The following is a 55,093-nucleotide window of genomic DNA, read 5'->3' on the forward strand; positions in this document are numbered from 1 at the left end:
TATTCCGACATAGCTCAGTTGGTAGAGCGCTTGACTGTTAATCAAGATGTCGACGGTTCGAGCCCGCCTGTCGGAGTGACGGATGTTAGCCCCCATGGTGTTGACATCTTTTTTATACCATATATGCCGGCTTAGCTCAGTTGGTAGAGCATCGGTATCGTAAACCGAGGGTCATCAGTTCGACTCTGGTAGCCGGCACTTATGAGAGGTGAGATTGCGTATCTCATCTTTTTTATTAGTTACAATCAAATAGAAATTAAGTAACTGTTTAGTGATTCAAGCTGTTAATCGGCTAGAAGCACTGGACAGTTTTTTTGTGGATTAATGGTCAAATAACGCTAGATTTTGTCCATCATATTATCTAGGCAGACTCTTAATAATTATTCGGCAGACGTGTTCGAATATCTTAATTATCTCATTTAAAATTAGAAGTTCATGGCATTGAAGCCGTTTTGAATACGGTCACATTACTTACTAGTAGCGATTTATAGCGATATTAGGCCGTTTTTAGTTAATTTGATTAAATGAGATAAAAATAGTATTGTGGCTTAAAGATTAGAAACTGGTTAAGGGTATTGTTGAATAAGATTAAGGCTAGTATAATAGTTATTATGTTTAATTAAGAAACAAATATTGTGACTTTTAAACTAAAAAGATGATCTGTTTAATGCAGTTTGGAGGAATTTTAATTGGATAACGAACAAAAACTGGATCGGTCGTTCTTTGGCCAACCCCGTGGATTGCGAACATTGTTCTTCACTGAAATGTGGGAACGATTCAGTTATTATGGGATGCGTGCGCTTTTAATCTTCTACATGTACTATAAAGTGTCTCAAGGTGGTCTTGGTTTTGATCAAGCGACTGCTGCATCTATCATGTCGATCTATTCGGCATTGGTTTACGTTTCAAGTGTGTTGGGTGGCTTCTTATCAGACCGTGTCTGGGGTAGCCGGAAGACCGTCTTTATTGGTGGGATCTTCATCATGCTGGGACACATTGTCTTGTCAACGCCATTTGGTGTCAGTGCCTTATTTGTGTCGATTGCCTTAATTGTCATTGGGACTGGGTTATTGAAACCTAATGTCTCAGATATGGTTGGTCAACTTTATACAGAAGAAGATACGCGCCGGGATGCCGGGTTCAGTATTTTCGTCTTTGGGATTAACTTGGGTTCTTTAGTTGCCCCAGTCTTGGTCGGTCGAATTGGCTTAAACGTGAACTTCCATTTAGGCTTCTCATTGGCCGCTATCGGGATGTTCTTCGGGTTACTACAATACTACTTTGACGGTAAGAAGAATTTGAGTAATGCTAGTCTTTACCCAACTGATCCGTTGGAACCTGGTGACTTGAGCAAAGTCTTACGTCGCGTTTTAATCGGGATCGTTGGCTTAGGGTTAGTTTTACTCTTGATGCAACTCATGCATGCGTTGACGTTGGCAAACATCATTACGTTAATCAGTGTCTTGGTTATCTTGACACCAATTGTGTACTTCACGTTAATGTTAACGTCTGAAAAAACGAATGCTCAAGAACGTTCACGCGTTCGTGCTTATATTCCACTATTTATTGCGGCTGCTTTATTCTGGGCAATTGAAGAACAAGGTTCGGCTGTCTTAGCATTATTTGCTGCGGACCGGACGAACTTACACTTCTTAGGCATGAATTTAGCTGCTTCTGATTTCCAAATCTTAAATCCGCTATTTATTATGCTCTATACAACACCATTCGTTTGGTTATGGACGAAGTGGGGTAAGAAACAACCTAGTTCTCCAGCTAAGTTTGCGGTTGGGTTAGTCTTTGCTGGGGTGTCATACTTGATTATGGCGGCACCAGGCTTCTTCTTTGGGACGGCCGGCAAAGTTAGTCCAATGTGGTTAGTTGGTAGCTGGGCCGTGGTTGAAATCGCTGAAATGTTGATTTCACCAATCGGGTTGTCAGTCACGACTAAATTGGCACCAAAAGCCTTCTCGTCACAAATGATGAGTATGTGGTTCTTAACCGATTCAGCTGGTAGTGCGTTAAACGCCCAATTGGTTCGCTTCTACTCAACGAAGACTGAAGTGCCATATTTCGCCATTATTGGGATTTCGAGTGTACTCTTAGGGATTATTCTCTTTGCGATGGTTCCTTGGATTAAGAAATCCATGCAAGGGATTCGTTAACAGTAATTATGCAAAAGGTATGTTATCTTATTGATAACGTACCTTTTTTTTTATTTGGTGAAGTTGAAGGAAGGGATCGCCCCATGGTGCGGGTAGCTTTTAGTAGTGATAATCATTTTGACGTTAATCGGGTGGATGCACAGGTCATGATGCGTCAGCAAGCGGATTATTTATTAGCCCAACATGTCCAATGGTATTTGATTGCCGGAGACTTATTTAATGACTTTCAGCGTAGTCAGCAATACGTGGTCGATTTACAGGCCTTATTAGGCGCTCAGACACGTGTTTTATGGATTGCGGGCAATCATGACATGGTTCATGGCGTGAGCTTTGACGAGCTGGAAACAGGGCATTTTGCTGGCTATTTGCATAACCAATTTGTGGATATCCCGAATACGGACTGGCGGATTATCGGTCATAACGGTTGGTATGATTATCAGTTTGCCCTTAATCAAGGGACGCCAACGACGGCTCGTGAGTACGCACAGTGGAAATATGCCTTTTGGATTGACCGGGCTATCAAACAGCCGCTTAGTGACCCTGAACGCGCTGATCTGATGTTGCAGCAGGTTGAAGCACAATTGATTGCTGCTAAGACTGCTGGCAAGCAGGTGATCCTAATGACACACTTTGTGCCGCGGGCAAATTTCGTACCATTAGGTCGTGGACACCATTTTTGGGAGATGGCGCGGGCCTTAATGGGAACCCCGCGGCTAGGCGAGTTAGTGGAACGCTATCAAGTTGCTCATGTGCTGTATGGTCATTTGCATTTACATCCACAACCACAGCAGTTTGCTCAGACGATGTATTATGATCAAGCGGTGGGCTATGGCCGCAAGCGACTTAACGAATGGCGGACGACAGATTTTATGTCAGAATGGCGTTTAGCAACGTTTTTACTGGATTTATCAGAAAAAATAAAAAAAGTTTGAAAAAAGGCTTGATTTTTTATTCAAAATTATGTATTCTAATATAGTTGAATGATTCATGGAGGGGTAGCGAAGTCTGGCTAAACGCGGCGGACTGTAAATCCGCTCCTTCGGGTTCGGTGGTTCGAATCCACTCCCCTCCATTTAATTATTGGGCTATAGCCAAGTGGTAAGGCAACAGGTTTTGATCCTGTCATGCGCTGGTTCGAACCCAGCTAGCCCAACTTATGATAAAAATTAGTCATCATTGAGAGCTGAAAAGCTTAATATGGCGGCTTTTTTTGTGCATGAATTTTAAATAGTACAAAATAAGGCACAAACGAAATGCACCAAATTTGTACCAGAGTGCACCAAAAAGTGCACCAAGGATTTATATATCCATGTAGTGGGCTAACTTAGTAGCGGCCTCATTTTGTTGTTTCTTTGTGACGTGTAAATAGATGCGTTGTGTGATTTTTAGATCAGCGTGTCCCAGAGTCTTAGATACTTCATTGATTGAGGCACCCGCTTCAAAGGCTAGAGTACAAAAAGTATGCCTAAAAGCATGAATTTTTATACGGCGTAGGCCATACGCTTTACAGATGCTTCTATTCCAGTGGTCGGGTGTACTTGGAACTAATGGCTGATTACTTTTGCTGGCAAATATGAGTTGCTCAGGATTATTAGCGTTATAACCAACCTGAAAGTATTCGCGGGCTTGCAGCATTCGCCACTTACGGAGCCACTGTAACGTTTTTGGATCAACCGTGATTGTTCTAAAGCTACTGTTAGTCTTGGGTGTCTGTACGACTAAATGCCAGTTATCGCCTATTGATTGAGTTTTACTGATTGTTAGTTCACCAGTATCAAAGTTAATATCATGCCACTGTAAGGCTAGGGCCTCACCGCGCCGCAATCCAGTAAAAGCCAGCAAACGAAATAGCATGAATGCTTGTGGGTTGTCATAGTCATAGGCGCATTCTAAAAAGTGAACTAACTCTGTTTTTTCATAAAAATCTATCTTAGTATCATCAATATGGCTTTTCTGCTTAGGAATACTAGTTTTTGCCATAGGATTACGGGTAGTTAGTTCCATCCGCATCCCAAAATCAAAGACGCTAATAACATACGTCCTAAAACGGCGGTATTGTTTTAAGCCATCGTTAAGCCACGTATGAACAATTGACTGGCATTGAGCGACACTGATATTCTTAACCCGCTGAGAGCCTAGTACAGGCATGATATGGAGCCTGAATATGTCTGCTGTCTTAGCCCAAGTAGATTCTTTAACTCGTTGCTTATAATCCTCATCGAACCATTTAGTGTATAGTTCTTTAAACGTTAGATCATTATTTACAATGAACCCTCGTTTCTGAAAACTAACTTGTGAATTTGAAGTCCATAACTGGGCTTCTTTTTTTGTCCTAAATCCGCGCTTATGAACACGTTTAGGCTTACCCGTAGCATCTTTACCAATAGATGTAAAAACCTCCCAGAACTCACCGGACGCATTCTTATATTTACGATATGTTGCCATGATTGATTATTCCTTTCATACCATGCTGGCGAGCGAGGTATGTAGGATTTAGTTTTTTATAAGCTACTCTCTATGTTATTTAAGACATGATTGGTTAGTTTTCTCAATTGCTTTATAGCAATTAGAATACTGTTGTCATCGTAGTCGGTCCAAGTATTATTTTTTAATCCGTTTTCTCGGTCTTTGAGAGACTTATTTAAATTTTCCAACTGCTTTTGAAGTTCACCAATAGACTCCTTCTTTTGAAGTTCATGGTTTTCTTTATATTGATTTTCTTTTTCTAAATACTCTTCTGCTACTTTAAGTGCATAGTCACTATCAATCCCCTTAGTTCTAGCACCAGTATCATCAACAATTACAGTATTTCTTGTTTTTCCTGAGTATTCTGCAAATTCATAGCGCAAAGTGATTCCGTTAATTAGATATTCTAATTGATCTAAGAAGCTTTCCTCACAGTCGAGATAATCATTTATAGTTGCATGATCGAGTCTTGCCTCTCTAGCAGCTAATTGAATTGAATTATCTTCACAGTACTTATTAAGTTTTTTTCTAAAAGAATTTAAATCATAAATATAAAAATCATTATTATCAGTATCGGTATATGTTTCATGTTCAAGATATTTCTCGAAAAGTACGGCACCAATTTCTTTTACTTTGTCAGAGTGTGTCATTTCAATACCTTGAAGAACTGGTATTGAAACATTAAAAAAATCAGCTAATTGTTTCCAAGTATCTAGTTTTGGTTCAGTTTTTGAATTTTCATAGTTATTGAGTGTACCACGCTTAATACCTGTTTTTTGAGACATTTCATCCAGTGTTAACCCAGATTGGTTCCTGAATTCTTTTAATCTATTTTGCATAATATAACATCCTTTGAAATAACAACTTAATAGTTCCTCTTAGCAATAGAATAAACATTATGTTGATTAAAAACAAGAGAAATCTAAAAAAATTAGACTTGAAATCTAATAAACTTAGATGTATTCTATCTAAGAAAGTTAGATATGGAGGCGAGCTAAATGCAAACAATTTCTGATAGTATGCGATCCTTACTGCTCACGAATAAGGGAATGGCGAGTGTTAAGACATTGGCGGATGCAACTGGTGTAAACAGATTTACGTTAACTGATATTTTAACTGGTAAAAGAAATATTGTAAGAAATAGTACGTACGACAAACTAGACTATTGGTTGAAACAATCCAAAAAATAAAGGAGGTCAATACTATGGACCTAGTAACGCTGACGTCACAGCGATTAGATGCGGAGCCGTATACGACTGCTGAAATTATTAGCAAGTATGCTGAAATAGATTCAAGAACAGTAAATAACCGTATCAATCAATATAAGTTTGATTTATTAGAGTTCGGAGCATTGGAGTTTAGCACGATTAAAACGCTAAACCCTAATGGCGGGCGCCCTCGTAAAATCTGGCGCTTAAATGAAGAACAAGCGATGTTACTCATTACCTATCTGGATAACACTAAGCCAGTTAGACAATTCAAAAAGGCACTGATTAAGCAGTTTGCTGCTATGAAGCGTGCCCTTATTGAGCGACAAGCTAAGTTTGAACTGGGTAAGGAGTATTCAAAGAGCTTACATGCTGCAATTAGTGAAAGCCCGGCGCTAGGCGAACACGGCCATTTGTATATCAATATCAACAAGCTGGTATACAAACAGGCGTTAGGGGTCAACGTGAATGAGTTGCGTAATGCGCGGAACATTCCCAAGACGGAAGTTATTACCCACTATCTAAGTGCTAGTGAGGCGGATGCTGTCAAACGAGTTAAGCAGCAGATTAAGACATTACTAGAAATGAAGTTCAATTACCAACAGATCAAGACGGCGTTACAGGTTCAAGGGATCATTTACCAGATACGTTTACAACTACCGGCTAAAGCAATTGTGTAGAGCTTGAGCATGCTTTACTGGGCTATGAAAGGTGGTGAGAGTAAATGAGTGAACCGATGCGGGTTATTTTAGGGGAGGAGCAAGCCCAAGCGTTACGGGATTACGTTTATCAGTTAGTTGCTGATTCTGTGGATGCCGCTAAACGCGATGCTGGGATTAGTCAAAAGTGGTTGCGTAAAACCGATGCATCGAGCTACGCCGGTGTTAGTCCGGTGACTTTTAACAAGTGGGTTAGGAATGGTCTACAGTGTCATGTTATCAATGGCACTGTACTAATTAGTAAGTCTGATATAGACAAGTTTATTAATCGCAATGGCATTTAATTAAAAATTTATGCTGGCGAGCGGGTGTCATTGTGATTAGGGTGGCCAGAAGATATGAGGCTGAGTTGATATATTGGCCAAGTAAGAGAGGTGCTAAGCGGATGGTAAGTAAAGACTTTAAATATCCAATTGAACTAGATCATGCGATGCTAAAGCGATATAACAGCACGCAGGTTGAATTGTTACGGGTACTGAGTGATATGGCAGGCGAAAAGGCCGGGGTTGCTTACATGCAAGAACGGGTTAAAGAGCGAGCAAAGGAATTAGCAAAGCTGGAATATAGATCGTTTCTTGCCACTGATTACCGTTCTTTAATTGAAACGGTAGAGAATGATCTAGCTGATCGAATGGTACAGCTAGATAAAACAGTACATGCTGTAAAGGTAGCTGAGAATTTATTGACCGATCTATTACAGTAAGTTGGGAGTTTAAACCATGATTGAGCGTAAAAAAAGAACCGTACTTTTACTTTGGCGAGTAAGTACGGTTCAAGGTTGCTAAGTCCTATTAGATAACCTTTTTACGCCTTTCATTTTAACAAAATTAAACGGATTTTGAAAGGTGATAGCGATGCAAAAAACAATTAATGAATTATCCGAATTAAACGACTATGCAGATAGAGAAATCAAGTTTGCTAAACGGCTCGGATCGCAAATTATTTCAATGTGTGAGCTGATTAGTCCGACACTAAAACAAGTGGCAAGCGGCAATAGCAGCTATTTAACGATGAATACTAGACAGCTACATGACTTGGTAGAAGATCGAGAGTTAAGCCTATATCAGGCCGCTAATATGTTTGATGTAATTAGTAGTTTAGCAATGGACTTGGATAGTCATAGCGGGCATGTTCAAGCAGCCATCGCCAGTGCAAGTGAAGCTAACGCAAGCAATAAGAAAGAATTAACGGATGGTAGTAGCGATCCTGATCAAAAGTGGGTAAGAGAACCCTATGCAGATCATGGAAAGTGGGTTTCTAATAGTGGAGACTCAACGGAGGCTACGGATCATGAATAAAAATAAGTTGCGTTTAAACTATGCTGCTAACACTTTAGGCGGTACGTTAGTCCAGCTTAATTACTTATCAGAACTTATTGATAAGCTGAACATGACGGATAAGCAGCGGGAACAAATTGTTATGCAGGTTCACAACATTAAAGTAAATAGTCGTGGTGCTATGACGGATATTGCATCGGTGAATGTAGGCATGATCCCATTTAGTGAAACGGTCTAAGGATGGTGGCAATCATGCGACAATCAGCAGTATTAGAAAGGGCGCTACAGCTTGCCAGCGATGGTATTGCAGTATTTCCCTTTACGCCTGATAGTAAAGTACCATTAAAGAACAGCCGTGGTTATCTGGACGCCACGACTGACCAACAGACTATTGCGGGGTGGTTTGAACACGTACCAAGGGCAAACCTTGGTATGCGGTTAGATGCATCGGGCTTGCTAGTGGTAGACGTTGACCGCCATGGCAAGACTGACGGTGTACAGACTTTGAAACAACTTAAAGATCAAGGCAAGCAATTGCCGGCGGCTACTTATATTGAGCAGACTCCCAATAACGGGCTGCATTACTTTTTTAAGTACAATATAGAGTTGCCGATTAAACGGAAAATAGGTTTATACCCCGGCATTGATATGCTGGCGGATTTTGTGTTAATTGCGCCTAGCGTTGTTAACGGCAGTGCTTATAGGGCTATTGAACCTATGAACGAGATTGCTACGGCGCCCCAGTGGTTACTTAATGATTTGTTACCCAGTAAACGGACAAACAGGACACCAGCGCACGCCACGCACATTCGTAAAACATGGGCAGGCAGCGTATTGGATGATTTAGTTACTGGCACCAGCGAGGGCAGCCGTAACAGTTATCTGACGTCCTTGGTAGGCAAATTACTACGGACAGGGTGCCAGAGTGCGACCGCTTATGAGTTATTGCAACTGGCTAACGATCACTTACAGCCACCGTTACCAGATAAAGAGGTTAACACTATTTTCAAGTCAATCATCAAGCGGATTTAGAGGAGGTGAGGACGTGGCAGGCGATGAAGAACTTAAACAGGCGATGAAAGACAGAGACAAACGAATTAGTAAAGTAACACCGCTAAAAGGTTTGGAATGGCAAGACAAGCTAAGGAAGACGGATAGTGGCGGTATTAAACGGGGATCGCTTGTTAATATCCGTCTGTATATTGAAAACGATCCTAACTTAAAAAACGTGTTAGCCTACGATGCGTTTTCCGAAAAGATTGTTAAACTACGATCCAACAAGGCAACCGGATTACTAAAGGGTGATTGGCAAGACACCGATGACTCATTATTGCGGGCTTACTTGGATGAACAATACAATATTTTATTTTCAAAAGATAATTTACTAGATGCCACTATTAAAGTAGCTAGGCTAAATTCGTTTAATCCCGTCAAGGATCGTATCGAGGCTGTTAAGTGGGATGGCAAGTCACGAGCTGAAACGTTCTTTATTGACTATTTAGGAGCGGAGGATAACCACTATACACGGATGGTTACAAGAAAATGGTTAAGCGGTGCTGTAGCTCGTGTTTATCATCCCGGTATTAAGTTTGAGATCATTCCTATGTTGGACGGTGGTCAAGGACTGGGAAAAAGTACCACGGTTAAGAATCTGTACCCTGACTACTTTAGCGACAGTCTAAAGACCATGGGAAAACAAAAGGATGACTATCAAAAGTTATTAGGAAGTTGGATCATTGAACTTGCAGAGTTGTCCGCAATGCAAAAAACGGATATTGAGACCATGAAGAACTTTACTAGTGCGACATCGGACTATTACCGCAATAGCTACGGTCATTTTGCTAGCCAGCATCCCCGAAAAAGTGTTTTTGTTGGTTCAACTAATCAGCATGACTTTTTAAAGGATGTTACTGGAGAACGGCGTTTCTATCCGATAAGGTGCGGCATCAACCCATCAATTAAGAATCCATTGAAACCAGATAAAAACGATATTTTGCAACTACTTGCGGAGGTTAAGCTGTGGGTAGATGCTGGTGAAAAGCTGTACTTTGATAGTCAGACACTAAAAGAGGCTAAGCCATACCAGCAAGAAGCCCAAGTTGTAGATCCGATGAAAGATGCCATTACAGATTACCTTGAAATGATGGTGCCTACTAATTGGAATAAGTTAACAGTTAGCGTAAAGCACTCGTATTTTACTGCAATTCAAAACGGTGAAAGCATTCCTAATAATTGGCTAAATAACCAATTAGAGAAAGAGCGGGAACCAATGCAGCATACGACTACCCGCGAAATATTAGCGGTTGTTTTTGATAAGCAAACTGAGAAGTATCTCGGTGGTAGGACTAATAGCGAGGCTAAGCGAATAAAGCTAATCATGGATAATATGTCTGGCTGGCAATATAAAGCTAATATTGTAACCAATGGAAGGCGTGGACGAGGCTACCAACGTAGTAATAATAGTGCTTTATAAAAATACCCGTGTATAGTGTGTAACCCGTGTGAAAACTGGTATATAGGGATTTGTGAATAGAATTACGTGTGTAGAACGTGTGTTAACGTGTGTAAAGATAAATTACACACGTTAACACGGCATAAACACAGGTTGTTAACGATAGAGATACTGCTACATCAGCGATTTGAGCACCTACACAGGTACACACGTATTAACAAGTAATAAGTAGTAAAAAAGACTAGGAGAGTGAAACTATGTCATTAACAATGATTGAGTATAAGGTACTGAATATCATGCCACGGGGTGCTGGATATCCAGTAACAACGCGCAATATTTGTAAAGCAACCCAATTAAGTGAACGTGAGGTTAGGGGCGCCATTAGTGATTTAATCAGTCTGTATGGCGTACCCATTGTAGCGAACCGTAGCGGTCGTAATACCGGTATGTTTATTGCAACCGATGCGGCCGAGTTAAATATTGGTATTGCGAGTTATAAAACGCAAGTCACCACAATGAACGCCCGTATTAAAGCGATAGAACGTGCAAACTTGGACGGCTGGCAACTGGCTTTAAAACCTGACATTAAACGCCTAGAAGCGCAATCACGGCATGTTCAAGGAGCATAATTGAATAAAGAGCCATTAAAAGCCATCATCCGTAATAGCTAGGGTGATGGCTTTATTAATAATATGCAACAACTGTACCTTTAGTACGCTTGTAACCTGATCGTTTCAAAGAGATTGGATAAACCTCATTAATATTTGATAGTTTTGTTCAAAAAAGTACGAAACTTCATTTAAGTGGTCAACTACCTGACAAAACCTGACATTTTTCTGATGCAAGTAGGTGCACTCTTTTTGGCTTTGTGCGCACCATATAGTGTTAAGCTACCAGCGTATTACTGCAACCCTAGACTGCTAAATACTGGTAATTGTACGTATTAATCGGGGTAATCAGATACGATAAAACGATACTGACATTTCTGACGCCCTAAAAAGAAAATATGGAAATACTTTTAGGGTATGGTATCAATGTACGATAGGACAGTATATTGTTAAGCTATTAATAATTTGGACTATAATATAACCGCTAGCCATTATCTAAATAGTCGGGGTGGCCAGTTTAGATATAGCGGTAAGCATCGGTTGGTAGATGTGGATAGCGATGGCTAGTAATAGTAGCATGCTATAATTAGGATGCTGAGCAAATCACAGCGCGCCTTACGGGGTGGCGCTTTTTTTAGTTTCTAGATGGTAAATCAGGAAACAAACAACACAGATTTAAGTGTAGAAATGCTGTCATGATAGTATTTGTTAGTATTAATTGAATCGGAGCGTTACGAAACAGGTGAAATTGAATTATCGAAATAATTTAGCACAAAACAAACGTTGAAATGCCGTGGTAATGGATTTTATAGGTGATGTTGGCACGGCTTGATGGTAAAAAGAGCGCTCCTTTTAATCGGAGCGCTTTTATATCCTTTAGTCGATGCATGTAAGGTGGAATATGGTGGTATTTTAAAACTGAAAGAGGTGCAGCAGGGATGCACTAATAAAATAGTCATTACAACGTTTCTAAGTGACGGCATACTTACAAAAGCTGCCATTTTATGGCATGAATTAGAAATGTAGCCACCCTAAGAAAACCTAAGTTTGCTAGGGCGTAGTTGCGGTTACGGCCTTAAAACGTAAAGTGATTTGATGCAACACGATGCAACGCTAGGTTAAAACGTTGCATCGGTTAAACAGTGTGCTAATGTTGTTATTGGTAGGGCCAGTAAGCGTTAGTCGTAATGATCGCGAGTGAGGGTATAGAATGTATTGCTGAACTGAATTAGCTAGTGCAATAATTAAACCGGAGATATTGAAGCCCCTAAAAAAGGCGATGCAAAATAAAAAAACCATCCGCTAAGATGATTTTATGTAGTGCCCGCCAGCGTGATTTTTTGAATACCATTGATATTATCGCTATTGTATTCTATTGGTTGTCCATAACCCACAAATGGCTGATATAACAAGTGCTCTGATGCTTATTATATCTATTTGAAACTCATTAATGAGGATAGCGAAAGTGAATACTGAATTACGTTTAGAACGTGCTTGTTTATATTAAAATTGATAAGTATTCGCTTTTAGAAAAGAGGAACGAAAAATATGAAATCATACATAAATAACCATATTTACAAAGCAATAATTAATATTCCGATTTTGTTAATTCCAATGGATTATTTGATATCGACAATTATGAATCTTAATGATGACCATTTGCCCAGGCCTAACCCCGTTACTAAATATTACGCAATTACTGTAATAGCTAATTTTGGTACGATGCTTATTTACTACTTAGTTGACTTGGTTCTAAGTGAGAAAGAGATGACTTTGGAAAAGTGGTTATTGAATAATATACTATTCAGGCATGTTGATAAGTGGTCTTATAACGTTTATGTTTTGTAAGTCTTATGGATTATAGTGGCTATTTTTTGCCTTTTCAGCACATATAATTATCGGACTTGCAGACTTTGAATACGTGTTCAGTAAATATAAAGACTACTTATTTTTATGTGAATCAGGCTTTATAATGACAGCTTTCTGTGCTAGGTTTTCTAAACACTCTTGTAAATAGGCACTATTGTGCTCTGGGTAAATTGGTGTTGTTAGAGGGCAAGGAATTGCCGTATTATATGGCAAACATTTTTGACCACGATAGCAGGGGTCATACCAAACTGAATTAGGATGGTAGCCACGTTTTTTCATTTCATCCATGACTAAAATATGATATTGAAATAGTTTATATGGTGAGTACGTAAATACATAATTAACAGTAGCATGTTTTCTACCCCAGCCATTGCCCCGCAGTGCTGTAATCTCTCGGTGTTGTCCTAATAGTTGCTGACGAGGCAATTTAGTAATTAGTGATTGATGCCAAAGTCTCATAGTAAGCCTCCTATAGCTCATTAATAAGTCGAGAATTGAGTAAGTAAGTTACCTTGTACTTAATAGCTAGCAGTTTCAAAAAGGAGCCCAGCTCATTATTTTCCGGTGTAAGTTTAGTCAATAAAATGAGATAGGTCTTTTTTTCATCCGCTGTGCAAATCTTTTTAAAGTAGCCCCAGACGTGTTGATATGCTGTAGTTAAGGTTTGCTTAGTTGGTTCTATTAACTCAGTAGAAGCGATAATCTTATCAAGAGCCTGTTCTTTATCTGTAGACCAGTCGTTGTTTTTAGCTAGTTGACGGATGTCGTTATATGCTTGCTGTGAATGAGCCATAATCCAATACTTGTTGTAAGCCCATTTCTTTTGCCATGATTCCAAATAATACAGCTTCTTTCAATAATTAGTATATATCGAGTTTAACAGAAAAAACTTGTTTAAATAATTTATGTAGTGCCCGCCAGCGTGATTTAGTTGTCTGGAGCTATGTGTAAAAATACTTTTTTGAGATGAAATGCACCAAAAAGTGCACCACGGATATAATTAAAGAACTAAAAATGCTTGTAATCATTGATATATCAGCATTGTTATTGCTTGCTGGTTCGAACCCAGCTAGCCCAACTAACAAGCAGTCACTACGGTGGCTGCTTTTTTTGTGTTCATGCGTTTTTGATGAATTTATATTCTTTTTTGGTGGCGATTACATAAATCAAATTAAACGTCATCATTTGTCGGTTAAGTGCTATGATACTAACATAGTGTAAAACAATGATGAGGGGGTGTCATGATGACCAATACGGAACGTGTCATTAATGTCTTGCTGGATCTGCTACATGGTGAAGCGATGACGGCTGAAACGTTGGCGGCGAAATATCAAGTGACGTCGCGGACAATTCAACGAGATCTAAAAAGCCTGCGGGATTTGCTAGCTAAAAATGACCCTGATTACACGTATCGTCATGAAGGTCGTCATTATCAACTCACACCTACTAATCAATTACAGCCGGCAGCAGTCTTAGCCATTTTAAAGATCCTGATTGGGTCACGGGCATTAGGTCGGTCCGAGTTAGACTTAATGATGACTGATCTATTAGCGCTGTTAGCGCCAGATGCACGCGACCAAACCAAGAAATTATGTCTCGCAACGTTGAATCAATACTTACCGGTGGGTGCCGGTCAGCAAGATTTGTTGCCACGGATACAACAATTTGCGGATTGGATTGCGACTAGAACAACGTTAACGTTCACGTATCAACATGGAACTAGTCTAGGTATCCAAGATGAAAGCGGACTACCAATTGGGTTGTATTTTGACAACTTCTATTTTTACGTGATTATGTATAGTGATAAAAATCCGCATCGGATCTATCGATTGGATCGATTTAGTAACTTACAAGCCTCAACTGCCGACAAATTCAAACTGGATTATCAACGCAAGATTGATGAAGGCCGATTTAACAATAAAACGTATTTGTTACATGGTGGCAATGAAGTGACCTATCAATTTCGGTATTGGGCCTTGCCGCAAACGGCGCTTGATCGACTACCGCATTCACGAATTGTGAGCTATTATCCTGACAATAGTGTTTTAATTGAAGCTGATTCATTTGAACAGGGTGCTTTGATGTGGATTTTAAGTCAGGCTGAGCATCTTCAAGTGATTGCACCGCCATCATTAATTGAACAAGTGAAATCACTCTATCGCAGTGCTCTCGCACGTTATCAATAACAATAACTAAGAAGCGTTCCACAATTTCTCGTTGAAATTTGTGGAACGCTTTTTAGTTGTGCTTAAAATTGGACCCGTAAATCACCAACGCCGGCAGTGGTCCATTTATAACCACCAGAACGGGCTAATCGCATTAATCGATTGATACGATCACCGTTAGCTGAGCCTAGTGGATTATGACCGTCCATGGTCCAAATGAAAATACCGTTCATCGTTTTGGCCGCGATGACTTGTGCTGGCATTTTCCCCGCATCGAGGTACTTAGCAGCGGTTAACAGGGTCTTTTTAATATGATCGTCAATTGGCTGATCATAAACATCATTATAGATGGCATCAACTAGCGCAAAAACCTCGTCATGAATCATATCTGACATTTGAACGCCCCCCGTAGATTAAAATTTCCCCAGTATAGTTGCCGAAAACATGTCCGTCAATGCCACTGATGCATAAATTTTTTGACTTTTTTCGCGTCAACCACAAAAACGACATAAGGTGTCGCATCACTATGCTAGAATATGGCCATTAGTTAATAAGGGAGCGGCGGCATGATGAACTCACTGGCAATCAACCAGGCTTTAATACAACGACAATTAATGGTGACTTATACACGTTATCAATATAGTGAGGCTGAAACAGTATCACCAATGGGGCCGTTAACGTTGTTGTCACCTGAATATCGACGTTTAACGCAAACCGTGAATCGGATGCAAGTTGTTCAGACAACCGGACCGGTCGTTTTGACTAATTTAACTGAACGAAATGTCGCGGCAAAGTTAATCCAATTATTGGCAGTCCCCACGCTACCACCAGTGATGCAACCAATAGCCCCCAGTTCGGCCGTGCTTCAGCAGGCCTATCAACGCGGGCTATTGGTCACCGGTCGGCAAGTAAACTCATTAACCACCTGGGCAGTACCACATGATCAACTGTTATTAGCCGATTTAGCTGCTCAATCAGTCCCGAGTGTTCTAGCGTTGGGACCGTATGACAACACTAACGTGGCAACGATTATTGACGATCAGCGGCAAGTCGTCTTAAGTCAGTTATCAGCGTCGGCTTTGCCGAAGGGACCAGCAACTTATCAATACACGATTCAGACCACAGCTGGTAAGACCTTACTAACCGGCTTACCATTGGCAGCTGTTACGCCAGCGTTAATTGGTTTGCAATTAGGATTGTCGCCACAGTGGCTGGGGACCTTGTTATTAGGTCAACCGCTATTACCAGCCCAGGTGTTGGCACATTCACAATTGATTTATGAGCAATTACAAGCGACTGCAGCACAACCAATTAAATCAGCAGCCGATGTGATGGCGCTACAAACGGCCACGGATTTGCCAATTGCAACGACTATCGGCCAATATCGCTACTGGGATCAAGCTAATCAGCGGCCCTTAACACCGGCGATTTCAGATCTTCTGGTGGTACCGGCTTTAACCACCCTGTACCATGGGCCTCAAGCTGAGTTACAAACGACTGCTAATCAACTGTCAGCCGGCATCTTGCAAGTGGCGCAGCGCCGGAACTATCGGCTTCAACGGCAATCACGTCAATTGATGACACAAGGTCGTGCCGACCGGTTGCGGTTTAGTCGAGGGCAGTTACAAAGTTTCCAAGCACGTCCGCAATCAGAATCACCATTTGGACAGCCGATTGAGACGGTTTTTCAAGTTTGGTCGGGCAGTGACCAACTTGGTGTTGATTTATCATTTCAAGCATTAGTGCACCAACTCCTAGACCAGATAGATTAGTCGCGGTTTTACCGCGCATACATAGCAAGACTAGTTTAATCAAACTAAATGATGACTGAATGGGGAGTTGAAATGAACAGTAATGAACGGATTATTGATCTCTTTATCCGCTTGATGCGCGGGCAGGCCTTATCGGTAGCCGCGTTGGCAACTAAATATCATGTGACGTCGCGAACGATGCAACGTGATCTGGCGAGTATTCGCGATTTGTTGGCTGCCAGCGAACTCAACTATACGTTGGTTTATCAGCGGCAAACCAAAAAATACATCTTAACGAGTCCTAGCCAAGTCCAGTATTCATCGGTATTGGCGTTGTTAAAAATTTTGGTGGGTACTCGTGCTTTAAATAAAGTCGAGGTGAAAGCCCTGATAACGCAGCGATTAGCGTTACTTTCCGGTTCGGAACAGGCGGCTGCTAAAAAATTATTGACTAACAGTTTAACCAAATATGTCCCTGTGGGAACGGGGGTTGCGTTGTTACCGCGGTTGAAACAATTTGCAAACTGGATCGAAGCGCGCACGCCAATTAAGTTTGGCTATCGAAATAGTTTAGCAGGGCAGTTAAAAATGGGCCAGGGATTACCCGTGAGTTTATATTTTGCTGAATTTTATTTTTATGTCGTGTTATATACCGAAACCGATGATAATGTGATTTATCGATTGGACCGATTTGAAACGGTGGTCCCGGTAAAGAATAAAGCTTTACAGCAGCGGTATGATCGCAAACTGGATGAGGGGGACTTCCTCGCCAAAACGGTTTTATTAAGTGGTGGGCACGAGGTAACGTATACGTTCCGTTATTGGTCGGCACCACAAACCGCGTTAGATCGACTGCCACATTCTAAAATTATTAAGCATTGGCCTGATCACAGTGTGACCATTAAGGCGAATTCATTTGAACAAGGATCCTTGATGTGGCTACTGGGGCAAGGATCACAAGCACAAGTCTTGTCGCCACAACGGTTAGTCTCGGCCCTGCAGCAAGAGTTAGCCAAAACATTGCAGTACTACCAAGTCAAAGTGGAAAATCAAGAGGGGATTAAAGAATGAAATTAAATCAGTTGATGGGAATTTTAGGCGTGACATTAATGATAGGGACCGCTAGTCCAGTAGTCGCACCAAATGTGATTGCGCAGGCTAAAACAAAAACTACCTTAAAAACGTTTCCTAAGTCGATTCGCGGAACATGGCATATCTATAATCCAGCTGGTAGAAACTACCATGCCGTGCGTTTTACAGCGAAAGGGTTGGCGTGGCAAGAAAATGTATCGACGAGACTTGGACAACCGGATAAACTAAAAGTTCATAAATTGCCTTTTTCTGGAACTCGGAAAGCGGACAGTTGGCAGTGGGTTTTTGCAATAAAAAAACAAGGTTTTGTCAAAGTTAGTGCTTGGGATAAGACGGTCACTTTACCACCAGAGGGTTATTACCGTGTCATTCAGAAAAAATATCAAGGTAAGAAGATCCGAGTGTTACAACAAACGAATCAGTTAACCGGTCATCGGTATTATGAGTATTCTTATACAACCAAAAAATTAGCAAAACATTTTGCTAAATAACTTGATTAATAGCCATAAACTAACCGGAGTCAGTCAGTGATGGCGCCGACCGTGAAAACATCGTTAGTCCGGATGGCTTTGCCGGACTTTACGATGTGGACGACTTTTGAGACTAGTGGGTTTAGCTAGGCTTAAAAGCGAGGTGGAAGCCTGCACTTTGGCTGGAGCCGGTTCCACAGCCGGCAGAATCACTGGCTGACGTAGGTGACTAAAGTCAATGCTAGTAAGGTTCTTCACCGCCATCGTTATTTTTCAACCAGTAAATAACAGATAAAAGGCAGTGATCATCATTTTAACGATGGTCACTGCCTTTTAATTTAAAATTCTTTAACTAAGTTGTACCAAACTTCACCAGCATGATCGGAATCAGCTTGGCCTTCATTGGTGTAGCCATTTTTTTCGTAGAATGGCACTAATCGTTTTAAGCAAGTTAATGTAATGCCAACACGGTTTTGCGTTTGAGCAACGCGTGCAAATTCAGCGAGTAATTGACTGCCAAGTCCGCTACCTTGGGTACTTGGTGCGACCGCCAAACTTAAAACAGTTTGGTATTTTGCTTGAGCGGCATTAGGTTGAACCGCCTCAAATAGGTCGTCAGTAATATAGCGTTGGTCGCTAGCTGGTCCTACGATGTAACCTGCGACATGACCAGTATCATCTTTAGCCACGATAAAGGTGTCACTAATCGTCGCAATCCGCTGGGCCATGCTTGTTTCACTGGCCGCTTCATCCGGAGTGAAACCGGCTTGTTCGATGGCCATAATTTCTTTAATATCCAGCGGTTGCGCTGATGCAAAGGTAAATGTCATATTAAAAACGCCTCAATTCATTATCATTATCGATATCATAGCATGATTAGTCATTGCGATAAAGCAGCGAGCTTTTAGGATAAAGTTAACATATTGAGCGATGATTATTCGAATATAAATAATGAAAAGGTTTGCTGGTGAAAAAAGAATAATTATGTAAACGGGGCAACGCGAATGAGAAAAACGGAAAACCAGGTTGAAAAGGGTCATTTTAAGATGTATAAATCCGGGCGCTAGTGGCTTGCTAACCGCGCAAGCTGTAACTGATCAAACAATGGTTACAAACGACATCTGATCAAGACGAGACAACAACCACGCAAACAGCAGTCAAAATTTAATGAAGCGACCTTGCCACAAACGGCTGACGAGCCAAGTTGGGTCGCTGTGTTGATGGGATGGTTGGATTACGTAAACGAAGTTAAATAGCATGACTCAAAAAGCGTTTTAGCACGTTGGATGATGTTGTATAATAGAGACTAATTAAAAGCGTGTGAAAGGACTTAACCAAAATGAAAATTGGATTTATTGGAGCCGGCAATATGGGCCGCGCTATCATTGACGGCTGGCTAAAAACAAAAACAGTCGCACCAGCAGATTTATATATTCACAGTGCCCATGCGGCGAGTTATGAACCTTATGCTAAGGCTAATGGGTTACAAGCGATGGCATCGAATTTGGCTGTAGCCGAAGCGGCGGATGTTATTGTTCTAGCCGTTAAACCCAACATTGCGTTACACGTTTTGAAGAGTGTTCAACCTGCAATGACGGCTGGCAAATGGGTCATTACGATGGTTTCGGGAATTGATTTAGCCGATTATGAAACCGTTGTGGGTGCGATGCCAATCTTACGGATCATGCCAAACGTGAATGTTGCAATTGGCGCCGGCATGACGGCATTAGTCGGTAATGATGAATTGACGGCTGACCAATATGCTGCCGGACAACAACTCTTCGATGCTTTAGGCGCAACTAGTGAAATTGGCGAAAAAGATTTCAGTACGTTCTCAGCTTTAGCCGGAAGTTCACCAGCTTACATCTACTTCTTTATTGATGCGATGGCCCGTGCTGGTGTCAAACATGGCTTAGATAAAGCCACTGCAACTAAAATTGCCGCCCAAGCCACACTGGGGAGCGCCAAGATGGTCTTAGCCTCAGATAAGATTCCATTTGATCTGATTGATCAAGTTTCTTCACCAGGTGGAACGACCGTTGCTGGTTTGTTAGCGATGGAAGAGGCTGGCTTCATGACCGCGGTGGTTAAAGGGATTGATGCCACGATTGCCAAAGAACTAGGCAATGATTAACGGCGAGTTGAAGTCAATAAACCTAGTTAACTTGCAGGAATCCACTGGTTTTAAAGGTTGCAAATTTGGTCTATACCGATTATAATGTAACCAGTTAATCCAAGGAGGAATTGTTCATGAGCAAAGTATTAAAACATGCCATCATTTATACTGGTCTAGAAAAGATCGATGACGGCTATATTCGTTTCGGTAAGGAAATTGAAGCCGTTGGTCCGATGGATGAATACGTCGCCCAACCAGACGATGACATTGAATTCGTCAGTGGGAAGACCATTGTGCCTGGTTTTATCGATGTGCATAGCCACGGTGGTTATAGTTTTGATTCAATGGATGGAAATCCAGCTGAAATTAACGAAATGGTCAACGATATGGTGGCCCGTGAAGGGATTACGTCATACTTCTGTACAACTATGACCCAATCTAATGAAAACTTGGATCATTCGATGAAGGGGATCAATGAAGCAGCCAAAGAAAACCCAGTTATTCAAGGGGTTCATTTGGAAGGCCCATTCATTTCAGCAACCTTTAAAGGTGCCCAACCTGAAAAGTATATCAAGAATCCTAATGTTGAACTCTTGGACAACTGGAACAAGCTTTCTGGCGGTCGTGTTAAATTAATCACGTATGCACCAGAAGATCCAGGTTCGCGTGAATTCGAAAAGTATTGCTTGGAAAATGGTATTGTGCCATCAGTTGGTCACAGTAACGCGACCCGGGAACAATTATTAGCCAGCAAAGCGACTCATGTGACACATTTATACAATGCGCAACGTGAATTCAAGCACCGTGAACCAGGGGTTACTGGTCATGCGATGTTGGAAAACAACATGTACTGCGAATTGATCTGTGATGGATTCCATATCGTCCCTGACATGATCAACTTGGCTTATGAACAAAAGGGTGCCGATCGGTTGGAATTAGTTACCGATTCAATGCGGGCTAAGGGCGAACCTGATGGCATTAGTGAATTAGGTGGCCAAAAAGTTATCGTTAAAGATGGTCAAGCTCGTCTTGAAGAAGGTAATTTAGCTGGTTCTGTGTTAACCTATATCAATGCCTTTAAGAACGTACAAAAATTCACTGGCTGTGGCATTTTTGAAGCTGTTAAGATGTCATCAGTGAACCAAGCTAATGAATTTGGCTTAACGCGTAAGGGGACTTTGGAAGCCGGTAAAGATGCGGATATTAACGTCTTAGATGCTGACCAAGATCTCGTTGCGACGTATAGTTATGGGAAGTTAGCTACCAAATAAATCATTTAGAAGTAAGGGATGAGGACTATGAGTTCGCCAATTTATATTCAAATTCACAACCAAATTAAACAAGCCATTGAGGCTGGCCGCTGGGCGGTCGGTGACCGGATTCCATCAGAGCGTGAGCTAGCTGGTCAATTTGATGTGAGTCGAATGACGTTACGCCAAGCGATTCAAACGTTGGTTGATGAGGGGATACTAGAGCGGCGAGTGGGCGCCGGCACCTTTGTTGCCAATCAAAAAGTGCAAGAAAAGATGTCTGGGGTCACCAGCTTTACTGATCTAATGCTGGCTCAAGGAAAGGTTCCATCTAGTAAAACCATTTCTTATCATGTGACGAGTCCGTCATTATCCGAAAGTGAAAAGTTGGCGTTAGAACCCAACGAACAAGTTTTACGGATGGAACGGATTCGTTATGGGGACGATTTGCCAATTTGTTTCGAAGTGGCGACCGTACCTGAACGGTTAGTTAAGCAATTTACCAAAGAAGAAGTCACGAGTTCACTGTATCGGGCGTTAGAGGAAAAAGCCAGCTTAGTGCCAGGCAAAGCCCAACAAACGGTTTCAGCGATGTCGGCTTCGGAACGGATTGCGGAATATCTATCCGTACGGCGGGGCGATGCGTTACTCCGACTTCGGCAGATTTCATATTTACAAACGGGTGAACCGTTCGAGTACGTGCGGACCCAGTATGTCGGAAATCGGTTTGAATTTTATTTAGAAAAATAGTGTGTAAAAAAGGTGCGGTTTAAGATGTCAAAATCTTTAAACCACACTTTTTTTATTTGAAGATGAATGGTGCTAAATTTGTCACCTACGTCAGCCAGTGATTCTGCCGGCTGTGGGACCGGCTCCAGCCAAAAAACGGGCTTCCACCTCGCTTTTAAGCCTAGCTAAAACCACTAGTCTTAAAAGTCGTCCATATCGTCAGCCCGGAAAAATCATCCGGACTGACGATATTTTCACGGCCGGCGCCATCACTGGCTGACTCCGGTTAGTTCGCGAATACTAATTGATCTAGTTATCGCTATTATAGTCGAGAGTTCAATGTGGCGAACGTCAGGCGGGAAAACAAGATTCTTGGCTTAGAGTTCCTTATACTGCATTAAAATAGCTGAACCAGCCATAGTTAGAAGTAATAGGCCGCCACTGATGCCAAGATAGGGCCCCAGTTCTGAGACTTTCAAACCACCTAAGGCAACCGATTGAGCGACACCGGTAAAGTTGAGATATTTCAACCAAGTCCAATTGGATAGACTTGCCAGAATACCAATTAAGATGGGCCATAAAACAATGCCAACGGTGGCGGCTACGACTGAATTGGTTAAGACCAACATGATGACCCCTAGGCTAAAGATAACGCTAATAAAGAAGGCTACTGTTAAGGTCATATTACCAATGGTTTGTCCCAGTTTGAGTCCGCTGGTACCTAATGAACGGCCAGCTAGTTTGCCAGTAATGGCGGCTGTCCCATAGAAAATTAGAGTGAGGATAAGAATGTTACCTAGCATCATGATGAATTTACCAACAATAAAACCTAAGCGTGTAATACCAGTAATGAGCGTATTTTTATAAACTTGCTTAGAAAATTCTTGGCCGATAATAATGACAAAAATGGCAATATCAATGTAAAGCAGGACCGTTGAAGATAGGGTGGCACTTTTTAAGCCGGTTAGGACTGACCAGGCACCGTGGTTTAACCGATCCATTGTTGTATCATCGGTTGAGACCATTAGGCCACCCACACTTTCAGAACTAGTGATGAGGATGCTAAAAAGTATCGTGATCGCCAAGACAATGTAAGTCCCCCAAGTGTGTAATTGCCGGTAAGTATCGGCGCGTAATTGATTAAGCATGGGTATTGTCCTCCTTAGCAATAAGCGTGGTATAGTACTGTTCCAGCGAACCAGACTGTTGAATCAAAGCGGTAACCACAATCCCTTGACTTACAAGTAACTGATTGATGTGACCAGTGTCTGGGTGAGCCTGTGGTAACCAGATACGGTGATCATCGAGCACACTGAAGGTTTCGAAACCGGCTTGATCTAAAGTCTGACTGGCTAATTGTACTTGGTCGACCGTAATCATTAAGCCGACTCGATTCGCTTCATCAAGTTCGGCTTTGCTAAGTTGCTTGATTAAGTGACCGTGATGAATAATCCCGAAACGAGTGGCGACTTGGTATAGCTCTGATAAAATATGACTCGCAATCAGGATAGTTGTATGGCGTTCCGTATTTAACCGCGCAATGAGTTGGCGAAATTCGATAATGCCAGCTGGATCTAACCCGTTGATTGGTTCATCGAGAATTAAAAAGTCAGGTCGCGGTAAGATGGCGATCGCAAGCCCTAAACGTTGCCGTTGTCCCAGTGATAGATGTTTGGCTTTCGTATGCGTTTTTTCGGTCAGTCCCACAAACGCAATGGTTTCAGCAATTAGGTCCGGCTCCGCTAACCCATGTTGCTTGGCGGTTAAGGTTAAGTTCTGGAGTACGGTTAACCCAGGAAACGCAGCGGGACTTTCAATAATGGCTCCAGTGCGACGCAAGGCTTGTTGATAATGACCAGCATTTTCACCTAGTAACGTGATTTGACCTTGATGTAATGCGGATAAGCCAATGATCAACCGCATGAGCGTCGTTTTACCAGCGCCATTTTCGCCAATCAAGCCATAAATATCTCTCCGATTGACCGTTAAACTTAACTCGCTTAGTGCTTGGTAATGTCCAAAACGCTTGCTTACATTTTTAATCGTTAAGATTGCTTCTGACATCGTGATCCCCCCTTGATGACTAAATGATAGTTGACCTTTCTAAAACGTAGTCATAAATAAACCTTAATTAAACCTAAATTGTGGTCCACTAACGCTTCACCTATAATTAAAGGTATCAAAATCAAGGAGTCTCGTCAGCACATGCTAAAAATTTTAGTGATTGAAGATCATACGGATATTCAGGACTTGTTGCAGGCGATTTTAACGCCGCAATATCAAGTATTAACGGCCTTAGATGGTATTCAGGCGTTACAAGTGTTTAATGCGCAAACCCCGGATCTAATCATTTTAGACCTCATGTTACCTAATATAACGGGAGCAAGTGTCTTGAAAACGATCCGGAAAACATCGATGGTTCCGGTGATTGTCTTAACCGCTATTCAAGATAAAACTAACCTCGTCAAATTATTGACAGCTGGTGCGAATGATTATCTAACTAAGCCATTTGATATCGACGAGTTATTAGCTCGCATTCAGGTGCAATTACGATCACACCAGCCTCAACCAGTCGCCAGTACCAGCTTAACTTTCGGCGAGATACAGTTGAATCCGATCACGCATCAAATTATCGTTGCCGGTCAGCCACTAGTGTTGCCGAAAAAAGAATTCAATCTGTTGAAAATTATGCTGGCTCATCCCCATCAGGTCTTTGAAAAAGCCCAACTTTATGAGACGGTGTGGGGTGAACCATATGAGCATGCTGAAAATACATTGAATGTACATTTGAGTAATCTCCGCATTAAGGTCAACGAGTTGGCAGCAACGCCCCAGTATATTATTTCGGTTTGGGGGATTGGTGTCCGGTTAGTTTAGAAAGGAACATCAGCATGCAGATTATACTAGGATTTTTAGTGGTTGGTTGGCTAGTCTTATTAGCTAGTCATCTCCGACTGTGGGTTGCGGTGCGCCACTTGACCGCCGATTTGACGTATATTAATACCCATACAACCAATGCCGGCGTGACGACTACTGTGGGCTGGGGGCCCTTCAAACAGTTAACCACGGCGATGAACGTGACATTGGCACAGACGCGGGAATTACAACAAACACAGATACAACATGAACAGCGAATCGAGCAGATGTTGCTCACGTTGACGCACGATATTAAGACGCCATTGACGGTGGCAACCGGGTACGTACAATTGATTCAGCAACGGCCAACGACAGCCACAGCACCAACATTAAAGCGTATTTTGGCTAACTTGAGTTCAGTTAATTATTATTTACATTATTTGATGGATTTTAACTTAGTCCGAGCAAAAACGACGCAATTAACGATGACTAAAGTCAATTTATCGCAATTTGTGGAGCAGGAATTGTTTGGCTTTTTTGATGAATTAACGGCGAAGCCACTCATGGTGACGCCGAAAATTAGGCCGAATTTGACGCTGATAACGGATGAGTTGTTATTACGGCGAATTATTCAAAATTTAGTGGGTAACTGGTTGAAGTATGCGGTGGCGACCGCAAGTGTGACCTTGACGAAAGTCGATGCAGAACATGTGTGTTTAACTTTTGAAAATCAAACAACCACACCCGTGACGTCCACACACCCGTTGACCACGCCTTTCTATACGACCAATTCGCATGGACCAAGCGAAGGTTTGGGATTAAATATTGTGCAGTCATTAACGACCATGTTAGGCGGACGCATGCAAGTGACCACGAGTGGTGATCTGTTCAAAGTAAGCTTGACATTTCGAACGCGACCACCCAAAGTAACCATGTAAAAACGGTGTCAACTGCAAGTCGCAATTGGCACCGTTAGTCTTAAGCTTGATTTTTAGCAATCTTTTTAACGAGTCGTAAGTAACGTGGTAACACGAGCATCCGTTTGAATCGGCTGGGTTCTTTAATTAACCGATAAAGCCATTCAATATGATGATCTTGCCAGAACTTTGGGGCGCGTTTAACGGCACCGGCTAAAACATCGAAGCTACCACCAACCCCCATCCAGAGGCCAGCGACCCGGTGACGGTACTTGGCAATGAAGAACTCTTGCTTAGGAAAGCCGGTGGCAACAAAGATCATATCGGGTTTGGCGGCGGCAATCTGATTAACGACCGCATCAGCGTCTTGAAAGTAGCCATCTAAAGCCCCAGCAATCACTAATCCGGGGTAGGTGTCCTTCACTTTTTCAACGACTTGTTTTAAGACAGCCGGTTTGGCGCCTAGTAGGAAGATTCGTTGCTGGTGCTGTGCACCCCACGTTAACAAGCTGAGTAGGGTATCGTAACCAGTGATCCGTTCTGGCAACGGTGTGCCTAGTATTTGGGCCCCTTGGATGACGCCGATGCCATCGGGCGTGATGTAGTCGGCTTGGGTTAAGACCTGCTGATAATCAGGGTGTTCGCGGGCATACATTAAAATTTCTGGATTAGCGGTAACGACGAAGCGATTTTGATGCGCTAAAATGTCGGTTTGTAATTGGGTCACAAATGCCGCGTTAGTTGTATTGATAAATGGAACGTCTAAAATAGACACAGTTTTAAAAGGTGCAGACATAGGCAAGCTCACTTTCATGTTTTTTTGTCGATAATGACGGTTTTTTACAACTTTTTCGGGGCTTAGATTCAATCATTTGCTGAAAAATGATAAAATAAGCTTAACTTAATTTGAATGTAGTGTTCACAACTTACGAAATGGAGAATTAAACTCATGACTCAAATCTATCCGGATGATAGTTTTACCTTGCATACGGATGCTTATCAGATCAACATGATGCAAACTTATTGGGAACAAGGAATTCATAACCGCCACGCGGTCTTTGAAGTCTTCTTTCGGAAGATGCCGTTCCAAAATGGCTATGCCGTTTTGGCTGGTCTCGAGCGAGTAGTTAATTATATCAATAATTTGCACTTTACGGCTACCGATATCGCGTATTTACGCGAATCGCAAGCTTATTCAGAGGGCTTTTTAGATTATTTAAAGCATTTTAAGTTTGACGCCACGATTCGGTCGGCACGTGAAGGGGAGTTAGTCTTTAATAACGAGCCCATCATGCAGGTGGAAGGACCACTAGCCACTTGTCAGTTAATTGAAACGGCGTTGCTAAACATTATTAATTATCAAACGTTGATTGCCACTAAAGCGGCCCGGATCAAATCCGTCGTTGGTGAAGATGGCTTGTTAGAATTTGGGACCCGCCGCGCGCAAGAATTTGATGCCGCCATCTGGGGGACGCGCGCCGCTTACATCGGGGGCTTTGATGCCACTAGTAACGTGCGTGCAGGAAAGATTTTTGGGATTCCAATCAGTGGGACCCATGCTCATGCCTTAGTGCAAACGTACCGGAATGATTATGATGCGTTTAAAGCGTATGCGCAAACGCATCATGACTGTGTCTTCTTGGTTGATACTTACGATACTTTACGCAGTGGGGTACCGAGTGCAATCAAAGTCGCAAAAGAAATGGGCGACAAGATTAATTTCCAAGGGGTTCGGATTGATAGTGGCGATATGGCGTACTTGTCGAAACGTGTGCGGGAACAACTTGATGAAGCTGGCTTCCCCGATGCTAAGATTTATGCGTCAAATGATTTAGACGAAAAGACCATTCAAAACTTGAAGATGCAAGGGGCCAAGATCAGCGTTTGGGGTGTCGGTACCAAGCTCATCACGGCCTTTGACCAACCAGCTTTAGGGGCTGTTTATAAGATGGTTTCGATTGAGGATGAACATGGCAAGATGGTTGATACGATCAAGCTATCTAATAATGCCGAAAAAGTTTCTACCCCAGGGCGCAAACAGATTTGGCGGATCACCAAACGAGCTGATGCGAAATCCGAAGGGGACTACGTGACGCTCTATGATGAAGATCCACGCAACGAGCCATCCATTTACATGTTCCATCCGAGCTACACGTATATCAACAAAACGGTTAGTGACTTTGATGCCCGGCCAGTCTTGATCTCGATTTACGATCAAGGTGAACAAGTCTATGATTTACCGGCCTTGGATGCGATTAAGCAATATGCTTATGAGAGTTTAGATTCCTTATGGGATGAATATAAACGGGATTTAAATCCACAAGATTATCCGGTTGATTTGTCACAAAAGTTGTATGATCACAAGATGAACATTATCCATTCCGTCCGGGATTGGGTAAGCAAGAAAGATTATTAGGAGGAATTTGACCGATGCGGCCACTACAAACTGAAATTATTAATGCGTTACACGTTGCGCCAACGATTGATCCAAAAACAGAAATCCGGCGTAGTATCGACTTTTTAAAAGCCTATCTTAAGAAGAATACCTTTTTAAAGACCTATGTCTTAGGCATTTCGGGTGGCCAAGATTCAACCTTAGCCGGTAAATTAACCCAAATGGCCATTAGTGAAATGCGGGCGGAAACCGGCGATGACGATTATCAATTTATCGCTGTGCGCTTGCCTTACGGTGATCAAGCTGATGAAGCGGATGCCATGGATGCCATTAAATTCATGGATGCTGATGTCGTTAATCGAGTGGATATTAAAGGTGCCACCGATGCGATGGTGGCTGCACTTGAAGCTAACGATTTAACGATTCGTGATTTTAACAAGGGTAATATCAAAGCCCGTCAACGCATGATCGTGCAATACGGTATCGCTGGCGAACGCCAAGGAGCCGTTGTTGGAACTGACCATGCTGCCGAAGCTGTGACTGGTTTTTATACCAAGTATGGTGACGGTGGTGCCGATATTGTGCCATTGTATCGGTTAGACAAACGCCAAGGTCGCGCGATGTTGGCTGAATTACAAGCACCCGAACACCTCTATCAAAAAGTTCCAACTGCTGATCTAGAAGAAGATCGGCCAGCGCTACCTGATGAAGTGGCATTGGGAGTACACTATGATGACATCGATGACTATCTTGAAGGTAAGTCAGTTGATGATGCTGCCGCGGAAAAGATTGAAGCTTGGTATTTGAAGACGGCCCACAAGCGTCATGCGGCCATTAGTGTCTTTGATGATTTCTGGAAATAAATAATAGTTAATATTAGTAGACAGTAATATCGGTATCCGTTATACTAATCGTATAATCATAAGGGAGTAACTAGCAGATTAGTCTGCGGCAATGTCGTCAACAAGAAACCAATCCGGTATTGTCTTAAATAGTGAGACTTATGTATGTTCACACATTTTGCGTGCATACATGAGTCTCATTTTCTATATCTAGAAGATGAGACTCAGATGCGGGAGGAGAGATCATATGTCAAAACCAAAGTACCAGCAGTCTTTGCCAGCTATTTATCAGGAATTAGGTACTAATCAACAAGGGCTGTCACAAGCCGAAGCTAAGGCTCGATTAGAAAAGTATGGACACAACGCGCTGAATCAACAAAAATCAACGACGTTAGTGCAAAAGTTTTTGGCTCAGTTTAAAGATTTCATGATTATTGTCTTGTTGGCGGCCGCGTTAATTGCAGCTTTTACGGGTGAAGTAGTCGATGCCGTCATTATTTTACTAGTTGTTGTCTTAAACGCGGTATTTGGGGTTTTCCAAGAGGCAAAAGCCGAAGAAGCCATCAATGCGCTAAAAGAAATGGCCGCACCGGATGCTACCGTCTTACGTGATGGCGAGTTACAAACGGTTAAGAGTGACGAATTAGTCCCCGGGGATGTCGTCACGTTAGAAGCTGGGGATATCGTCCCAGCTGATTTGCGGTTATTAGAGAGTGCCTCGCTAAAAGTTGAAGAATCGGCGTTAACCGGGGAATCAGTACCGGTTGAAAAAGACGCCAATATGATTTTAAGTGATGATGAATTAGCGATCGGGGACCGATTGAACCTAGCTTACATGAACAGTAACGTGACGTATGGCCGTGCGACTGGGATGGTAGTAGCAACCGGGATGCAGACCGAAGTTGGCCGGATTGCTGGCATGATCGAAGCGGCCGATGAAACGACCACACCACTGCAAGCGAACTTAATGCAACTTGGAAAGTCGTTGACGATTTTAATTTTAATCATCGCGGCGGTTGTCTTTGGGATTGGGATGTTGCGTGGTAGTGAAAGCTTAGTTAATATGCTTTTAACAGCCATATCTTTAGCTGTGGCGGCCATTCCAGAAGGACTGCCAGCCATTGTCACGATTACGTTGGCATTAGGGACGCAACGGATGGCCAAGCGTCATGCATTAGTCCGAAAATTACCCGCAGTGGAAACCTTGGGGAGTACCGATATTATCGCCTCTGATAAAACCGGGACGTTAACGCAAAATAAAATGACGGTTGAAAAACTGTATGTGAACCAACAGTTGGTGGACGCCCATACGGCTGATTTAGCCACCGATAGTACGTTAGCACAAGTGATGATTTTAAGTAATGATACGAAGATCATGGCTGACGGTTTGGCTGGTGATCCAACGGAAACGGCCTTGGTGCAATATAACTTGGATCAAGGTTATCCAGTCAACCAATTATTAACCGATCGACCACGGGTTAGTGAAGTGCCATTTGATTCGGAACGGAAGTTGATGTCAACGGTTCATCCATTGGCGAATGGGCAATTTTTAGTTGCCGTCAAAGGGGCCCCGGATGAATTACTCAAACGCGTGACTCAAGTAGAAGTTGATGGTCAACCAACGGCCTTTACAAAGCCATTGCGTGATCAAATTTTAGCGACCAATCATGACTTAGCGACGCAAGCGTTACGAGTGCTTGCGTTTGCTTACAAAGTGATCGATGTCGTACCAACAACGGTTAACTCAGAAACATTAGAAAACGACTTGGTCTTTGCCGGCATGGTCGGGATGATTGATCCAGAACGGCCAGAAGTTGAACAAGCTGTGGCTGAAGCAAAATCAGCTGGGATTCGCCCATTAATGATCACTGGGGATCACCGTGATACTGCCGAAGCCATTGCCGCTCGCTTAGGGATTATTGAGGCCGGTGATGATGCCGCCGTAATTACCGGTGCGGAACTCGATGCGATGAGTGATGCGGAATTTGGTAAAAAAGTTGGTGACTATTCGGTTTATGCTCGGGTTGCACCAGAACATAAAGTGCGAATCGTCAATGCTTGGCAGAAACGCGGTAAAGTCGTTGCCATGACGGGTGATGGCGTGAATGATGCGCCAGCTTTAAAAGCCGCCGATATCGGGATCGGGATGGGAATTACCGGGACCGAAGTCTCTAAGGGGGCCAGTGATATGGTTCTGGCCGATGATAACTTCGCCACAATCGTGGTTGCCGTTGAAGAAGGTCGTAAAGTTTTCGCCAATATTCAAAAAGCGATTCAATACCTCTTGTCTGCCAACTTAGGGGAAGTCTTAACGTTGTTCATGATGACCATGCTTGGCTGGCAAATTTTAGCACCGGTGCATATCTTGTGGATTAACTTAGTGACTGATACGTTACCAGCCATTGCGCTGGGGGTTGAACCAACTGAAAAGAATAGCATGGATCAAAAGCCTCGAGGTCGGCAATCGAACTTCTTCTCCGGTGGGGTCTTCTCAAGTATTATCTATCAAGGATTGCTTGAAGGGGGCTTAACGTTATTTGTTTACTGGATTGCGATTACTTACCCAGTACATGCTAACGCTAGCTTAGCCCATGCGGATGCCTTAACGATGGCATTTGCGACCTTAGGGCTGATTCAGTTGTTCCATGCGTTCAACTCGAAATCGATTCATGGGTCCTTATTCACGGTCGGCTTGTTCCGTAACAAGTTCTTCAACTGGGCCATCTTGATTGCCTTTGCGCTACTTGCAATGACAATCGTAGTCCCTGGTTTTAATGACTTGTTCCATGTCACGCACTTGGATGCGTTCCAGTGGGCGATCGTGGCTGCTGCCGGAATCGCGATGGTTGTGATTGTCGAAATTGTGAAATTCATCCAACGGCGTGTGTTAAAATAAGACTAATCTTTAACTAACGTCTGCGGACAGAAAAGAGTTTATAACATGAAGAAAACCAGTATGGCAACTTATATGCCAGTATTGACTAAAGTGATTGAAACGACTGAAAAGATGGGCGAACAAATGAATCCATCTTTTGAAAAAATTCGCAAAGCTATTGATGACGGCACGGTTGATAAAATGGTTCCCGCTGAATTCAATGATATTCAAATGGAATTCACTGATGGGACTGAACAATATCAACAAAACTTGGCAAACTTGAAAAAGGTCCAAGCACCGGCCCGGTTAATCGGGAAACATCGTAATTTAGTCGCTGCGTATGAAAAATATGTTGAAGCTTGTGCCGCAATGACGGCCAGCTTGAATATTGAAACGACAACGGTTGATGTTGACGCGTTCAATCAAGCCGAAAAAGATCAAGAAACCTCGATGGATCATGTGTCTAATGATGTGCAACGGATCATGGCAATGGTGATGTAAAGAGTGGAACAAAAGGCGGGTTGCGACCGAGCATAGCCTAGACTAACGATTGATTGTGGGTTTTCAATCGGTCGTTAGTCGTAGCTAAGCGGAGGGCGCAGCCTTTTGTTGCACGTTTCAGCAAATAAGGTAGAAAAGAGTCTGAATTTTTTCAGGCTCTTTTTAGTTGCACTAATTTTTAGTGTCAAAATGTGATCTAGCAGGCGACTTGTTCCACTTACTAGATCACTCTTGGTTTTTCTTTCGCAAAAAATTCAACCGACACGCGTATAATATAGTAGATAAGCTAAAAGATTGGGTGGAATATATGGATAATCAGATTTTAGATTTAGTCGCCAAAACCATGACGACCTTAAAACCACAACAAATTAAAGCCGTCCTCAGTTTGATGGACGAAGGCAATACGGTGCCGTTTATTGCGCGGTATCGAAAAGAACGTACTGGCGATCTCGATGAAGTTGAGATTCGAGACATTAAAGCCAATTACGATCGCTTGGCTGCCTTAGAGAGTCGTAAAGCTGATGTCATTAAGATTATTGAGGAGCAACAACATCTAACACCAGCATTGAAGCAAGCAATTTTAAAAGCTGACAAGTTACAAACGGTCGAAGATCTGTATTTGCCATATAAACAAAAACGGCAAACGAAAGCCACGGTCGCCAAAGCCGCTGGGCTACAACCGTTGGCAGCTTGGTTATTGCGTTTTCCACAAAGTGATGTGCGTGTTCAAGCGCAACAATATGTGAATGCTGATAAAGATGTCGCCGATGCGGATGCTGCTTTAGCTGGTGCACACGAAATTTTAGCCGAAGCTTTTGGTGAAAATGCGCAACTTCGTGACTGGGTCCGTAACTATACGCGGAATAAAGGGTCCCTGGTCGTTAAGGTGAAGTCTAAAGGTAAAGCACTCGACGAACAAGGCGTTTACCAACAATATTACGATTTTACGAGTACCTTAAAACAATTAGTCTCGTATCGGGTATTGGCCATCAACCGTGGGGAAAAAGAAAAAGTCCTGCGGGTAAGTTTAGATGTGGATCAAGCCGGTATTGATCGTTATTTGCATTTCCGGTTTATTGGTCAACACCAAGGCCCAGCCGTTGCGGTCGTTGAGGCGGCTTACCAAGATGCCTATAAACGCTTTATTGCGCCTGCCATTGAACGGGAATTACGTAATGAATTGAGCGATGCGGCCAATGAACAAGCTATCAATGTCTTTGGGGATAACTTGTATCACTTGTTGATGCAAGCCCCATTAAAAGGCCGGGTTGTGCTTGGTTTTGATCCAGCTTACCGGACTGGTTGTAAATTAGCAGTGATGGATGCCAATGGGAAGTTCTTGGATAAATTGGTGATTTATCCGCATAAACCAGCCCCAACGGCGAAACGTGAAGCGGCGGCGGGTGAATTTAAAGCCTTCCTTGAAAAGTATCAGGTTGAGATGATTGCGATTGGGAATGGGACTGCGTCACGTGAATCTGAAGAGTTCGTGGTGAACGTGTTGAAAACGTTGGATCGTCCCGTTTATTATGTCATCGTCAATGAAGCGGGGGCCTCGGTGTACTCCGCTAGTGACAATGCCCGGGCCGAATTCCCAGACTTGCATGTGGAACAACGCAGTGCCATCAGTATTGGTCGGCGCCTGCAAGATCCATTGGCAGAACTCATCAAGATTGATCCGCAAGCGGTTGGGGTTGGGCAATACCAACATGATGTGCCTCAAAAGGCCTTGAATGCCCAATTAGACGTCGTCATTGAAACGGCAGTTAATCAGGTTGGGGTTAATTTAAACACGGCTAGTCCTGAATTATTAACGCACATTTCGGGCTTGTCGAAGACGATTGCCCAAAACGTGGTGGCTTATCGAAATGATAACGGTGAATTCAGTAGTCGCCCACAATTGAAGAAAGTGCCACGCTTAGGACCTAAGGCTTATGAACAAGCGGTTGGGTTCTTACGGATTATTCATGGTCGCAATGTTTTTGATAATACCGATATTCATCCTGAAAGTTATCCGGCAGCCAAAGCGTTACTAGCGGCAGCTAAGTTGGAAACTAAGGATGTCGGGACCCCGGCAGCGCAATCCTTGAATCAAGTTGATTTAACAGCGGTTGCTAGTGAAACCGGGGTTGGTGAATTAACGTTGAAAGATATCGTGGCTAGTTTGCAAAAACCAGGTCGCGATGTTCGGGATACCATGCCAGCGCCACTCTTACGTCAAGATGTCTTGAAGATGGCCGATTTAAAACCAGGCATGCAATTACAAGGAACGGTACGTAACGTCGTCGACTTTGGCGCCTTTGTCGATATTGGTGTTAAACAAGATGGGTTAGTGCACGTGTCGAAGTTAACCGATAAATTCTTGAAAGATCCCCGGCAAGCGGTCGCAGTTGGTGATATTGTTACTGTCTGGGTCGAAGAATTTGATGAACAACGACAACGAATTGCCTTAACCATGATTGCGCCTAAGGATCAGGACCATGACCAACACTGAGTTACAACACTTAGTTGAACAGTTATCGTTGACAGTGTTTAAACGCCCGTTTAAGCATCAGGCGACGTTTAATGCACGCTTGCGAACGACTGGTGGCCGCTACCAATTAGAGAGCCATAACATTGATATTAATCCGAAGATGTTGACGGATTTTGATGAAGCCATCTTAATTGGGGTGATCAAACATGAGTTGTGCCACTACCATTTGCATTTAGCCGGTCGTGGTTATCGCCATCGTGATCGTGCCTTTAAACAGTTGCTAGCGCATGTCGGTGGTTCACGGTATGCGCCAACACCGAAAACGGGGGCAGCGGCCAGACCGGCTAAATATGTGTATCAATGTCAAGATTGTGGTCAAACGTATCCGCGTAAACGCCGACTTGATACGAAACGCTATACGTGTGGTCGCTGTCATGGACCAATCAAGTTGATGTGAAAAGGTTTGCTTATCATCAGGGGATTCGATAGAATGAATTAACTATTAAGAAATTTGGAGGGTGCATCGAATGGAAACAATCAAGATTGGGATTGTGGGTCTCGGAACAGTCGGGACCGGCGTCGCTAAAATGTTACAAGCCCATCAAGCCAAGATTTCTGAGATTACCGGGCGTAATCTCGAACTTGCTTGTGTGGTCGTGCATAACTTAAAGAAACATCAAACTGCTGACTTAGGGGATGTCCAATTGACCGATCAGATTGATACCTTGATCGATGACCCGGAAATCCAAATTATGGTCGAAGTCATGGGGTCAATTCATCCCGCTAAAGAATATATCACGCGGGCCTTGCAAGCTGGTAAGCATGTGGTTACTGCGAATAAGGATTTGATTGCCCAATATGGTCGTGAATTGGTCCAAATTGCGCGTGAAAATCATCGTGATCTGTTCTATGAAGCCAGCGTTGCTGGTGGAATTCCCATTTTACGGACGATTGATAACAGTTTTGCTGCCGATAAGATTCAGCGTGTCATGGGAATCGTCAATGGAACGACCAACTACATCATGACGCAGATGCTAACCAAACACTGGTCATATGATCAAGCCTTGAGTTCAGCGCAAGATTTAGGCTTTGCAGAAAGTGATCCAACTAATGATGTCGAAGGGATTGATGCCGCGTACAAGATGATTATCTTGACGCAATTTGCCTTTGGGATGAGTTTGTCGATGGATCATGTCCAAGTACAAGGGATTACCAGTATTAGTTCCGAAGATATTGCTGAAGCCCAACAACTTGGTTATACGATTAAGTTGCTAGGGATCGCCGAAGAAGTTGACGACCGAATTGCTGTTTCAGTGGGTCCTGTCTTAGTGTCAGATCAACATCCCTTAGCAACGGTGCAAAATGAAAATAACGCTGTGATGGTTACGGGGACAGCCGTGGGCGATACGATGTTTTATGGCCCCGGTGCCGGTGAATTGCCAACGGCCAATAGTGTGTTGAGTGATATTACGACGGTCACGAAGAATATTGCCTTGAATACGACTGGGAATACGTTTAACTCGTATCGCCAAGAGACGGTCTTAGCCATGCCAACTGATGTGGTTTACCCCCATTTCATTGCGTTGAAGATGCGTGATGTTCCTGGGATGATGATGCGGTTAACCGAAATCATGACCAAAGCACAAGTGTCATTCAGTCGGATTATCCAAAATCAACTCGGTGATGGCAATGCGCGCGTGGTGATTATTACCCATGCGATGAATGATCAACAATTGGCCGATATTACCGCGGCAATTGGTGACCAAGATAATATGCAATTGTTAGCCAGTTACAAAGTTTTAAAGAACGCGTAGGTGACTGAGATGTTAACAATTTCAGTACCAGCAACGTCGGCGAATTTAGGCCCTGGTTTTGATTCAATTGGATTGGCACTAGACATGCAACTAACACTAACGGTGCTAGGTTCGAGTGATCAATGGCAAGTCGATCATCCATATGGCGCTGGTGTGCCAAGTGATGCGCGTAATTTAATCATTAAAACGGCACTGGGCTTAGTGCCTAATTTGACGCCACAACATGTGCAAGTCACCTCAGAGATTCCGTTGGCCCGGGGGCTAGGTAGTAGCTCAACGGCGATTGTCGCCGGACTAGTCTTAGCCAACGAATTGTCAGGCGCGCCATTTACTAAGCAAGAATTGCTGCAAAAGGCGACAGCGTTAGAAGGTCATCCAGATAATGTGGCCCCAGCTATTTTAGGGGGCTTAGTCGTGGCGACTTATGCGGATAAAAAGGTGCGGGCCGTGTCATTGCCAACGCCAACTTGGGCGGCTAGTGTTTATGTGCCTAATGAAGAGTTGTTGACGTCAGCTAGTCGTCAAGCATTGCCAAAGCAGTTAGCCTATGGTGATGCGATTGCGGCTAGTAGTATTGCCAATACGTTAGTGGCAGCGTTAGCGATGAAAGACTGGACTCTGGCCCAAAAATTGTTGGAACAAGATCGCTTTCATGAACAGTATCGGTCACACTTAGTCCCAGCCCTAGAGATTGTTCGGCAAACGGCGCATGATTTAGGGCTGGTCGGCACTTACTTGAGTGGTGCCGGTCCGACAATTGTGACGCTGGGTGCGCGGGCTGATGTCGAAAAGTTACAACATCAGTTGCGCTTAAACTCAGCCTTAACCGGCCAATATCACTTGTTGTCAATCGATGTCGCCGGTGTAAAAGTTCATAAATCTTAATTAAAGCTTGTCAGACTCACAACATTTTGTTAAAATGGTTTTTGTGAGTTGATGCGGCCATGGCGGAATTGGCAGACGCGCAAGATTAAGGATCTTGTCGGGGTTAACCCGGTGGAAGTTCGAATCTTCTTGGCCGCATTTTATAAATGGAATAGCCGGTATTGATAGGGATAAGCCCTTGATATACCGGCTTTTTTGTATTTCCTGCTGGGAATAGCAGGGAATAAAATAAGGCAAAAACGAAACTACTTGGGACAAAAGCGAAACTACTTGCGAAACTACTTCGACCGATTTATAGAGCCAAAATGTTGCCCACATCGAACACTTTTGCTGACAATTCTTCTTGAGATAAATGCGCATAAATATTTAAAGTGATTTTTATGTCACTATGGCCAAGTTGCATTTGTAAAGCTTTAACGTTGATATTGTTTGCAACCTGAATGGAAGCAAATGTATGACGTAAGCCATGAACGTTAATCGTTGGTAATCCGGTTTGTTCGATAAATGTACTAAGCCAATGGTTAGGCGTCATTAATGATAAACGATTACCTTTGCGATTACGAAATACAGCGCTACTTGCACTAGGGATCACCTTAAAATGCTGACGATAAGATTTTAACCGTGATATAGTCAATGCATCCAGCTTCAAGGTTCGATAAGCATTGGCAGTCTTAGGCGTTGAGACTGTCTGATGATTATCAATGGTCCGAGAGATGGTCTTATCAATCTTAACAGTCCCACGTTTAAAGTCTAAGTCGTTCCATGTTAAAGCGATGGCTTCACCTTTACGCATACCAGTGGTGGCTAGCAAATAGAAGAAGGCGGCACGGTCGTAGCGTTCGTGTTGTGGCATGCTATCAGTTATATCGACTGCTTTCAAGAACGTAGTCAGTTCGCCAGCAGTCCAGAAATTGCGTGGCTTTAAAGTGGTGGCCGGTAACTTTGGAATATCAACCAGTTTCATGGGATTAGTGTCGATGACTCCCATGCGTTGAGCTGTTCTAAAGACTAGCCCAGCATATTGAACTAACTTATTGAATTGCTTTACCTGTTTGCGCCACGTCAAAGCCGCTTGTTGGCACTGCTGCCAGTTAATTTCATCGATAGGTAAACTCCCCAGCGATGGCGTGATGTGATGCTTAAAGATGCCTAAAACGCGATTAAGGGTGCTTTCCTTAACGCCAAGCCGATAGGTTTCAAGCCAAATATGGTAAACACTATCGAATGTTGGATGTTCCTCAATCATTGTTGCATCGGCATAATGTTTTTCGAAATGTGCTTTTGCACGTTCAAAGGCGATTCTGGCTAACTTGCTACTCTCAAACCCGCTTTGATGAAAACGCTTAGTATGTGTTATGCCGTTTAGATCCTGATACTTTCCTAAATAGCCTGTTACCTCATAAACCCTGTTACCTTTGCTACGTTTTACAGTTATTTTCATCTTTTCTTTTCCTCCGTAAAGATGCCTGTGCGAGGGGCTTTATTGGAGAAAAAACTTGTAATTACCACCTTCTTTCATTAAAATTGAGTATATAAAAGGAATACATCTAAATATGTATTTTTTGAGCTAAGCACATTCATCTTCTTGGCGGGAGCGGATGTGCTTTTTTGTTTTATCAATTAAATTAATGTATGAATTTAACAATTGTGAGGGTAGCTAAAATAATTGAAATCGCCGTGCCATAGAACCAAACCTTTTGAGTAGCAAACTTAGTGTTTACTTGTTCGAATTTCGTATTTACTTGTTCGAATTTCGTATTTACTTGTTCGAATTTCGTATTTACTTGTTCGAATTTATTGTCGATATGTGCTTCCATTAAATCCAATTTGTCTGACAGATGATCAATTGCATGATTTAATTCTTCATGCGTTACATAATCTTTATTCATGCTACTACCCCCATCGTTATTTTTTCCTTTATTATCAATGGTTTTAGGATTGGAGTCAAATTTGTCACTTTGAAATTCAGAAATATTAAACAGCTGTGCTCTAGACATCTGAAACCACATCCTGACTAGTATTAATTCGAATAAGCAAGTTGTTTGATAATATTGAAAATATTTGAGGTGTTTCAACAATATCAATATCAGGTAAGACCTCAAATATAGTTGATACATCAACCTTGAAATAATAAGTACCAAATTTCAAGGTTGAAAAGTCAACATTTTTATTGCGAAATGGATTCAAAGAAACCTCAAAGATAGCCGGTTTTTCTGATGAAATGTCACTAGTAATTTTTGCACGCTGCTGATCAACAATAAAAACGGTTGTATTTGCTTCGTTCTCTGTATCTACACAAAATAAAGTGAGAGTTACACGCAAACTAATGGAATCGTCTTTAAATGTTCTCTTTTCCCCAGCACGGTAAATTCCCTTAACAGGAGTAGTTAGAATTCCTTTGAACTGGAGCCGATCAGTCTTACTTGAAATTGTCAGAGGTTTATATGTGTCTATGCTGTTACTATTAATCGTAAAGCCGTTGATAAAAAATAATTGTTGTATTGACAATGATAGTTGCCTCCTAAAGGATTAAATTCCCAGTATCTGTTTCTTTTTAGCCGCAAATTCTTCCTCAGTTAAGATGCCGTCATCAAGCAATTTTTTTAGCTCACGCAGGTCATCAGCGGAACTATGAGCGTTGCCAGGTTTAGCGGGTTCAACAGGATTGTTAGCAGCAATGATTTTATCTAAGTCACGGCTAACTTGCATCACTGATCGTTGAACAGCAGCGTAGGTTGAACTGGACGTAGAGGTGGCATTGCTTAGAAAAGTAGCTTCAATATGATAGTTGCCTTTGAAGTAAAGCACCATTGCTACCTTTGATACGGCATCGTATGACTTGTTTCCAGAGAAGGCGCCCAATACAGCACCAGTAGGACCGGCAACCAAGCCACCAACTATTGAGCGACCGACACCATGTTTCTTTTCAATGGTGGCAGGATCTTCAATGACATCATAGTTTTCCAAATCAGAGTAGGAGAACGTTAAAGTTGGCTCGTTAAATAGGTGTTCAGCTGTAGACTTTTTAACAAGTACTTGTTGCTTTTTATCATCAAAATAGACTTTACCAACATGCCATGCTTTATCTTCTTTAAATTCGGATAGTAATTGATCATATTTGTCGGCGCCTTCTGCTCGTTGTTGCTCTTCCAAGACCTGTTGTTGTTTCTTTTCCACTTTCGCCTGTTTGCGATCTTGATCAAAGGTGAATATTTTATGATTATTAAAATAATCTGTGGCTTCCACAACTGTTACAGTACTAGCTGCTTTAACTTCGGCTACGCCATGCAATAATCCTGAGGAAATCAAGTTTATTTGCTGGGCGCACTTTTTACATAGTACTCCGTCTTTCAGTGTAATAATTGTAGTTAAGCCAACGTGTAGTTTCTTTCCACAAATCGCACATTTCATAATTAATCCCTCCATATTTCTAAAAATACCCCATTTTTGTAAATCTCACTTCTAAATATACTACTGAATCTATCAAAATCCCCAAATACTACCCAAACATGATATTGAAGTTTCGTGCCGACTGTCTGTCTGCGTAACCCTCAGAGCGTAGCACTTCTACTAATCTTGCGTTTGTTAAGTTGCCACTATCATTTTCATAGTGTGAAGCTTCATGCAATGCTGTTTTGAGCCAATCAATGTCATTTTGAAGAGTATTGATATAGACGTCAGTACCGACAATGCAGCCATGATAGTGTGGATTGTTGACTTCAATACCCCAAAATTTAAGTTGCGGATACATATCTTCAATCTTTTCCAAGTCTGTCATGCCGGTCACCTACAGTCTACGACGAAATTTCATTGCTTCCTTGACCATATTTATGATGGCCTGACGTTCCTCATCCGATATATCCGGGTCAATAGAGTAGGCAATTAATTTTTGATTTTTTGTCAAATCATCATATGAAGTAGAGGACTCTGGGTTATCCGTATTACCTAATAAGTAATCAACAGAAACATTTAGAACATCGGCAACAGCTTTGACCTTGTCGACAGAAGGTGTTTTTGTTTTCCACGAATAAATAACATTCTGTTTAAATCCTACTTTTTCGTTTAATTGGGCAAGGGTTAACCCCCTCTTTTTAGAGATTTCTTTTACTCTATCAAACATTGTCATAATGGCATTTCTCCCATGTTTGATGAGCCAAAAATAAACTTTAGTTATAAAAAAGCTTGCAACAATTAAACTATAGTTGTATTATTAGTTCATCAAGTAATCAAGCAACAAATTACACATCTATCAAAACAATAACTTTGGCGAGGAATTGTGGTAGTAGTAGGTTTTGAATTGCTTATTTAATATGCCTTAATATTAAACTATAGTTTAATCAAAGTCAATAACTTGATGAATAAATTATAAAAGGAGGTGAGAATATGCCAGAACAAACTATTGAAGATGCCGCAATGGAAATTGAAGTGCGATATATTACGGCGTTAAAGCGTCACGGATTAACTCAAAAAGCGATGTCAGCATTGTTGACTACCGATGACGAGAAAGTTGCCCCATCTCAAATTAATCGTGCTGTGAAGGGCGGCACTGAGCCAAAGTCACGGCGGATTCGTGAGCGTATGAACAAAATTTTGGATATTCAAGATTAGGAAAGGAGCGATTCAAATGAACGAATTAGAACAAGTTAAGTTTAACGGTAATTTGATTTTGACTACTGAACAGTTAGCCGAATTTTATGGAACAACATCGCGAAGAATCCAAGAGAATTTTAAAAGGAATAAAGACAAATTCATCGAAGGAAAGCATTTCTATTTGGTTGCAAACGATTTGTTGAAGCAGTTTAAGGACCAATACGCAAAAAGCGGTTTGGTTAATGAGCATGTTAGTTCTTTATATCTTTGGACGAAACGTGGTGCTAGCCGGCATTCTAAAATGCTTGGAACTGATCAAGCTTGGGACATGTTTGATGAGCTGGAAGAAAACTACTTTAACCCGAAACAGTTTGCACTACCAACATCACCGCGCGAGATTGCACGATTGGCACTCCAAGCCAATGAAGAAACTAATCAGCGCCTTGATAGCGTTGAGGGCGATGTGAAAGACCTCAAAGAGAACCAAGTTATTCCTAATCCTGAATATAGTGCGCTTAACCGGCGTGTTAACCAGCGCGTGTCGGAAGTTGCACATAGCTATGGCCATATCACACAGAAACAACGAGGCGAGCTGTTCAAAGATATCGGCAGTGGAATCAAGAAGATTGCTAACGTGAGCGCTCGGTCAATGCTACGCAAGAAGGACTACCAGATGGTAATGGACTTCATTAATGATTGGGAGCCGTCAACGGCAACTAAAACATTGATTCGGCAGATGTCCTTTGATATCTAATTAGAAGAGGTGAGTAACTGTGGAACTAAGTGAGGTTGCATCGCCTGAATTTGCAAAATACATTGAGGGCGTGATGTTAAAAGTGGCGGTTCATGCGTTTAATCAGGCTTCGGTACGTGAATCGTTGCCCTATTGGATGAAGAAAAAAGAAGCCGTGCAGTATGCCAATGTTGACATTAAAACACTAAATGGATTTATTGCTGATGGTCTGAAAGTATCAATCAAGGACGGTGTTCAACGAATCTCTAAAAAAGCCGTTGATGAGTATTACAAGAACCATGAAGTTTAAATAATGACCTGTGCGAGGGGCATTGGAGGTAGCAGCATGAGTATTAATGTATTACCACTTATAATTATTGGAATTTTAGTCACGTTAATTCAGGCTGATCACTACGGTTGGTCGGATGTTCGCGCTAAATTTGAAAAATTATTTAAGGAGGATGAAGCATGAATCGAGTTGAATTAGCTTTACAGCAACGAAAGCAAAGCATTCTTACTGCGAATGAAAACGAGTTACTGACATCAATTGCATACGCCACCACTACAAAGGTGGTTAAAAAGGACAGTGCCAAACGGTATATGAGTGACTTCTTTGGTGAACTAAGTGACGGCGGGATTACGATTGTCGAACCGCAGCACACGATCGATCACAAATGGCACTTTGTATTGCCAGATCCGGGGATGATTACCGATGAAGATTAATGTGGGTGATCGTGTTAGCTATCCTGATGTCGTGGTTTTGGGTCAGACGCTTATCCCGGCCGGTGTTGGTATGGTGGTAGACGTCAAAGCTGACCCGTATGGCAAGACATCGCGACAAATCGCAGTAGTTGAATATCAGCATGGTCAGTTTGAAACCTTCACATCAGCGCTACAAATAGTAGGAGGAAAGGATGATTAAAAAGTGAAAATGAACAGTGACCTCGAACGAGCGTTCAAAGTAATCATTAAGAGTGTAAGTTTAACACGGCCAATATTGCAATGCGTTCACTTTGAAGATGGTGTAGCTACTGCCACGGACAGTCATCGAATGATTCGTGTGAAAGATATGGTTCCAAAAGGATTGAACTTCAATCTCAATTTAGCTGATTTTAGCTTTGAGGAGGGAAACTATCCGGAGGAAGTAAATAACTTGATTCCAACCGAATTCGCAGCGGGATTTACAGTTAGGGCAAGCGATCTTCTTTCTGCGTTACCAATAATCAAGGTACTTGATTTAGGAGTTAATCGTCAGGCGATTATTTGTATCAGTGTAGATTCCAACAAAGTGACGCTTAGCTCTAACTCGGGGATTTTACGAAGCACGCAGAGTATTAGCTTAGCGATTGATGACTTCAAAGGCGAACCGATCGAGCTTTATTGCGCAACCAAGTATTTTGCTGATGCAATCACTGCAGTATGTACTGGGCACAAGTTTGAATTGATTCACTTTGGCTTTGTAAGTAAATTACGCCCCTTCGTATTGTCTCGGGACAAAATGGATTATTTGCTGACGCCAGTAAGAATTTTTGATTAAGGGTGATTTAGATGAAAAAGGTACCACGTAGGCCATTCGAAATCTGGCTTAAAAGTCAAAATACCCATGACCGGGTGCAACCAGTCACGGGTACGAAGTTAGAAAATAAGCAAAATATTTTATGCATTTATCATACGCTGAAGCCGACACTTTGGCAACGACTAAAGGGGTGGAAGTAATGGCAATTCAGTTACTAACTAGCAAAGTATTAGCACGTATTATTATGCTAGAAAATTTAATCGGGACAATCTGGTTATGTGACACGGTGTCATTGACCAGACTGTACAAACTGCTTGACGATACTAACGATCAACTCAACGAATTACGGGGGCTTGCATAATGGACCAATCACTAATTAATCTTCCAGATTACTCGGTGGAATACACACCGGCACCAATCGTGATCAAGAACGCTGATGGCTTAGAAGCAGCAATCGCACAGTATGTCGCTCGCTATCAAGATATGGTGGTCACCAGCGACACCGAAGCAGACACAAAGAAGGTACGTGCTGAACTAAGAAAGCTAAAGGCGGCGTTGGATGATCGGCGTAAAGAAATCAAGCGCGGCTACAATCAACCACTGCGTGAATTTGAGGCTAAAGTTAAGAGCCTTGAAGCTAGTATCGACATGATTATCGACCCTATTACCGTTGGACTAAATGAGTTGGAAGTGCAGCGGCGCGATCAAAAGAAGCAAGAGGTATCGGATCTGATTGCTGAAATGGCGCCTAACTATGGTGTTGAAGTCGGTTCGATTGATATTGATCCACGCTGGTTAAATAAATCGGCTTCGCATAAGCAAGTCGTTGATGAGATTGGCGTCACAATGACGACCATCAAAGCCGTTGCGGACAAACTTGCCGATGATATCGCGATGATCACGCGATATGCCAATGTACAAAATGTTGACCCATTACCGTGGATTGACCAACTTAATCAGGGGCAAGATGTTCAATACTTGCTATCTGCGATTGATAATCAAGTCGCACAGGCCAAAGAACGCCAGCATCAACGTGACTTGCAAGCGCAAGCCGACGCTGAGCATCAAACCGAAACAAAGACCGGTAAAGTTGTCGATACCGATACGGGCGAAGTAGTGGATCATACGACGACGTTAAAGATCACCGGCTCAATTGGCCAGCTCACGGCTTTAAAGGGCTATATGGATAGTATCGGGGTCAAATACGAGAAGGTGGCGGGTGAATAATGGCTGAAGATAATGCAGAGAAAAAAGAAAAAGCGAAAGCTAGTACAGGTGTTGGTACCGGCTCAATTTACGAGCGGCTGCAACGTATTCACCGACAAGTAAAGTACATTCAAAAGTCACAGCAGGCGTCACAGTACACTTATGCTGGTTCGTCAGATGTATTGGGCCAAATTCACGGCTTAATGGACGACGAAAAATTATTGTTGCTGCCTAGAATAGTTAGTCATCATGTCACTTCGTCAGCGACTAAGAAAGGCAGTCTAGCCTATTTCACAGAGCTTGAGATGACTATGACTTGGGTGAATACGGATAATCCTGGCGATAAGATCGAAAGCACTTGGTATGCACAAGGTGTTGATATTGCAGGAGAAAAAGGAGTAGGTAAGGCGTTGACGTATGGCGAGAAGTATTTCTTATTGAAATTCTTCAATATCGCCACAGATAACGCTGACCCGGATGCGTTTCAACAAAATATTGAGAGCAAAAAACAATCTGAACCGATTTCTAGCGAGCAAAGAAAAACATTAGTTGATCTGTTTGATTTGATGGCTGGTGTGACACAAATAGCGGCAGAAAAAGTTAAAATCGGTTATTTGAATACAGTTGGCGTGTCTGATATGACACAACTAAATCATGATAGTGCACACAAATTGATTGAATTGGTGCAGCGCCAATTAAATAAGCAAACTGAGAAGGGGGCATAGACATGCGACAAATTACAATTTCAGGCAATGTTGGTAAAGATCCATTATTAAACACGACTCAAAGTGGTATGCAGGTTGCCAATTTTAGTGTGGCGGTTCGACAAACTCGGCCTGATGATAATGGCAATTACGGCACTGACTGGTTTCGATGCTCGGTTTGGGGTAAACGTGCCGGAACAATCGGCAATTATTATCACAAGGGTAGTCATGTGACGATTACTGGTAGTTTTGAATTGGGTGAATATAACGGTAATCCGCAGCTAGGCGTTAATGTGACGGATTTTGATTTACCGGATAATAGTAACAATAATCGTCAAAATAACGAGCAACGGCAAAATCAGAATCAACACTCAAGTAATGACCAACAGGATCCGTTTCGAAACAGTGGCGACCAAATTGATATTAGCGATGATGACCTGCCGTTCTAAATTTGAGGTGATTGCGTGCAATTGCTACGGACAAGGCTAATTGAGAAAGATGGTAAATGGTATCAAGTTCAAGAGCTTAATGAGAAACCCAATCTGGATCATATAGAGACGGTCAGCGGATCCATTGACGAATACTACACCTATTCAGAACTAGCCGACACACGCAAAGCTAGGCCACAACAGAGAAGGTTATTCTTTGCACTATTAAATGACATCGTTAACGAATTTATCGTACCGCAGGACTTTTTGAAGGCCATGTTTTATCTGCAGTATCAAATTTATACCGATGGCAAGCAGATCAGCCTGTCAAACGGCACACGGTCAACCGTAAGTGATGCAAACGAGCTGCTCGACCTAGTTATCGATTTCATGTTTGAGTGGCACGTACCGTTTAAGAAGGGCTATGAGCTATTACCGCGAGATCAGGAGTATTACTTGTTTGAGTGCTGTCGCCACCGAGTGTGCATGATCTGTGGCAATAAAGCCGATATCCATCATGTTGATGTAATCGGTGCGGGTATGAATCGGGCACATGTTGACCATACTAAACGGCACGTTATGGCGTTGTGTCGAAAGCACCACGGTGAAATTGAGCAGATTGGATCACAAGCTTTTAGCGAGAAATATCATGTCCCTGTTGACGGGATTAAATTGGATGTCGAAACACTTAAAAAGATTGGCGTACAAGGAAATTACAGCAGTGACTAAATCCACCGGGCGGGTGAGAGGCCCGTACTAAAGCGAGGTGAAAGTTTTGGCAGGAATTCATTGGATTAAGTTAAAGACAGCGATGTTTGATGACGAAAAAATTAGATTGATTGAGTCAATGCCAGAAGCTGATGCGATTATCGTGATTTGGATTAGGCTGCTAGTATTGGCCGGTAAAACTAACGATTCTGGCTTGATTTACATCCAGCGTGACATGCCATATTCGGATGAAATGATAGCAACACTATTCAATCGGCCAATCAATACAGTTCGGCTGGCAATGAAAACGTTAGAGAGCTTTGACATGATCGGCGTTAATAAAGATGGTGTGATCAGCATTGCCAATTGGGACAAGCACCAGAACATCGAAGGTATGGAAAAAGTTCGCTTACAAACCGCTGAACGGGTCAAACGCCTACGAGACCGGCGTAAACAGAAAGAATTAGGTGAAGGCGATGATTGTAACGTTACGCGTAACGTTACAGTAACGGCCAGTAACGCGACAGATACAGATACAGATACAGAATCAGACTCAGATACAGAATCAGATTTAGATTCAAATAATAAAAAACATAGTGCGGCTGGCGCCTCACCGTCTGCTCAACTTGAATCTGAATTTGATGAGGTTTGGAGCCAGTATCCAAACAAAAAGGGCAAGAAGCAAGCATTGAGCCACTATAAAGCATGGCGTAAGAAGTCTGTACAGCATACTAATGCCTACTTGCTGGAGCGTTTACGTCTCTATCAGCAAGACTTGTCAGCTAATCCGTGGAAGTCACCAATGAACGGCGCAACGTGGTTTAATGGCCGTTTTGATGATGATTATCAAGTACCTATCATGGGCAATGCTGAGCCACAATCACGAGAGGACTGGTTTGGTGAAACAAATTAAAGAACTATTCGATCCTGCTAAAGTTCAGGCAATTGCTGAAAGTAAAGGGATTGATGTCAGCAAGCTGCCAACCAAGGAAGAATTGGATCAGGCCACGCTTGAACGTGCTAAGCAATCCGTGAACGTTAATCATCAACGCTATTATCGCAACATGTCTGTTTGGTCAGGTAACGTGCAATTACAGTTTACATTTGATGATTGGGACGTACGAAAGCAAGCAAACGTCCAAGCAGCTAAAAGTCTTGGAAATAAAGCATTCGTAATAGCTAATCAATTGAAAGCATCTAAGTTTAATGTGTTATTGGCAGGCTTATATGGAGTCGGTAAGACTTCTCTGGCATTAGCGATTGCGGATCAATTGCATCAAGCTGGACAAACAATCATGTTTGTCTCAACCGCCGAATTGCTAAGACTTGTTAATGACAAGTATGAGGCCCCCGATGTTCGAGGTCGGTTAATCGAGATCACTAAAGCCATGAAGTCGGTCGATGTGCTCATCTTAGATGACTTTGGTACAGAAGGCGGTAAGAAGTCGGAAAAGGGCTATTATCTGGCCGTACATCGTGACCTGCAAACAATGATGTACCAAGTCGCTAACGCGCGGTGTGACTTTCAGAATAACGAAGTGAAGCACTCGACCATCGTAACGACCAATAATAGCCGAGGCCAGCTTGAAAGCATGTACGACAAAAAGATCGTTGATCGATTGTTGAGCAAGGTGCCAGAACACCAATTACTTTTTGATGAAATGAAAGGGGTACGGAACGTATGAAAATTATTGATAAACGAACTAAAAAAGAAGTGGAAGGATACAAGGTTGGCGATATTGTTGCGCTTGAAAAACTAGTCTATATGGTTTGTCGAATTGATGGCGCAACGTTTAGCAATGGTGGGTACGCTTTGCTAAACCTATCAACAGGGGAGGTATTTGGATTTGAGCGCAATTTATATGCTTTGTCCCGTAATTACGACAGTAAAACGAATGAAAAAGTAAATGTGGAATTGATTATTAAGGATAAAGCATGATGGTATGCGAATTATGTGGCGGTACGCAAGTTGTACAACGCGAGATTATGCCGGGTGTGATAACGGTGGGACCATGCCCGAATTGCACGGAGTACGTTCACAGCCACTATGAGCACGAGCTAGAGGAGGTGCTAAGTCATGAAGAAGCGGAATTGGCCGCAACTCATCAAAATGGTTCACGACATCGAGAGGCGGCGCAAGAGTGTCATCTATGCTAGCGATGATGAACTGAAAAAGTTGCACAGGATTACTAGGGAGTCTGGACGGGATTTTGCGCTAACACCAACGGAGTTGTACTACTTGAAGCAAATTCTATATGAAGGTATGTCGATACGGTCAGCAGGTAAAATCATTCATCACGACCGCCGATGGATATTAACGCGTTTAGAAGCCGTTAAGCAATTAGATTTTCATATCGAGGAGGAAGACGAAAAGTGACTAAGCAACGAAAACACGCAAAACGGTCAACTATCAAGAAAAAGCGGCGCCGGATGCGTCAACACGCTAATGAGCATAGTGCCGTGGCACGGGAAAAGGTGCGAATTAAGCACGACTATGCGCCATATAGAGTTGGTGATTATGATGAGTAAACTCGCAGATACAGTTGAACACTGTTTTCTAAAGCTAAAAAGATTAGGTGGATTGTCCGAAGCCAATGTTTTCTTACTTTATGCTTACTTGCAACTGTGGAACCGCGTAGGCGCGCCAGTCCATGTTGTGCACACGTTTGACCAAGAGCGTGGCGAAGATGTCTTTATCGCCAGATTTTCAAAGGATTGAATAATGCTAGGAGGGTGCGGAATGAAATATAGTGAAGCAAATAAAAAAGTTAAAAAGTTAGACAGTCGCTTATCAATTGAATCTGGTAAAGATGGCAGTGACTGTTTTTCCTCAGTAATTTACTTACGACACAGTGGAAGGTTAATCGCATGGATTTATGATAGTGAAAACGCTATGACTGACAATAAAGACTTGTTTGAGTCCGCAAATACCAGTATTCATCCTAGTTACAAAGCAATCAAGATACTAATTGAACTTCATGAAACGCCTGTCGAGGAGCGTGAAGACGAAAAGAAATATTACATCAAAGTAGCTTCGATTGACGGTGGTCTTTATCTGAATTACGTCAAGGAAGAGAAAAATTTTACTTTTTCAACTAAGAATGAAATCCCGACGCACCAAACACAATTCACTAAGCAAGAAGTGAATAGCTGGCTAAAAGCGACGACGCTAGCCATTGATTGGGACAAGGCTTTAGAAGAGGTGCCAGGCGATGAGGTTAGTGATGATTGAAGTCAAAGAGCCGACCGATGAATTGCGGCGGCAAGCGTTTGAACTTTTCGGGGAGGATTAAGAATGAAATATATGAATGGCAAAAGCATAAAAGTTGGCGACATCTTATGGGCAAAGGATGCTAGATGGATTGTAACTAACGATTACCAGATGGCACTTATTGGCAAAGAAATAGAGTTTACCCAAATGATTTTGCCAGCCTTTGTAAAATATGTTGGCAACGTGCACGAAAACCCGGAGCTACTGGAGGCGGGAAAATGAAACTTTCTGAATTGAAAAAGCGTGATGATTTTGGGGAATTAGCCGAAAGGGCCCACCATTTGGTTGATGATTGGGACGATTTTCAGATTATGCACACGGCCTTTCAACAAATGTTAGATGATAACGCTGATAAACCAATGGCGGTAGCTCGTCAAATAGACAAGTGGTATATGAAGAATCGGGCGGAGTAAGGAACAAAATTAAAAAGTATCTGCAGATTATCTGCTGAACTCCTGCAATAAATCTGCAGAGAAATGAAAGTACTACTTTATATAATACGAGGAGGTGGCTCCGTGGGATATATATACCTTTTGTTCCTAGTAAGTGTTATCCCCGGAATTGTTGTGGGATCATTTATCACATATAAATGGTTTGGGCCAATGCTGTATAAAGATAAAAGAGCCGGATGCAAGTATTGCCTTAAAAAGTTTCCTATATTTGATAAGAAAGGGCTAGAGGTTCGCATAGCATATGGGGTTCACATGATTATAAATTGTGATGGCAAAGGTACCGGTATTCAAATTGGATTTTGCCCAATATGTGGTCGAAAACTCAAATAAAATTTCTGATTTATAGGAGGAACGGAATGACTAAGACGGCGGAAACTAAACGGATTGAACATGCACTTTGGAACTTCACGCATAGCAAAATGGGTGTATATGGATGTTTTGAAGTGACCTTGGGCTTAGGAATGACTGCCGATCATCGAGAGATTGTTGACTATGTTACTTACGACAAATCTGGAGTAATACGTTGTTACGAGATTAAAACTAGTTACGCTGACTTTAAAAGTCATGCGCGCAAGTCTTGGTGGGGTAATTTCAACTATCTAATTGTGACCCCAGAAGTGCATAAACAAATAAAAAGCCATGGTGATATTTTAGGCGGCATTGGCATCTATGTTGTGGGTGATGATAATGTCCCAAAGTCTGTTCATTCGGCCTCAAACCATCAATTGACTGTTGGAGAGAGAGTCACCATTATCGAGAGCATGGTAAGGTCAATGGATCGTGAGGTTCAAAAGTTTTATCGCATTGAGCAATATTAAATGAAATTTTTGACTTATAGGAGGCGTAGCATGATTAAAACTTATCGTAAAACGGCAACAATTCAGGCAGAACAGTTTGATGGTAGCCAAAAAATGATCAGAAAATATGCTCACCTGGTTCCAAAGAATGTCCCAGAACCGTCCAGTAATTCATGGGTGACTAAAAATGGATTGTTTGAGTTTCATATTGGTGATTGGTTTATTTCAAAGCCTGATGGAATCTACGGACCAATTAATAACGCGGATTTTGAACGAGATAATACTGAGTTGCCGGTGATTCCTAAAATGGTCGCAAATTATATCAAGACAGCACATAGCTATGATCTTAGCCTTTTTGACTTTTTCCGAATTTCGTTTCAAAGCAAAAAAGACATTGATTCCGAATGGGTATGTGAACATTTTGAATTGGTTGCTCGTGCATGGTTAGACGGTTATCAAGTGGAGGAAGAAAAATGACTGACACCGAATATGCCAAAGCAATCCAAACGAAAGCCACAGTTGCCAACCTGGAAATGAACGCGGCACTAACAACTGAGCAATAGGCACAAATTGGCCAGGACTTCATTGCTGACATTATGGAGTTGAGTGAAAGGGGAATTGGTAGTGAAACGAACGACGATTAGAAAAGTTGAAGATATTCTACGTGACTATCCCAAGATTGACAAGTATATCGAAGAACGTGAGCAAGAGTTACGGTATCCATCAATGCCCGGTGATGACAACGTTGGCGGTGGTAAGGCTCAATACAAGTATGGCAATCAGACTTTAGACACTCTTATCACGATTGACGAAGACCGGCGTATCAATGCGCTAAAGCGCCAACGGGCGGTGATCGATGATTGCTTAGACGATGTGGGCGAAGATACAGAAATCATCGTTAACGAGTTGTACTTTAGAAAGCGGCCACGTTACACGATTGACGGATTGATTACCAATCATTTGATCAACGTTAGCCATACTAAAGCATTCAAGTTGCGGAATGAATTCATTTCGGACTGTGCTAAAGGTTTGGGATTGTATGAAATTGTGTACTAATTGCGTATTTTCGACCTGCATAATCATGCTAAATTAGTAGTATGCCAAGTAGGTTGATGACATAACTTCCTTTTAAATATGTGTGGATCGTCGTGGACTAATTGGTAAGCCACAATGTGATGTAGGTTCGAGTCCTGCCGACGATATATATGTTCAGGAGACCAAAGGATTACCAATTCGGTAATCCTTTTTTGGGATGAAGGAGAGGTACGAATATGACTATAAAAAAATGGAATACAATCTTGTTTTTTTAAGCGTATTACTTTTTGGATTAGGGATAATTATGGGCAAGTATGAAAGTAGTGCATTAGCAATGTTAACTGCAATTATCTGTCTATACTTTGCTTTAAATGGATGATACAATCATCAAAAAAAGGTGATTCTCATTAAAAAGGTATCTGTAAAAAATCGTGAATTTAACAATGTTGCTTTTAGTAAAATAACAGGTATTTTAGGTGTTATGAGTGCTATTATCAGTTTCGTGGACTTATCTGCTATTGTACGAATAATTATTCTGATTGCTATGTTGCTTGCAGGTGTTGCTTATTATTTCATCTCATTACACAAAGCCAATAATTTAAATAATCTGATTTTAAACTATGGAGAGTCCACAATTGAAATAAAGCAAGGTGATATATTCTCGGATGAGTATAAAACGGATGATAATAAACGAGTTTTTGCTTTTAATGAATATTTTGACACTAGAGTTGATGATGAGATTATATCTAAGGGTTCTTTGAATGGACAATTTATAAATAGAGAAGTTTGGGACGTAAATGATTTGGATGCAAGGATGGCTGATGATCCGCACTTAAAAAAACATATCAATAACAGTTATAAAAACCGTTCTGTTGGCGATAAGCATACATCGTATGAGCTTGGAACCATTTTTAAATATTCTGAGAACGTCCTATTGACAGCTATGACTTATTTTGATGATGAAAATCAAGCTAAACTGACTATTCAGGAATATGTTAAGTTTCTTATTCAGTTTTGGGATGAAGTAAATTCAATATATGCTAGTAAGACTGTTGTTATTACTCTTCTTGGAAATGGAATTACGAGGCTAGATAATAATATTTATTCATCCAATCAGATTTTAGAGATCATTTTGTGGACATTCTATTTAAGAAGGATAAAGTTTAGAAAACCAGCAAAATTAGTGATATTATTGAATGAAGATACTAATGCTCGTATAAACTATTATAAGATAAGGAGTATGTTCAATGGCCTACAGAAATAAGGTATATGTTGCGTTCGATGGTGACAATGATATGAATGCATATAGAACTTTTCAAATGTGGAACGCAAATCCGAACTTTGATTTTACTTTTTATCATGCACATGATTTGAATCATGCACTTGATTCAAGTCAAGAAGAAACTATTAAACGGAAACTTAGAGAGCGTTTTGCCAATTCAAAGTTATTTATCTTGTTAATTGGTGATCATACAAAATATCAATATCGGTTTGTTAAATGGGAAATTGATGTTGCCGTTAAATTGGAACTACCAATTGTTGCAGTCAATCTAAATAACAAGAGAACCATTAATTCAGAATTGATGCCAGCATCACTTAGAGGCAACTTGTCTGTTTCAATCCCATACAAGGAAAAAGCAATTAAATATGCGATGGATAATTGGCCTGATAGTGATAAGAGATATCGAAAAAATGAAGAAATTGATAATTACTATTACAAAGATTCTGTATATGAAAATTTGAACTTGTAAAATTACTAAC

General features: G+C 42.0%; 68 protein-coding genes and 5 tRNA genes. 58 read left to right on the forward strand and 15 right to left on the reverse strand.

Annotated features, from left to right (window positions below; genetic code table 11):
- The first annotated feature begins 3 nt into the window (after nt 1-3).
- The 6 genes from FFM84_RS15270 to FFM84_RS15295 all read left to right on the forward strand — a co-directional run bounded on the left by FFM84_RS15270 (nt 4) and on the right by FFM84_RS15295 (nt 3,315).
- Nucleotides 4-76: transfer RNA gene (locus FFM84_RS15270), tRNA-Asn, on the forward strand.
- A gap of 49 nt (nt 77-125) precedes the next feature.
- A tRNA-Thr gene (locus FFM84_RS15275) sits at nt 126-198 on the forward strand.
- A gap of 491 nt (nt 199-689) precedes the next feature.
- Nucleotides 690-2,162, forward strand: a complete 1,473-nt coding sequence (locus FFM84_RS15280) for a peptide MFS transporter (protein ID WP_130843910.1) — start codon at nt 690-692, stop codon at nt 2,160-2,162.
- A gap of 83 nt (nt 2,163-2,245) precedes the next feature.
- Entirely contained in the window at nt 2,246-3,094 is an 849-nt protein-coding gene (locus FFM84_RS15285; protein WP_130843911.1) for a metallophosphoesterase, read from the forward strand.
- 57 nt (nt 3,095-3,151) lie between these two features.
- Nucleotides 3,152-3,234: transfer RNA gene (locus tag FFM84_RS15290), tRNA-Tyr, on the forward strand.
- A gap of 9 nt (nt 3,235-3,243) precedes the next feature.
- A tRNA-Gln gene (locus tag FFM84_RS15295) sits at nt 3,244-3,315 on the forward strand.
- A 146-nt stretch (nt 3,316-3,461) separates the two neighbouring features.
- Here FFM84_RS15295 and FFM84_RS15300 read toward each other — a convergent pair.
- Together FFM84_RS15300 and FFM84_RS15305 are read right to left on the reverse strand one after the other, a co-directional pair.
- Nucleotides 3,462-4,607: a site-specific integrase gene (locus tag FFM84_RS15300; RefSeq protein ID WP_165450256.1), complete on the reverse strand. Its 1,146-nt coding sequence runs from the start codon at nt 4,605-4,607 to the stop codon at nt 3,462-3,464.
- A 56-nt stretch (nt 4,608-4,663) separates the two neighbouring features.
- A complete protein-coding gene (locus FFM84_RS15305; RefSeq protein WP_130843912.1) occupies nt 4,664-5,467 on the reverse strand; it encodes a helix-turn-helix domain-containing protein in 804 nt (267 codons plus the stop codon).
- Nucleotides 5,468-5,626: 159 nt separating this feature from the next.
- Between FFM84_RS15305 and FFM84_RS15310 the strand changes: the two genes are divergently transcribed.
- The 9 genes from FFM84_RS15310 to FFM84_RS15350 all read left to right on the forward strand — a co-directional run bounded on the left by FFM84_RS15310 (nt 5,627) and on the right by FFM84_RS15350 (nt 10,913).
- A complete protein-coding gene (locus FFM84_RS15310; protein ID WP_130843913.1) occupies nt 5,627-5,818 on the forward strand; it encodes a hypothetical protein in 192 nt (63 codons plus the stop codon).
- Between the two features lie 14 nt (nt 5,819-5,832).
- Nucleotides 5,833-6,516, forward strand: coding sequence for a Rha family transcriptional regulator (locus FFM84_RS15315; protein WP_165450257.1), 684 nt, complete (start codon nt 5,833-5,835; stop codon nt 6,514-6,516).
- Between the two features lie 44 nt (nt 6,517-6,560).
- On the forward strand, nt 6,561-6,839 hold the full coding sequence (locus FFM84_RS15320; RefSeq protein WP_130843914.1) for a helix-turn-helix domain-containing protein: 279 nt from the start codon (nt 6,561-6,563) through the stop codon (nt 6,837-6,839).
- A 101-nt stretch (nt 6,840-6,940) separates the two neighbouring features.
- Nucleotides 6,941-7,258: a hypothetical protein gene (locus FFM84_RS15325; protein WP_130843915.1), complete on the forward strand. Its 318-nt coding sequence runs from the start codon at nt 6,941-6,943 to the stop codon at nt 7,256-7,258.
- 151 nt (nt 7,259-7,409) lie between these two features.
- Nucleotides 7,410-7,853, forward strand: a complete 444-nt coding sequence (locus FFM84_RS15330) for a hypothetical protein (protein ID WP_130843916.1) — start codon at nt 7,410-7,412, stop codon at nt 7,851-7,853.
- Nucleotides 7,846-8,070, forward strand: coding sequence for a hypothetical protein (locus tag FFM84_RS15335; RefSeq protein ID WP_130843917.1), 225 nt, complete (start codon nt 7,846-7,848; stop codon nt 8,068-8,070). The genes FFM84_RS15330 and FFM84_RS15335 overlap by 8 nt, the downstream gene beginning before the upstream one ends.
- A gap of 14 nt (nt 8,071-8,084) precedes the next feature.
- The gene (locus tag FFM84_RS15340) at nt 8,085-8,864 is read left to right on the forward strand and encodes a bifunctional DNA primase/polymerase (RefSeq protein ID WP_130843918.1); all 780 of its coding nucleotides are present in this window, start codon (nt 8,085-8,087) and stop codon (nt 8,862-8,864) included.
- 43 nt (nt 8,865-8,907) lie between these two features.
- The gene (locus FFM84_RS15345) at nt 8,908-10,305 is read left to right on the forward strand and encodes a virulence-associated E family protein (RefSeq protein ID WP_130843944.1); all 1,398 of its coding nucleotides are present in this window, start codon (nt 8,908-8,910) and stop codon (nt 10,303-10,305) included.
- Between the two features lie 236 nt (nt 10,306-10,541).
- Nucleotides 10,542-10,913 (forward strand): DNA replication protein, encoded by a 372-nt coding sequence (locus tag FFM84_RS15350; protein WP_130843919.1) that lies wholly within the window; start codon nt 10,542-10,544, stop codon nt 10,911-10,913.
- A 1,920-nt stretch (nt 10,914-12,833) separates the two neighbouring features.
- On the opposite strand, the gene FFM84_RS15355 is transcribed toward FFM84_RS15350, so the two are convergent.
- Both FFM84_RS15355 and FFM84_RS15360 read right to left on the reverse strand, forming a co-directional pair.
- Entirely contained in the window at nt 12,834-13,220 is a 387-nt protein-coding gene (locus tag FFM84_RS15355; RefSeq protein ID WP_130843920.1) for a TIGR02328 family protein, read from the reverse strand.
- A gap of 10 nt (nt 13,221-13,230) precedes the next feature.
- Entirely contained in the window at nt 13,231-13,599 is a 369-nt protein-coding gene (locus tag FFM84_RS15360) for a YbgA family protein (RefSeq protein WP_130843921.1), read from the reverse strand.
- Nucleotides 13,600-14,005: 406 nt separating this feature from the next.
- On the opposite strand from FFM84_RS15360, the gene FFM84_RS15365 reads away from it, so the two are divergent.
- Nucleotides 14,006-14,947, forward strand: a complete 942-nt coding sequence (locus FFM84_RS15365; protein WP_165444270.1) for a helix-turn-helix transcriptional regulator — start codon at nt 14,006-14,008, stop codon at nt 14,945-14,947.
- Nucleotides 14,948-15,009: 62 nt separating this feature from the next.
- On the opposite strand, the gene FFM84_RS15370 is transcribed toward FFM84_RS15365, so the two are convergent.
- A complete protein-coding gene (locus FFM84_RS15370) occupies nt 15,010-15,321 on the reverse strand; it encodes a hypothetical protein (protein ID WP_130843923.1) in 312 nt (103 codons plus the stop codon).
- Nucleotides 15,322-15,495: 174 nt separating this feature from the next.
- Between FFM84_RS15370 and FFM84_RS15375 the strand changes: the two genes are divergently transcribed.
- The 3 genes from FFM84_RS15375 to FFM84_RS15385 all read left to right on the forward strand — a co-directional run bounded on the left by FFM84_RS15375 (nt 15,496) and on the right by FFM84_RS15385 (nt 18,260).
- Entirely contained in the window at nt 15,496-16,698 is a 1,203-nt protein-coding gene (locus tag FFM84_RS15375; protein ID WP_130843924.1) for a hypothetical protein, read from the forward strand.
- A gap of 72 nt (nt 16,699-16,770) precedes the next feature.
- On the forward strand, nt 16,771-17,748 hold the full coding sequence (locus FFM84_RS15380) for a helix-turn-helix transcriptional regulator (RefSeq protein WP_165450258.1): 978 nt from the start codon (nt 16,771-16,773) through the stop codon (nt 17,746-17,748).
- Nucleotides 17,745-18,260 (forward strand): hypothetical protein, encoded by a 516-nt coding sequence (locus tag FFM84_RS15385; protein ID WP_130843926.1) that lies wholly within the window; start codon nt 17,745-17,747, stop codon nt 18,258-18,260. Before FFM84_RS15380 ends, FFM84_RS15385 begins: the two co-directional genes overlap by 4 nt.
- Nucleotides 18,261-18,577: 317 nt before the next feature.
- Here FFM84_RS15385 and FFM84_RS15390 read toward each other — a convergent pair whose 3' ends face one another.
- Nucleotides 18,578-19,069 carry a GNAT family N-acetyltransferase gene (locus FFM84_RS15390; protein ID WP_130843927.1) on the reverse strand — a complete coding sequence of 164 codons (492 nt, stop codon included), beginning with the start codon at nt 19,067-19,069 and terminating at the stop codon, nt 18,578-18,580.
- 509 nt (nt 19,070-19,578) lie between these two features.
- Between FFM84_RS15390 and proC the strand changes: the two genes are divergently transcribed.
- The 3 genes from proC (at nt 19,579) to FFM84_RS15405 (ending at nt 22,355) form a co-directional block, all read left to right on the forward strand.
- The gene (gene proC, locus FFM84_RS15395; protein WP_130843928.1) at nt 19,579-20,373 is read left to right on the forward strand and encodes a pyrroline-5-carboxylate reductase; all 795 of its coding nucleotides are present in this window, start codon (nt 19,579-19,581) and stop codon (nt 20,371-20,373) included.
- A 116-nt stretch (nt 20,374-20,489) separates the two neighbouring features.
- Nucleotides 20,490-21,626: an N-acetylglucosamine-6-phosphate deacetylase gene (gene nagA / locus FFM84_RS15400; RefSeq protein ID WP_130843929.1), complete on the forward strand. Its 1,137-nt coding sequence runs from the start codon at nt 20,490-20,492 to the stop codon at nt 21,624-21,626.
- Nucleotides 21,627-21,653: 27 nt separating this feature from the next.
- Nucleotides 21,654-22,355 (forward strand): GntR family transcriptional regulator, encoded by a 702-nt coding sequence (locus FFM84_RS15405; RefSeq protein WP_130843930.1) that lies wholly within the window; start codon nt 21,654-21,656, stop codon nt 22,353-22,355.
- Between the two features lie 356 nt (nt 22,356-22,711).
- Here FFM84_RS15405 and FFM84_RS16250 read toward each other — a convergent pair whose 3' ends face one another.
- Both FFM84_RS16250 and FFM84_RS15415 read right to left on the reverse strand, forming a co-directional pair.
- Entirely contained in the window at nt 22,712-23,482 is a 771-nt protein-coding gene (locus tag FFM84_RS16250; protein WP_174795764.1) for an ABC transporter permease, read from the reverse strand.
- A complete protein-coding gene (locus FFM84_RS15415; protein ID WP_130843931.1) occupies nt 23,475-24,398 on the reverse strand; it encodes an ABC transporter ATP-binding protein in 924 nt (307 codons plus the stop codon). The genes FFM84_RS16250 and FFM84_RS15415 overlap by 8 nt, the downstream gene beginning before the upstream one ends.
- Nucleotides 24,399-24,539: 141 nt before the next feature.
- On the opposite strand from FFM84_RS15415, the gene FFM84_RS15420 reads away from it, so the two are divergent.
- A complete protein-coding gene (locus tag FFM84_RS15420; protein ID WP_130843932.1) occupies nt 24,540-25,211 on the forward strand; it encodes a response regulator transcription factor in 672 nt (223 codons plus the stop codon).
- 14 nt (nt 25,212-25,225) lie between these two features.
- Nucleotides 25,226-26,128, forward strand: a complete 903-nt coding sequence (locus FFM84_RS15425; protein WP_130843933.1) for a sensor histidine kinase — start codon at nt 25,226-25,228, stop codon at nt 26,126-26,128.
- 40 nt (nt 26,129-26,168) lie between these two features.
- Here FFM84_RS15425 and FFM84_RS15430 read toward each other — a convergent pair whose 3' ends face one another.
- Nucleotides 26,169-26,903 carry a WecB/TagA/CpsF family glycosyltransferase gene (locus FFM84_RS15430; RefSeq protein ID WP_130843934.1) on the reverse strand — a complete coding sequence of 245 codons (735 nt, stop codon included), beginning with the start codon at nt 26,901-26,903 and terminating at the stop codon, nt 26,169-26,171.
- A 153-nt stretch (nt 26,904-27,056) separates the two neighbouring features.
- Between FFM84_RS15430 and FFM84_RS15435 the strand changes: the two genes are divergently transcribed.
- The 9 genes from FFM84_RS15435 to FFM84_RS15475 all read left to right on the forward strand — a co-directional run bounded on the left by FFM84_RS15435 (nt 27,057) and on the right by FFM84_RS15475 (nt 38,030).
- Nucleotides 27,057-28,523, forward strand: coding sequence for a nicotinate phosphoribosyltransferase (locus tag FFM84_RS15435; protein WP_130843935.1), 1,467 nt, complete (start codon nt 27,057-27,059; stop codon nt 28,521-28,523).
- Nucleotides 28,524-28,537: 14 nt separating this feature from the next.
- On the forward strand, nt 28,538-29,365 hold the full coding sequence (gene nadE, locus FFM84_RS15440; RefSeq protein WP_130843936.1) for an NAD(+) synthase: 828 nt from the start codon (nt 28,538-28,540) through the stop codon (nt 29,363-29,365).
- A gap of 226 nt (nt 29,366-29,591) precedes the next feature.
- Nucleotides 29,592-32,240: a cation-translocating P-type ATPase gene (locus tag FFM84_RS15445; RefSeq protein ID WP_130843937.1), complete on the forward strand. Its 2,649-nt coding sequence runs from the start codon at nt 29,592-29,594 to the stop codon at nt 32,238-32,240.
- 45 nt (nt 32,241-32,285) lie between these two features.
- Nucleotides 32,286-32,720, forward strand: coding sequence for a hypothetical protein (locus tag FFM84_RS15450; RefSeq protein ID WP_130843938.1), 435 nt, complete (start codon nt 32,286-32,288; stop codon nt 32,718-32,720).
- A 307-nt stretch (nt 32,721-33,027) separates the two neighbouring features.
- Nucleotides 33,028-35,214, forward strand: coding sequence for a Tex family protein (locus FFM84_RS15455; protein ID WP_130843939.1), 2,187 nt, complete (start codon nt 33,028-33,030; stop codon nt 35,212-35,214).
- Nucleotides 35,201-35,650, forward strand: coding sequence for a SprT family protein (locus FFM84_RS15460; RefSeq protein WP_130843940.1), 450 nt, complete (start codon nt 35,201-35,203; stop codon nt 35,648-35,650). The genes FFM84_RS15455 and FFM84_RS15460 overlap by 14 nt, the downstream gene beginning before the upstream one ends.
- A 70-nt stretch (nt 35,651-35,720) precedes the next feature.
- Nucleotides 35,721-37,007, forward strand: coding sequence for a homoserine dehydrogenase (locus FFM84_RS15465; protein ID WP_130843941.1), 1,287 nt, complete (start codon nt 35,721-35,723; stop codon nt 37,005-37,007).
- A 9-nt stretch (nt 37,008-37,016) separates the two neighbouring features.
- On the forward strand, nt 37,017-37,892 hold the full coding sequence (gene thrB / locus FFM84_RS15470; protein ID WP_130843942.1) for a homoserine kinase: 876 nt from the start codon (nt 37,017-37,019) through the stop codon (nt 37,890-37,892).
- A 53-nt stretch (nt 37,893-37,945) separates the two neighbouring features.
- Nucleotides 37,946-38,030 (forward strand) — tRNA-Leu (locus FFM84_RS15475).
- Nucleotides 38,031-38,184: 154 nt separating this feature from the next.
- On the opposite strand, the gene FFM84_RS15480 is transcribed toward FFM84_RS15475, so the two are convergent.
- The 6 genes from FFM84_RS15480 to FFM84_RS15505 form a co-directional block, all read right to left on the reverse strand.
- Nucleotides 38,185-39,333: a tyrosine-type recombinase/integrase gene (locus FFM84_RS15480; RefSeq protein ID WP_130844083.1), complete on the reverse strand. Its 1,149-nt coding sequence runs from the start codon at nt 39,331-39,333 to the stop codon at nt 38,185-38,187.
- A gap of 184 nt (nt 39,334-39,517) precedes the next feature.
- Nucleotides 39,518-39,889: a hypothetical protein gene (locus FFM84_RS15485; RefSeq protein WP_130844082.1), complete on the reverse strand. Its 372-nt coding sequence runs from the start codon at nt 39,887-39,889 to the stop codon at nt 39,518-39,520.
- Nucleotides 39,882-40,400, reverse strand: a complete 519-nt coding sequence (locus tag FFM84_RS15490) for a hypothetical protein (RefSeq protein ID WP_130844081.1) — start codon at nt 40,398-40,400, stop codon at nt 39,882-39,884. Before FFM84_RS15490 ends, FFM84_RS15485 begins: the two co-directional genes overlap by 8 nt.
- A gap of 21 nt (nt 40,401-40,421) precedes the next feature.
- Nucleotides 40,422-41,303, reverse strand: coding sequence for an SHOCT domain-containing protein (locus FFM84_RS15495; protein WP_165450276.1), 882 nt, complete (start codon nt 41,301-41,303; stop codon nt 40,422-40,424).
- Nucleotides 41,304-41,391: 88 nt separating this feature from the next.
- Nucleotides 41,392-41,670 (reverse strand): hypothetical protein, encoded by a 279-nt coding sequence (locus FFM84_RS15500; RefSeq protein ID WP_130844079.1) that lies wholly within the window; start codon nt 41,668-41,670, stop codon nt 41,392-41,394.
- A 9-nt stretch (nt 41,671-41,679) separates the two neighbouring features.
- Nucleotides 41,680-42,018 (reverse strand): helix-turn-helix domain-containing protein, encoded by a 339-nt coding sequence (locus tag FFM84_RS15505; RefSeq protein ID WP_130844078.1) that lies wholly within the window; start codon nt 42,016-42,018, stop codon nt 41,680-41,682.
- A 257-nt stretch (nt 42,019-42,275) separates the two neighbouring features.
- On the opposite strand from FFM84_RS15505, the gene FFM84_RS15510 reads away from it, so the two are divergent.
- The 25 genes from FFM84_RS15510 (at nt 42,276) to FFM84_RS15615 (ending at nt 55,083) form a co-directional block, all read left to right on the forward strand.
- Nucleotides 42,276-42,500 carry a hypothetical protein gene (locus tag FFM84_RS15510; protein ID WP_130844077.1) on the forward strand — a complete coding sequence of 75 codons (225 nt, stop codon included), beginning with the start codon at nt 42,276-42,278 and terminating at the stop codon, nt 42,498-42,500.
- 16 nt (nt 42,501-42,516) lie between these two features.
- On the forward strand, nt 42,517-43,236 hold the full coding sequence (locus tag FFM84_RS15515; RefSeq protein WP_130844076.1) for an ORF6N domain-containing protein: 720 nt from the start codon (nt 42,517-42,519) through the stop codon (nt 43,234-43,236).
- A gap of 19 nt (nt 43,237-43,255) precedes the next feature.
- Entirely contained in the window at nt 43,256-43,525 is a 270-nt protein-coding gene (locus tag FFM84_RS15520; protein WP_130844075.1) for a hypothetical protein, read from the forward strand.
- A 36-nt stretch (nt 43,526-43,561) separates the two neighbouring features.
- Nucleotides 43,562-43,687 carry a hypothetical protein gene (locus tag FFM84_RS16425; RefSeq protein ID WP_263854466.1) on the forward strand — a complete coding sequence of 42 codons (126 nt, stop codon included), beginning with the start codon at nt 43,562-43,564 and terminating at the stop codon, nt 43,685-43,687.
- Complete coding sequence (locus tag FFM84_RS15525; protein ID WP_130844074.1) at nt 43,684-43,938, forward strand: hypothetical protein; 255 nt, start codon at nt 43,684-43,686, stop codon at nt 43,936-43,938. The genes FFM84_RS16425 and FFM84_RS15525 overlap by 4 nt, the downstream gene beginning before the upstream one ends.
- Nucleotides 43,928-44,137 (forward strand): hypothetical protein, encoded by a 210-nt coding sequence (locus FFM84_RS15530; RefSeq protein ID WP_130844073.1) that lies wholly within the window; start codon nt 43,928-43,930, stop codon nt 44,135-44,137. The genes FFM84_RS15525 and FFM84_RS15530 overlap by 11 nt, the downstream gene beginning before the upstream one ends.
- A 9-nt stretch (nt 44,138-44,146) precedes the next feature.
- Nucleotides 44,147-44,752 carry a hypothetical protein gene (locus tag FFM84_RS15535; RefSeq protein WP_225425250.1) on the forward strand — a complete coding sequence of 202 codons (606 nt, stop codon included), beginning with the start codon at nt 44,147-44,149 and terminating at the stop codon, nt 44,750-44,752.
- Between the two features lie 178 nt (nt 44,753-44,930).
- Complete coding sequence (locus FFM84_RS16200; protein WP_165450274.1) at nt 44,931-45,092, forward strand: hypothetical protein; 162 nt, start codon at nt 44,931-44,933, stop codon at nt 45,090-45,092.
- Nucleotides 45,092-45,958: a DUF1351 domain-containing protein gene (locus FFM84_RS15540; protein WP_130844071.1), complete on the forward strand. Its 867-nt coding sequence runs from the start codon at nt 45,092-45,094 to the stop codon at nt 45,956-45,958. The genes FFM84_RS16200 and FFM84_RS15540 overlap by 1 nt, the downstream gene beginning before the upstream one ends.
- On the forward strand, nt 45,958-46,662 hold the full coding sequence (locus FFM84_RS15545; protein ID WP_130844070.1) for an ERF family protein: 705 nt from the start codon (nt 45,958-45,960) through the stop codon (nt 46,660-46,662). The genes FFM84_RS15540 and FFM84_RS15545 overlap by 1 nt, the downstream gene beginning before the upstream one ends.
- Before the next feature lie 2 nt (nt 46,663-46,664).
- Entirely contained in the window at nt 46,665-47,090 is a 426-nt protein-coding gene (locus FFM84_RS15550) for a single-stranded DNA-binding protein (protein WP_130844069.1), read from the forward strand.
- A 15-nt stretch (nt 47,091-47,105) separates the two neighbouring features.
- A complete protein-coding gene (locus FFM84_RS15555) occupies nt 47,106-47,798 on the forward strand; it encodes a putative HNHc nuclease (RefSeq protein ID WP_130844068.1) in 693 nt (230 codons plus the stop codon).
- 46 nt (nt 47,799-47,844) lie between these two features.
- On the forward strand, nt 47,845-48,690 hold the full coding sequence (locus tag FFM84_RS16260) for a phage replisome organizer N-terminal domain-containing protein (protein WP_130844067.1): 846 nt from the start codon (nt 47,845-47,847) through the stop codon (nt 48,688-48,690).
- Nucleotides 48,677-49,462 (forward strand): ATP-binding protein, encoded by a 786-nt coding sequence (locus tag FFM84_RS15565; RefSeq protein WP_130844066.1) that lies wholly within the window; start codon nt 48,677-48,679, stop codon nt 49,460-49,462. The genes FFM84_RS16260 and FFM84_RS15565 overlap by 14 nt, the downstream gene beginning before the upstream one ends.
- Complete coding sequence (locus FFM84_RS15570) at nt 49,459-49,716, forward strand: hypothetical protein (RefSeq protein WP_130844065.1); 258 nt, start codon at nt 49,459-49,461, stop codon at nt 49,714-49,716. Before FFM84_RS15565 ends, FFM84_RS15570 begins: the two co-directional genes overlap by 4 nt.
- Nucleotides 49,717-49,854: 138 nt before the next feature.
- The gene (locus FFM84_RS15575; RefSeq protein WP_130844064.1) at nt 49,855-50,154 is read left to right on the forward strand and encodes a hypothetical protein; all 300 of its coding nucleotides are present in this window, start codon (nt 49,855-49,857) and stop codon (nt 50,152-50,154) included.
- The gene (locus FFM84_RS16210) at nt 50,151-50,306 is read left to right on the forward strand and encodes a hypothetical protein (RefSeq protein WP_165450275.1); all 156 of its coding nucleotides are present in this window, start codon (nt 50,151-50,153) and stop codon (nt 50,304-50,306) included. The genes FFM84_RS15575 and FFM84_RS16210 overlap by 4 nt, the downstream gene beginning before the upstream one ends.
- Nucleotides 50,307-50,517: 211 nt before the next feature.
- Complete coding sequence (locus tag FFM84_RS15580; protein ID WP_130844063.1) at nt 50,518-51,009, forward strand: hypothetical protein; 492 nt, start codon at nt 50,518-50,520, stop codon at nt 51,007-51,009.
- Nucleotides 51,010-51,072: 63 nt separating this feature from the next.
- The gene (locus tag FFM84_RS15585; protein WP_130844062.1) at nt 51,073-51,270 is read left to right on the forward strand and encodes a hypothetical protein; all 198 of its coding nucleotides are present in this window, start codon (nt 51,073-51,075) and stop codon (nt 51,268-51,270) included.
- Entirely contained in the window at nt 51,267-51,461 is a 195-nt protein-coding gene (locus tag FFM84_RS15590; protein WP_130844061.1) for a hypothetical protein, read from the forward strand. Before FFM84_RS15585 ends, FFM84_RS15590 begins: the two co-directional genes overlap by 4 nt.
- Nucleotides 51,462-51,856: 395 nt before the next feature.
- On the forward strand, nt 51,857-52,318 hold the full coding sequence (locus FFM84_RS15595) for a hypothetical protein (protein ID WP_130843975.1): 462 nt from the start codon (nt 51,857-51,859) through the stop codon (nt 52,316-52,318).
- 30 nt (nt 52,319-52,348) lie between these two features.
- Nucleotides 52,349-52,774, forward strand: a complete 426-nt coding sequence (locus FFM84_RS15600; RefSeq protein ID WP_165450263.1) for a DUF1642 domain-containing protein — start codon at nt 52,349-52,351, stop codon at nt 52,772-52,774.
- A gap of 147 nt (nt 52,775-52,921) precedes the next feature.
- On the forward strand, nt 52,922-53,353 hold the full coding sequence (locus tag FFM84_RS15605; protein WP_130843977.1) for a DUF722 domain-containing protein: 432 nt from the start codon (nt 52,922-52,924) through the stop codon (nt 53,351-53,353).
- A 376-nt stretch (nt 53,354-53,729) separates the two neighbouring features.
- Nucleotides 53,730-54,596 carry a macro domain-containing protein gene (locus FFM84_RS15610; RefSeq protein ID WP_225425243.1) on the forward strand — a complete coding sequence of 289 codons (867 nt, stop codon included), beginning with the start codon at nt 53,730-53,732 and terminating at the stop codon, nt 54,594-54,596.
- Nucleotides 54,580-55,083 (forward strand): TIR domain-containing protein, encoded by a 504-nt coding sequence (locus tag FFM84_RS15615; protein WP_130843978.1) that lies wholly within the window; start codon nt 54,580-54,582, stop codon nt 55,081-55,083. Before FFM84_RS15610 ends, FFM84_RS15615 begins: the two co-directional genes overlap by 17 nt.
- Nucleotides 55,084-55,093 lie beyond the last annotated feature (10 nt).

It is taken from the genome of Lactiplantibacillus mudanjiangensis, from assembly GCF_005405385.1.
In the GTDB taxonomy this organism is placed as follows: Bacteria; Bacillota; Bacilli; order Lactobacillales; family Lactobacillaceae; genus Lactiplantibacillus; species Lactiplantibacillus mudanjiangensis.

What these genes read in the sequence shown, in the direction of transcription:
- FFM84_RS15285 (WP_130843911.1), top strand. Translation starts at nt 2,246, where the DNA reads ATGGTGCGGGTAGCTTTTAGTAGTGATAATCATTTTGACGTTAATCGG.
- FFM84_RS15300 (WP_165450256.1), bottom strand. Translation starts at nt 4,607, where the DNA reads ATGGCAACATATCGTAAATATAAGAATGCGTCCGGTGAGTTCTGGGAG.
- FFM84_RS15305 (WP_130843912.1), bottom strand. Translation starts at nt 5,467, where the DNA reads ATGCAAAATAGATTAAAAGAATTCAGGAACCAATCTGGGTTAACACTG.
- FFM84_RS15310 (WP_130843913.1), top strand. Translation starts at nt 5,627, where the DNA reads ATGCAAACAATTTCTGATAGTATGCGATCCTTACTGCTCACGAATAAG.
- FFM84_RS15315 (WP_165450257.1), top strand. Translation starts at nt 5,833, where the DNA reads ATGGACCTAGTAACGCTGACGTCACAGCGATTAGATGCGGAGCCGTAT.
- FFM84_RS15320 (WP_130843914.1), top strand. Translation starts at nt 6,561, where the DNA reads ATGAGTGAACCGATGCGGGTTATTTTAGGGGAGGAGCAAGCCCAAGCG.
- FFM84_RS15325 (WP_130843915.1), top strand. Translation starts at nt 6,941, where the DNA reads ATGGTAAGTAAAGACTTTAAATATCCAATTGAACTAGATCATGCGATG.
- FFM84_RS15330 (WP_130843916.1), top strand. Translation starts at nt 7,410, where the DNA reads ATGCAAAAAACAATTAATGAATTATCCGAATTAAACGACTATGCAGAT.
- FFM84_RS15335 (WP_130843917.1), top strand. Translation starts at nt 7,846, where the DNA reads ATGAATAAAAATAAGTTGCGTTTAAACTATGCTGCTAACACTTTAGGC.
- FFM84_RS15340 (WP_130843918.1), top strand. Translation starts at nt 8,085, where the DNA reads ATGCGACAATCAGCAGTATTAGAAAGGGCGCTACAGCTTGCCAGCGAT.
- FFM84_RS15345 (WP_130843944.1), top strand. Translation starts at nt 8,908, where the DNA reads ATGAAAGACAGAGACAAACGAATTAGTAAAGTAACACCGCTAAAAGGT.
- FFM84_RS15350 (WP_130843919.1), top strand. Translation starts at nt 10,542, where the DNA reads ATGTCATTAACAATGATTGAGTATAAGGTACTGAATATCATGCCACGG.
- FFM84_RS15355 (WP_130843920.1), bottom strand. Translation starts at nt 13,220, where the DNA reads ATGAGACTTTGGCATCAATCACTAATTACTAAATTGCCTCGTCAGCAA.
- FFM84_RS15365 (WP_165444270.1), top strand. Translation starts at nt 14,006, where the DNA reads ATGACCAATACGGAACGTGTCATTAATGTCTTGCTGGATCTGCTACAT.
- FFM84_RS15370 (WP_130843923.1), bottom strand. Translation starts at nt 15,321, where the DNA reads ATGTCAGATATGATTCATGACGAGGTTTTTGCGCTAGTTGATGCCATC.
- FFM84_RS15375 (WP_130843924.1), top strand. Translation starts at nt 15,496, where the DNA reads ATGAACTCACTGGCAATCAACCAGGCTTTAATACAACGACAATTAATG.
- FFM84_RS15380 (WP_165450258.1), top strand. Translation starts at nt 16,771, where the DNA reads ATGAACAGTAATGAACGGATTATTGATCTCTTTATCCGCTTGATGCGC.
- FFM84_RS15385 (WP_130843926.1), top strand. Translation starts at nt 17,745, where the DNA reads ATGAAATTAAATCAGTTGATGGGAATTTTAGGCGTGACATTAATGATA.
- FFM84_RS15390 (WP_130843927.1), bottom strand. Translation starts at nt 19,069, where the DNA reads ATGACATTTACCTTTGCATCAGCGCAACCGCTGGATATTAAAGAAATT.
- proC (WP_130843928.1), top strand. Translation starts at nt 19,579, where the DNA reads ATGAAAATTGGATTTATTGGAGCCGGCAATATGGGCCGCGCTATCATT.
- nagA (WP_130843929.1), top strand. Translation starts at nt 20,490, where the DNA reads ATGAGCAAAGTATTAAAACATGCCATCATTTATACTGGTCTAGAAAAG.
- FFM84_RS15405 (WP_130843930.1), top strand. Translation starts at nt 21,654, where the DNA reads ATGAGTTCGCCAATTTATATTCAAATTCACAACCAAATTAAACAAGCC.
- FFM84_RS16250 (WP_174795764.1), bottom strand. Translation starts at nt 23,482, where the DNA reads ATGCTTAATCAATTACGCGCCGATACTTACCGGCAATTACACACTTGG.
- FFM84_RS15415 (WP_130843931.1), bottom strand. Translation starts at nt 24,398, where the DNA reads ATGTCAGAAGCAATCTTAACGATTAAAAATGTAAGCAAGCGTTTTGGA.
- FFM84_RS15420 (WP_130843932.1), top strand. Translation starts at nt 24,540, where the DNA reads ATGCTAAAAATTTTAGTGATTGAAGATCATACGGATATTCAGGACTTG.
- FFM84_RS15425 (WP_130843933.1), top strand. Translation starts at nt 25,226, where the DNA reads ATGCAGATTATACTAGGATTTTTAGTGGTTGGTTGGCTAGTCTTATTA.
- FFM84_RS15430 (WP_130843934.1), bottom strand. Translation starts at nt 26,903, where the DNA reads ATGTCTGCACCTTTTAAAACTGTGTCTATTTTAGACGTTCCATTTATC.
- FFM84_RS15435 (WP_130843935.1), top strand. Translation starts at nt 27,057, where the DNA reads ATGACTCAAATCTATCCGGATGATAGTTTTACCTTGCATACGGATGCT.
- nadE (WP_130843936.1), top strand. Translation starts at nt 28,538, where the DNA reads ATGCGGCCACTACAAACTGAAATTATTAATGCGTTACACGTTGCGCCA.
- FFM84_RS15445 (WP_130843937.1), top strand. Translation starts at nt 29,592, where the DNA reads ATGTCAAAACCAAAGTACCAGCAGTCTTTGCCAGCTATTTATCAGGAA.
- FFM84_RS15450 (WP_130843938.1), top strand. Translation starts at nt 32,286, where the DNA reads ATGAAGAAAACCAGTATGGCAACTTATATGCCAGTATTGACTAAAGTG.
- FFM84_RS15455 (WP_130843939.1), top strand. Translation starts at nt 33,028, where the DNA reads ATGGATAATCAGATTTTAGATTTAGTCGCCAAAACCATGACGACCTTA.
- FFM84_RS15460 (WP_130843940.1), top strand. Translation starts at nt 35,201, where the DNA reads ATGACCAACACTGAGTTACAACACTTAGTTGAACAGTTATCGTTGACA.
- FFM84_RS15465 (WP_130843941.1), top strand. Translation starts at nt 35,721, where the DNA reads ATGGAAACAATCAAGATTGGGATTGTGGGTCTCGGAACAGTCGGGACC.
- thrB (WP_130843942.1), top strand. Translation starts at nt 37,017, where the DNA reads ATGTTAACAATTTCAGTACCAGCAACGTCGGCGAATTTAGGCCCTGGT.
- FFM84_RS15480 (WP_130844083.1), bottom strand. Translation starts at nt 39,333, where the DNA reads ATGAAAATAACTGTAAAACGTAGCAAAGGTAACAGGGTTTATGAGGTA.
- FFM84_RS15485 (WP_130844082.1), bottom strand. Translation starts at nt 39,889, where the DNA reads ATGTCTAGAGCACAGCTGTTTAATATTTCTGAATTTCAAAGTGACAAA.
- FFM84_RS15495 (WP_165450276.1), bottom strand. Translation starts at nt 41,303, where the DNA reads ATGAAATGTGCGATTTGTGGAAAGAAACTACACGTTGGCTTAACTACA.
- FFM84_RS15500 (WP_130844079.1), bottom strand. Translation starts at nt 41,670, where the DNA reads ATGACAGACTTGGAAAAGATTGAAGATATGTATCCGCAACTTAAATTT.
- FFM84_RS15505 (WP_130844078.1), bottom strand. Translation starts at nt 42,018, where the DNA reads ATGACAATGTTTGATAGAGTAAAAGAAATCTCTAAAAAGAGGGGGTTA.
- FFM84_RS15510 (WP_130844077.1), top strand. Translation starts at nt 42,276, where the DNA reads ATGCCAGAACAAACTATTGAAGATGCCGCAATGGAAATTGAAGTGCGA.
- FFM84_RS15515 (WP_130844076.1), top strand. Translation starts at nt 42,517, where the DNA reads ATGAACGAATTAGAACAAGTTAAGTTTAACGGTAATTTGATTTTGACT.
- FFM84_RS16425 (WP_263854466.1), top strand. Translation starts at nt 43,562, where the DNA reads ATGAGTATTAATGTATTACCACTTATAATTATTGGAATTTTAGTCACG.
- FFM84_RS15525 (WP_130844074.1), top strand. Translation starts at nt 43,684, where the DNA reads ATGAATCGAGTTGAATTAGCTTTACAGCAACGAAAGCAAAGCATTCTT.
- FFM84_RS15530 (WP_130844073.1), top strand. Translation starts at nt 43,928, where the DNA reads ATGAAGATTAATGTGGGTGATCGTGTTAGCTATCCTGATGTCGTGGTT.
- FFM84_RS15535 (WP_225425250.1), top strand. Translation starts at nt 44,147, where the DNA reads ATGAACAGTGACCTCGAACGAGCGTTCAAAGTAATCATTAAGAGTGTA.
- FFM84_RS16200 (WP_165450274.1), top strand. Translation starts at nt 44,931, where the DNA reads ATGGCAATTCAGTTACTAACTAGCAAAGTATTAGCACGTATTATTATG.
- FFM84_RS15540 (WP_130844071.1), top strand. Translation starts at nt 45,092, where the DNA reads ATGGACCAATCACTAATTAATCTTCCAGATTACTCGGTGGAATACACA.
- FFM84_RS15545 (WP_130844070.1), top strand. Translation starts at nt 45,958, where the DNA reads ATGGCTGAAGATAATGCAGAGAAAAAAGAAAAAGCGAAAGCTAGTACA.
- FFM84_RS15550 (WP_130844069.1), top strand. Translation starts at nt 46,665, where the DNA reads ATGCGACAAATTACAATTTCAGGCAATGTTGGTAAAGATCCATTATTA.
- FFM84_RS15570 (WP_130844065.1), top strand. Translation starts at nt 49,459, where the DNA reads ATGAAAATTATTGATAAACGAACTAAAAAAGAAGTGGAAGGATACAAG.
- FFM84_RS15575 (WP_130844064.1), top strand. Translation starts at nt 49,855, where the DNA reads ATGAAGAAGCGGAATTGGCCGCAACTCATCAAAATGGTTCACGACATC.
- FFM84_RS15580 (WP_130844063.1), top strand. Translation starts at nt 50,518, where the DNA reads ATGAAATATAGTGAAGCAAATAAAAAAGTTAAAAAGTTAGACAGTCGC.
- FFM84_RS15585 (WP_130844062.1), top strand. Translation starts at nt 51,073, where the DNA reads ATGAAATATATGAATGGCAAAAGCATAAAAGTTGGCGACATCTTATGG.
- FFM84_RS15590 (WP_130844061.1), top strand. Translation starts at nt 51,267, where the DNA reads ATGAAACTTTCTGAATTGAAAAAGCGTGATGATTTTGGGGAATTAGCC.
- FFM84_RS15595 (WP_130843975.1), top strand. Translation starts at nt 51,857, where the DNA reads ATGACTAAGACGGCGGAAACTAAACGGATTGAACATGCACTTTGGAAC.
- FFM84_RS15600 (WP_165450263.1), top strand. Translation starts at nt 52,349, where the DNA reads ATGATTAAAACTTATCGTAAAACGGCAACAATTCAGGCAGAACAGTTT.
- FFM84_RS15615 (WP_130843978.1), top strand. Translation starts at nt 54,580, where the DNA reads ATGGCCTACAGAAATAAGGTATATGTTGCGTTCGATGGTGACAATGAT.